The 52,122-nt window shown below is 57.5% G+C and carries 50 protein-coding genes, 1 tRNA gene and 1 pseudogene; 23 read left to right on the top strand and 29 right to left on the bottom strand.

Going from position 1 to position 52,122, the window contains the following annotated elements; genetic code table 11:
* Together B347_RS0121570 and B347_RS0121565 are read right to left on the bottom strand one after the other, a co-directional pair.
* The coding region (locus B347_RS0121570) for a heavy metal sensor histidine kinase (RefSeq protein WP_019411776.1) at positions 1 to 1,304 on the bottom strand (1,304 nt) is incomplete at its 3' end.
* The gene (locus B347_RS0121565) at positions 1,297 to 1,971 is read right to left on the bottom strand and encodes a heavy metal response regulator transcription factor (protein ID WP_019411775.1); all 675 of its coding nucleotides are present in this window, start codon (positions 1,969 to 1,971) and stop codon (positions 1,297 to 1,299) included. The genes B347_RS0121565 and B347_RS0121570, both read right to left, overlap by 8 nt.
* A gap of 135 nt (positions 1,972 to 2,106) precedes the next feature.
* Here B347_RS0121565 and B347_RS0121560 point away from each other — a divergent pair, with 135 nt between their 5' ends.
* Both B347_RS0121560 and uraH read left to right on the top strand, forming a co-directional pair.
* The gene (locus B347_RS0121560; RefSeq protein ID WP_019411774.1) at positions 2,107 to 2,589 is read left to right on the top strand and encodes a GlcG/HbpS family heme-binding protein; all 483 of its coding nucleotides are present in this window, start codon (positions 2,107 to 2,109) and stop codon (positions 2,587 to 2,589) included.
* A 16-nt stretch (positions 2,590 to 2,605) separates the two neighbouring features.
* Entirely contained in the window at positions 2,606 to 3,016 is a 411-nt protein-coding gene (uraH, locus tag B347_RS0121555; protein ID WP_019411773.1) for a hydroxyisourate hydrolase, read from the top strand.
* A gap of 58 nt (positions 3,017 to 3,074) precedes the next feature.
* Here uraH and B347_RS0121550 read toward each other — a convergent pair whose 3' ends face one another.
* Genes B347_RS0121550 through B347_RS0121530 form a run of 5 tightly spaced genes read right to left on the bottom strand, consistent with a single transcriptional unit; the run spans position 3,075 to position 7,255 of the window.
* Positions 3,075 to 4,298, bottom strand: a complete 1,224-nt coding sequence (locus B347_RS0121550) for a methyltransferase (RefSeq protein ID WP_019411772.1) — start codon at positions 4,296 to 4,298, stop codon at positions 3,075 to 3,077.
* The gene (locus B347_RS0121545) at positions 4,279 to 4,968 is read right to left on the bottom strand and encodes an ABC transporter permease (protein WP_019411771.1); all 690 of its coding nucleotides are present in this window, start codon (positions 4,966 to 4,968) and stop codon (positions 4,279 to 4,281) included. The genes B347_RS0121550 and B347_RS0121545 overlap by 20 nt, the downstream gene beginning before the upstream one ends.
* Positions 4,968 to 5,660, bottom strand: a complete 693-nt coding sequence (locus B347_RS0121540; RefSeq protein ID WP_019411770.1) for an ABC transporter permease — start codon at positions 5,658 to 5,660, stop codon at positions 4,968 to 4,970. The genes B347_RS0121545 and B347_RS0121540 overlap by 1 nt, the downstream gene beginning before the upstream one ends.
* Before the next feature lie 58 nt (positions 5,661 to 5,718).
* The gene (locus B347_RS0121535; protein ID WP_019411769.1) at positions 5,719 to 6,468 is read right to left on the bottom strand and encodes a transporter substrate-binding domain-containing protein; all 750 of its coding nucleotides are present in this window, start codon (positions 6,466 to 6,468) and stop codon (positions 5,719 to 5,721) included.
* A 13-nt stretch (positions 6,469 to 6,481) separates the two neighbouring features.
* Positions 6,482 to 7,255: an ABC transporter ATP-binding protein gene (locus B347_RS0121530; RefSeq protein ID WP_019411768.1), complete on the bottom strand. Its 774-nt coding sequence runs from the start codon at positions 7,253 to 7,255 to the stop codon at positions 6,482 to 6,484.
* A 550-nt stretch (positions 7,256 to 7,805) separates the two neighbouring features.
* Between B347_RS0121530 and gabP the strand changes: the two genes are divergently transcribed.
* Entirely contained in the window at positions 7,806 to 9,197 is a 1,392-nt protein-coding gene (gene gabP, locus B347_RS0121525; RefSeq protein WP_019411767.1) for a GABA permease, read from the top strand.
* Between the two features lie 92 nt (positions 9,198 to 9,289).
* Here the strand turns inward: gabP and B347_RS0121520 are convergent, their stop codons facing one another.
* Together B347_RS0121520 and B347_RS0121515 are read right to left on the bottom strand one after the other, a co-directional pair.
* Positions 9,290 to 11,527 carry an ATP-binding protein gene (locus B347_RS0121520; RefSeq protein ID WP_019411766.1) on the bottom strand — a complete coding sequence of 746 codons (2,238 nt, stop codon included), beginning with the start codon at positions 11,525 to 11,527 and terminating at the stop codon, positions 9,290 to 9,292.
* A complete protein-coding gene (locus tag B347_RS0121515; RefSeq protein WP_019411765.1) occupies positions 11,524 to 12,129 on the bottom strand; it encodes a biliverdin-producing heme oxygenase in 606 nt (201 codons plus the stop codon). Before B347_RS0121515 ends, B347_RS0121520 begins: the two co-directional genes overlap by 4 nt.
* Before the next feature lie 171 nt (positions 12,130 to 12,300).
* On the opposite strand from B347_RS0121515, the gene B347_RS26175 reads away from it, so the two are divergent.
* On the top strand, positions 12,301 to 12,546 hold the full coding sequence (locus tag B347_RS26175; RefSeq protein WP_081498333.1) for a DUF1272 domain-containing protein: 246 nt from the start codon (positions 12,301 to 12,303) through the stop codon (positions 12,544 to 12,546).
* Positions 12,547 to 12,587: 41 nt separating this feature from the next.
* Here the strand turns inward: B347_RS26175 and B347_RS0121510 are convergent, their stop codons facing one another.
* The 7 genes and pseudogenes from B347_RS0121510 to B347_RS0121480 all read right to left on the bottom strand — a co-directional run bounded on the left by B347_RS0121510 (position 12,588) and on the right by B347_RS0121480 (position 17,943).
* Complete coding sequence (locus B347_RS0121510) at positions 12,588 to 12,839, bottom strand: DUF3077 domain-containing protein (protein ID WP_019411764.1); 252 nt, start codon at positions 12,837 to 12,839, stop codon at positions 12,588 to 12,590.
* Positions 12,840 to 13,058: 219 nt separating this feature from the next.
* Positions 13,059 to 13,541, bottom strand: a pseudogene (locus B347_RS25275) (hypothetical protein); the annotation flags it as partial.
* Positions 13,542 to 13,580: 39 nt separating this feature from the next.
* Positions 13,581 to 14,051: a hypothetical protein gene (locus tag B347_RS0121500; protein ID WP_019411762.1), complete on the bottom strand. Its 471-nt coding sequence runs from the start codon at positions 14,049 to 14,051 to the stop codon at positions 13,581 to 13,583.
* A gap of 165 nt (positions 14,052 to 14,216) precedes the next feature.
* A tRNA-Phe gene (locus B347_RS0121495) sits at positions 14,217 to 14,292 on the bottom strand.
* A gap of 104 nt (positions 14,293 to 14,396) precedes the next feature.
* Positions 14,397 to 14,669 (bottom strand): oxidative damage protection protein, encoded by a 273-nt coding sequence (locus tag B347_RS0121490; RefSeq protein WP_019411761.1) that lies wholly within the window; start codon positions 14,667 to 14,669, stop codon positions 14,397 to 14,399.
* Positions 14,666 to 15,733, bottom strand: a complete 1,068-nt coding sequence (gene mutY, locus B347_RS0121485; RefSeq protein ID WP_019411760.1) for an A/G-specific adenine glycosylase — start codon at positions 15,731 to 15,733, stop codon at positions 14,666 to 14,668. The genes B347_RS0121490 and mutY overlap by 4 nt, the downstream gene beginning before the upstream one ends.
* Complete coding sequence (locus B347_RS0121480) at positions 15,730 to 17,943, bottom strand: AsmA family protein (RefSeq protein ID WP_019411759.1); 2,214 nt, start codon at positions 17,941 to 17,943, stop codon at positions 15,730 to 15,732. The genes mutY and B347_RS0121480 overlap by 4 nt, the downstream gene beginning before the upstream one ends.
* A gap of 294 nt (positions 17,944 to 18,237) precedes the next feature.
* Between B347_RS0121480 and B347_RS0121475 the strand changes: the two genes are divergently transcribed.
* The 7 genes from B347_RS0121475 (at position 18,238) to B347_RS0121440 (ending at position 24,278) form a co-directional block, all read left to right on the top strand.
* Positions 18,238 to 19,899: an OFA family MFS transporter gene (locus B347_RS0121475; protein WP_019411758.1), complete on the top strand. Its 1,662-nt coding sequence runs from the start codon at positions 18,238 to 18,240 to the stop codon at positions 19,897 to 19,899.
* 278 nt (positions 19,900 to 20,177) lie between these two features.
* Positions 20,178 to 20,771 carry an imidazoleglycerol-phosphate dehydratase HisB gene (gene hisB / locus B347_RS0121470; RefSeq protein ID WP_019411757.1) on the top strand — a complete coding sequence of 198 codons (594 nt, stop codon included), beginning with the start codon at positions 20,178 to 20,180 and terminating at the stop codon, positions 20,769 to 20,771.
* On the top strand, positions 20,771 to 21,409 hold the full coding sequence (hisH, locus tag B347_RS0121465) for an imidazole glycerol phosphate synthase subunit HisH (protein WP_019411756.1): 639 nt from the start codon (positions 20,771 to 20,773) through the stop codon (positions 21,407 to 21,409). The genes hisB and hisH overlap by 1 nt, the downstream gene beginning before the upstream one ends.
* Positions 21,409 to 21,666 carry a DUF2164 domain-containing protein gene (locus B347_RS0121460; RefSeq protein WP_019411755.1) on the top strand — a complete coding sequence of 86 codons (258 nt, stop codon included), beginning with the start codon at positions 21,409 to 21,411 and terminating at the stop codon, positions 21,664 to 21,666. The genes hisH and B347_RS0121460 overlap by 1 nt, the downstream gene beginning before the upstream one ends.
* A 111-nt stretch (positions 21,667 to 21,777) precedes the next feature.
* Entirely contained in the window at positions 21,778 to 22,527 is a 750-nt protein-coding gene (gene hisA, locus B347_RS0121450; RefSeq protein WP_019411753.1) for a 1-(5-phosphoribosyl)-5-[(5-phosphoribosylamino)methylideneamino]imidazole-4-carboxamide isomerase, read from the top strand.
* Between the two features lie 86 nt (positions 22,528 to 22,613).
* Positions 22,614 to 23,384 carry an imidazole glycerol phosphate synthase subunit HisF gene (gene hisF / locus B347_RS0121445; protein WP_003438568.1) on the top strand — a complete coding sequence of 257 codons (771 nt, stop codon included), beginning with the start codon at positions 22,614 to 22,616 and terminating at the stop codon, positions 23,382 to 23,384.
* Positions 23,385 to 23,522: 138 nt separating this feature from the next.
* Positions 23,523 to 24,278 (top strand): substrate-binding periplasmic protein, encoded by a 756-nt coding sequence (locus tag B347_RS0121440; RefSeq protein WP_019411752.1) that lies wholly within the window; start codon positions 23,523 to 23,525, stop codon positions 24,276 to 24,278.
* 24 nt (positions 24,279 to 24,302) lie between these two features.
* Here B347_RS0121440 and B347_RS0121435 read toward each other — a convergent pair whose 3' ends face one another.
* From B347_RS0121435 to gpmI, 4 genes are all read right to left on the bottom strand, one after another.
* Positions 24,303 to 25,085, bottom strand: coding sequence for a divergent polysaccharide deacetylase family protein (locus B347_RS0121435; protein ID WP_019411751.1), 783 nt, complete (start codon positions 25,083 to 25,085; stop codon positions 24,303 to 24,305).
* A 2-nt stretch (positions 25,086 to 25,087) separates the two neighbouring features.
* A complete protein-coding gene (locus tag B347_RS0121430) occupies positions 25,088 to 26,401 on the bottom strand; it encodes a S41 family peptidase (protein WP_019411750.1) in 1,314 nt (437 codons plus the stop codon).
* Positions 26,402 to 26,436: 35 nt separating this feature from the next.
* On the bottom strand, positions 26,437 to 27,723 hold the full coding sequence (locus tag B347_RS0121425; RefSeq protein ID WP_019411749.1) for a murein hydrolase activator EnvC family protein: 1,287 nt from the start codon (positions 27,721 to 27,723) through the stop codon (positions 26,437 to 26,439).
* Positions 27,724 to 27,967: 244 nt separating this feature from the next.
* The gene (gene gpmI, locus B347_RS0121420; RefSeq protein WP_019411748.1) at positions 27,968 to 29,503 is read right to left on the bottom strand and encodes a 2,3-bisphosphoglycerate-independent phosphoglycerate mutase; all 1,536 of its coding nucleotides are present in this window, start codon (positions 29,501 to 29,503) and stop codon (positions 27,968 to 27,970) included.
* 148 nt (positions 29,504 to 29,651) lie between these two features.
* Between gpmI and B347_RS0121415 the strand changes: the two genes are divergently transcribed.
* The 3 genes from B347_RS0121415 to secB are packed head-to-tail and all read left to right on the top strand — an operon-like array spanning position 29,652 to position 30,849.
* Positions 29,652 to 30,065 (top strand): rhodanese-like domain-containing protein, encoded by a 414-nt coding sequence (locus tag B347_RS0121415; RefSeq protein ID WP_019411747.1) that lies wholly within the window; start codon positions 29,652 to 29,654, stop codon positions 30,063 to 30,065.
* A gap of 2 nt (positions 30,066 to 30,067) precedes the next feature.
* Positions 30,068 to 30,322 (top strand): glutaredoxin 3, encoded by a 255-nt coding sequence (gene grxC / locus B347_RS0121410; RefSeq protein ID WP_019411746.1) that lies wholly within the window; start codon positions 30,068 to 30,070, stop codon positions 30,320 to 30,322.
* 41 nt (positions 30,323 to 30,363) lie between these two features.
* Entirely contained in the window at positions 30,364 to 30,849 is a 486-nt protein-coding gene (secB, locus tag B347_RS0121405; protein WP_019411745.1) for a protein-export chaperone SecB, read from the top strand.
* A gap of 172 nt (positions 30,850 to 31,021) precedes the next feature.
* Here the strand turns inward: secB and B347_RS0121400 are convergent, their stop codons facing one another.
* The gene (locus B347_RS0121400; RefSeq protein WP_019411744.1) at positions 31,022 to 31,477 is read right to left on the bottom strand and encodes a tRNA (cytidine(34)-2'-O)-methyltransferase; all 456 of its coding nucleotides are present in this window, start codon (positions 31,475 to 31,477) and stop codon (positions 31,022 to 31,024) included.
* Here B347_RS0121400 and B347_RS0121395 point away from each other — a divergent pair.
* Positions 31,476 to 31,913 carry a hypothetical protein gene (locus B347_RS0121395; RefSeq protein ID WP_019411743.1) on the top strand — a complete coding sequence of 146 codons (438 nt, stop codon included), beginning with the start codon at positions 31,476 to 31,478 and terminating at the stop codon, positions 31,911 to 31,913. The genes B347_RS0121400 and B347_RS0121395 overlap by 2 nt on opposite strands.
* 375 nt (positions 31,914 to 32,288) lie before the next feature.
* Here B347_RS0121395 and ntrC read toward each other — a convergent pair whose 3' ends face one another.
* The 5 genes from ntrC to glnA all read right to left on the bottom strand — a co-directional run bounded on the left by ntrC (position 32,289) and on the right by glnA (position 37,591).
* Positions 32,289 to 33,722, bottom strand: a complete 1,434-nt coding sequence (gene ntrC, locus B347_RS0121390; RefSeq protein ID WP_019411742.1) for a nitrogen regulation protein NR(I) — start codon at positions 33,720 to 33,722, stop codon at positions 32,289 to 32,291.
* Entirely contained in the window at positions 33,719 to 34,804 is a 1,086-nt protein-coding gene (glnL, locus tag B347_RS0121385) for a nitrogen regulation protein NR(II) (protein WP_019411741.1), read from the bottom strand. The genes ntrC and glnL overlap by 4 nt, the downstream gene beginning before the upstream one ends.
* 263 nt (positions 34,805 to 35,067) lie before the next feature.
* Positions 35,068 to 35,625 carry a DUF4124 domain-containing protein gene (locus tag B347_RS0121380; RefSeq protein ID WP_019411740.1) on the bottom strand — a complete coding sequence of 186 codons (558 nt, stop codon included), beginning with the start codon at positions 35,623 to 35,625 and terminating at the stop codon, positions 35,068 to 35,070.
* Positions 35,591 to 36,010, bottom strand: coding sequence for a cupin domain-containing protein (locus B347_RS0121375; protein WP_019411739.1), 420 nt, complete (start codon positions 36,008 to 36,010; stop codon positions 35,591 to 35,593). Before B347_RS0121375 ends, B347_RS0121380 begins: the two co-directional genes overlap by 35 nt.
* 174 nt (positions 36,011 to 36,184) lie before the next feature.
* The gene (glnA, locus tag B347_RS0121370) at positions 36,185 to 37,591 is read right to left on the bottom strand and encodes a type I glutamate--ammonia ligase (protein WP_019411738.1); all 1,407 of its coding nucleotides are present in this window, start codon (positions 37,589 to 37,591) and stop codon (positions 36,185 to 36,187) included.
* Positions 37,592 to 37,924: 333 nt separating this feature from the next.
* Here glnA and thiI point away from each other — a divergent pair, with 333 nt between their 5' ends.
* Together thiI and typA are read left to right on the top strand one after the other, a co-directional pair.
* Positions 37,925 to 39,379, top strand: coding sequence for a tRNA uracil 4-sulfurtransferase ThiI (gene thiI / locus B347_RS0121365; protein WP_026014337.1), 1,455 nt, complete (start codon positions 37,925 to 37,927; stop codon positions 39,377 to 39,379).
* Positions 39,380 to 39,518: 139 nt separating this feature from the next.
* Positions 39,519 to 41,339 carry a translational GTPase TypA gene (gene typA / locus B347_RS0121360; RefSeq protein WP_019411736.1) on the top strand — a complete coding sequence of 607 codons (1,821 nt, stop codon included), beginning with the start codon at positions 39,519 to 39,521 and terminating at the stop codon, positions 41,337 to 41,339.
* A gap of 105 nt (positions 41,340 to 41,444) precedes the next feature.
* Here the strand turns inward: typA and B347_RS0121355 are convergent, their stop codons facing one another.
* Positions 41,445 to 41,882, bottom strand: coding sequence for a YkgJ family cysteine cluster protein (locus B347_RS0121355; protein WP_026014336.1), 438 nt, complete (start codon positions 41,880 to 41,882; stop codon positions 41,445 to 41,447).
* A 255-nt stretch (positions 41,883 to 42,137) separates the two neighbouring features.
* On the opposite strand from B347_RS0121355, the gene B347_RS0121350 reads away from it, so the two are divergent.
* The 4 genes from B347_RS0121350 (at position 42,138) to B347_RS0121335 (ending at position 46,995) form a co-directional block, all read left to right on the top strand.
* A complete protein-coding gene (locus B347_RS0121350) occupies positions 42,138 to 44,585 on the top strand; it encodes a glycogen/starch/alpha-glucan phosphorylase (RefSeq protein ID WP_019411734.1) in 2,448 nt (815 codons plus the stop codon).
* 356 nt (positions 44,586 to 44,941) lie between these two features.
* On the top strand, positions 44,942 to 45,952 hold the full coding sequence (locus B347_RS0121345; protein WP_019411733.1) for a class 1 fructose-bisphosphatase: 1,011 nt from the start codon (positions 44,942 to 44,944) through the stop codon (positions 45,950 to 45,952).
* A 203-nt stretch (positions 45,953 to 46,155) separates the two neighbouring features.
* The gene (bamE, locus tag B347_RS0121340) at positions 46,156 to 46,410 is read left to right on the top strand and encodes an outer membrane protein assembly factor BamE domain-containing protein (protein ID WP_019411732.1); all 255 of its coding nucleotides are present in this window, start codon (positions 46,156 to 46,158) and stop codon (positions 46,408 to 46,410) included.
* Between the two features lie 21 nt (positions 46,411 to 46,431).
* Positions 46,432 to 46,995 carry a lipocalin family protein gene (locus tag B347_RS0121335; RefSeq protein WP_019411731.1) on the top strand — a complete coding sequence of 188 codons (564 nt, stop codon included), beginning with the start codon at positions 46,432 to 46,434 and terminating at the stop codon, positions 46,993 to 46,995.
* A gap of 72 nt (positions 46,996 to 47,067) precedes the next feature.
* Here the strand turns inward: B347_RS0121335 and B347_RS0121330 are convergent, their stop codons facing one another.
* Positions 47,068 to 48,456: an inorganic triphosphatase gene (locus B347_RS0121330; protein WP_019411730.1), complete on the bottom strand. Its 1,389-nt coding sequence runs from the start codon at positions 48,454 to 48,456 to the stop codon at positions 47,068 to 47,070.
* A gap of 156 nt (positions 48,457 to 48,612) precedes the next feature.
* Here B347_RS0121330 and argE point away from each other — a divergent pair, with 156 nt between their 5' ends.
* Both argE and argA read left to right on the top strand, forming a co-directional pair.
* Positions 48,613 to 49,764 (top strand): acetylornithine deacetylase, encoded by a 1,152-nt coding sequence (gene argE, locus B347_RS0121325; RefSeq protein ID WP_019411729.1) that lies wholly within the window; start codon positions 48,613 to 48,615, stop codon positions 49,762 to 49,764.
* 135 nt (positions 49,765 to 49,899) lie between these two features.
* On the top strand, positions 49,900 to 51,198 hold the full coding sequence (gene argA / locus B347_RS0121320) for an amino-acid N-acetyltransferase (protein WP_019411728.1): 1,299 nt from the start codon (positions 49,900 to 49,902) through the stop codon (positions 51,196 to 51,198).
* A gap of 138 nt (positions 51,199 to 51,336) precedes the next feature.
* On the opposite strand, the gene B347_RS0121315 is transcribed toward argA, so the two are convergent.
* A complete protein-coding gene (locus B347_RS0121315; protein ID WP_019411727.1) occupies positions 51,337 to 51,600 on the bottom strand; it encodes a DUF3077 domain-containing protein in 264 nt (87 codons plus the stop codon).
* Between the last annotated feature and the right edge of the window lie 522 nt (positions 51,601 to 52,122).

Genomic DNA, 52,122 nt, shown 5'->3' with positions numbered 1-52,122 from the left:
CCGCCGTGCAGGTGCATGATCGATTTCACTATTGCTAATCCCAACCCACCCGAATCGCCCGGTTGCGCGCGCGACGGGTCGACCCGGTAAAACCGGTCAAATAACTTATGCACATGCTGCGCCTCTATCGGCGAGCCCATGTTGTGTACGCCAACCCAGCAATAGTCGGTGTCATCGCGACGCCGCAGGCTCAAGCGGCTGCCCGGATCGGCATGCCGCACGGCATTGGCCAGCAGGTTACCCAGCGCCCGTTGCAGCAAATGTTGATCGACGTTTAACGTGCCGTTGAGCTGGTTGTCGAGCCGCAGCTCACGGTCATCCGCCAGGGCTTCGAAGTAATCGCAGAGTTCATCGCCCACACGCTGTAAATCCAGTGTTTGCAGTTGCAAGGGCCGTTGGCCATGTTCGGCCCGCGCCAGAAACATCAGGCTTTCAGCCATACGATTGAGTCGCTCGTATTCTTCAATGTTGGACGCCAGCACTTCTTGGTATTCAACCGTGCTGCGCGGTTGGTTGAGCGCCAAGCTGTTGCTGCCCAGTAAGTTATGCAGTGGCGTGCGGATTTCATGGGCCAGGTCGGCCGAGAACTGTGACAGCCGCGCAAAGTTGTCTTCAAGGCGCGTCAGCATGGCATTTAGCGCTTGTACCGGCTCTTTCAATTCCGTGGGTATGTTGTCGACGGGCATGCGTTGATCAAGGCTGCGCGGGTTGATGCCGCGCATGGCCTGCGCCAGTTGACGCAGCGGTTTGAGGCCGCGCCGCAACAGCAACAGACCGAGGCCAAACGCGAGCACGGCACCAAACCCGACGGCCATGTACAAGCGCAGACGGTAACTGGCGAGCATTTGCTCGCGCTCTTCAAGCCATTTGCCCACCGTCACGCTCAGGGGTTCGCCCGCAGGCCCTTGTGCGGTGCCGGTGAGCAGGGCGACGTTGTTCACCGTCTGAACATCGGCACGCTTGGGTAATCGTTCTTGAGCCAGAGGCTCCAGGGTGGGCAAGGCGAGCTGGCGCGGGTTGATCGTGATGACCGCGCTGCCATCGCCGCGCTTCACTAGCAGCACGCTGTCGAGATTGCCCAGCATGTTTTGATACAGCCGCGGGCGTTCTTGCAAGGCTTCGAGGCTGTCGCTGTCGTGCAGCAGGGCGCGCACGTGTTCAAGGCGCCCGAGCAGCGCCATGTCGTCGCGAAAGGTCAACTCCGAGGCCAGCGAGCGGTACAGAAAAACGCCGACAGCGCTTAGCACCAGCGCGCAGGTTAAGGCAATTGCCAGGGCCAGTCGCCAGGCGATGGAGTTAGTCATCGGGCGCGTCCAACTGATAGCCGACGCCGCGCACGGTGTGGATAAGTTTGGGCATGTACGGGTCGTCAACCTTGGCGCGCAGGCGGCGCACAGCAACTTCGACCATGTTGGTATCGCTGTCGAAATTCAGGTTCCAGACCTGGGAGGCGATCAAGGTGCGCGATAACACTTCGCCCTGGCGGCTGGCCAGCAAGTGCAGCAGCGCGAACTCCTTGTTGGTCAGGCTAATGCGCTGACCACCCCGGCTGACGCGTCGGCGCAGTACGTCGATTTCCAGGTCGGCAATGCTGTAGGACTCGGCCTCGCGCATCGGGCCACGGCGCAGCAAGGTGCGTACGCGGGCCAGCAGTTCGGCAAACGCGAAGGGCTTGAGCAGGTAATCGTCAGCGCCCAGCTCAAGGCCGCGCACGCGGTCTTCGATAGCGTCTTTGGCGGTCAAAAAAAGCACCGGCGTGGCTGAGCGCTGGCGAATCAGTTGCAATAGCTGCCAGCCATTGAGCCCCGGGAGCATCACATCCAGGATGATCAGGTCGTATTCCTGCTGCTCAATGAAATAACGCCCGTCCAGCCCGTTCAGCGCCACATCCACCGCAAAGCCTGACTCTCTAAGGCCCTTGGCCAGGAAGTCAGCCGTCTTGGCTTCATCTTCAACCACTAACAAACGCATCGCACACCTCGATCAATCGTGGTCACAGGCTAGGCGCCTTCTGTGACGTTGCCTATTACAAACTTGTAATTCAACTGACGGGGTTCTGACGGGGGGGACTGGTTAAGGTGGCGTCCTTAGAACAGGAGCTTGCCCATGATGCTGAAAACCTTGCTGTTGTGGACTGCGGTTGGCGTTGCTGGCGCCGCTCAGGCAGCGCCCAATTTACCGCGCCATGCCGATCTGGACTTGGCCACAGCCCGCCAATTGGCCGACGCCACGCTCAAGCACTGCACTGGCGCGCTGAGCGTGCTGGATCGCGGGGGCAACGTCTTGGTTGCAATGCGCCCGGAGGGTGTTGGGCCGCATAACCTGCTGGCCAGCCAGCGCAAGGCCTACACCGCACTCTCGACCAAAACCCCGACCCGGCAGTTTGCCGAGCGCGCCCGCAACAACCCCGAAGCCGCCAACCTCAGTTCCATCGCAGAACTGTTGCTGCTGGGCGGCGGCGTGCCGTTGTTTGCTGACAGTGAATTGGTGGGCTCTCTCGGCGTGGCTGGAGCGGGCGGCGCCGAGCAAGACGAAGGCTGCGCCATGAGCGCGGCTCAACAAATTGGCTTGGCCACACAGCGTAATTAACCCCGGAGGATGAATCATGAATAGATTACGAACCACCTTGGCAGCCCTGAGCCTGAGTGCTATTTCGAGTGTCGCACTGGCCGCGGGTAACCCGTTGAGCGTGCACGTGCTGAACTTGGAAAACGGCTTGCCGTCACCGGGCGTCAACGTGACCCTGGAAAAACACGTCGGCCAGAACTGGCAGCCGCTGGCGCTGGGCGTCACTAACGAGCAAGGCCGCATTGGCGAATTGTTCCCGGCTAAGCAAGCGTTTGAAGCCGGTGAGTATCGGGTCGTGTTTAAAACGGGCGAGTACTTCAAGAAAACCGGTCATGAGACATTCTTCCCTGAAATCCCGGTGATATTTGAAGTGAAGAATGCCGACCAGCACTATCACATCCCGTTGTTGCTCAGCCCTTATGGGTTCTCGACGTACCGGGGGTCTTAGCAGCCCCTCACCCTAGCCACTCCGGAGGGAGAGGGTTGGGGTGAGGGCTGTTTTCAAGTTACCCACAGCGCTGCGCAATCACCATCAGATTGCGTGGCGTGAGGTGGCTGTCGCAAAACTCGCCCACCTGCACGTCGTAGCCTTGCTCGCGCAGGTACAACGCCCGATCCAGCACCAGCCACAGTTCTAGCGGGCGACGAAACAGCCCGCGTACTAGCTCCAGATTGCGTACCTGCGTCAGCCGCGCCCAGCCCGCTGCTTCAAGGGCTGCCCAATCCTCGTGGCCGGTTGTGGATAAGTTTTTCAGCGCAGCCAAGTCCTCGCAATACTGCGCAAACGGCTTGCTCAACCACGTACTGGGCAACGAGGGTGTGGATAAGTAGTCGTCGCACTGGCGCAACTGCCGTTGCAGCGCATCAAACCCCAAGCGCCGTGCCATCGACTCATCGCGCTGGCGCCGTACGCGGCTGCCTGCAGTCACGGTTTCGCTCATCGGTAGGCTTAGGTCTAGCGGCGATAACTGCAACGTTGAGGCGTTGGCTGCTGTGGATAACGGCTGATACTGCGCGGCACTGATGCGGTTGTAGCAGCACGGCGAGATTGCCAGTTGTGCACAGCCTGCTGCGCTGGCCAGTTGCAGCAAGCGCACGTGCAAATCACCACACGCATGCAACGCTACCGGGGTCATGCCGGGTTGCAGTTGCAGCGAGGCGTTAGCAGCGAGCACGTCTTGCTGCACATGCCGGGCGTTTAACTGATGACGCTGACTCAGCGCCTGGCCAGCGTCGATCAGCGCCGGGTCGTATTCGAGACAGGTCAGTTGCTGCTCGGCGTTTAATAACCGACGCCCCAAATGCCCTTTGCCCGCACACCAGTCCAGCCAGTGAGTGGGCGCCTGTTTAAAGCTCAGGCTCTGGGCGAAGGCTTCAATTTGCTGCCATTTGCGACCGGGCACGTCCACCTGCAAGCGCGGGGCGGCTGGCGATAAGGCGTGTATGGGCAAACGGTCTATGGCGCAGAGGGCAAAGGCGGTGGCCGCCAGCTCAGGAAACGGCGCAGGTGCGTCTAAAGCGTGCGGCTGGTTGTGGCTGTCTTCAGCGTCTTGCAACGAACGCTGGCGCAACCACTCGGAGAGTTCTGGGTGTTGGGCTTCCCACGGCATCTTCAGTTGGGTGAAGGGCCGTGGGCGCCACAGGTGCTGGTGTTCACGTAAGAACGTGTCCAGCGCCTCAAAGTGGGCGAGCAGTGGCTCGCCCTGAGGATCAGCGACCTTGGCAGGCATCGACGCGCAACCAGCGCTCCAGCAGCTTGAAACCCTGAATCAGTACAAACGACATGACCAGGTAGATCACCCCGGCGATCAGGAACATATCTACCGTCTGGTAGTTACGGGCAATGATGGTGCGGGTCATGCCGGTCAGTTCCAGCAAGGTCACGGTACTCGCCAGCGAGCTGGCCTTGAGCATCAGGATTACTTCGTTGCTGTACGCCGGCAGGCCGATGCGCGCAGCACGCGGCAGCATGATGTGTACCAGGGTTTTGAAGCGAGACATGCCCAAGGCGCGTGCGGCTTCGATTTCACCCGGCGGAATGGCCTGAATAGCGCCGCGCAAAATTTCTGCGATATAAGCGGCTGTGTGCAGGGTCATGGTCAGCACTGCACACCAGAACGGGCTGCGCAGGTAGGGCCACAAGACACTCTCGCGTACGACTTCAAATTGCCCTAGGCCGTAATAGACCAAAAAGAGCTGAATCAGCAGCGGGGTGCCGCGAAAGAAAAAGATGTACCCGTAAGGCAGCGAGCGCACGTACCACAGCTTGGATGAGCGGGCGATGCCCAGCGGAATCGCCAGAATCAAACCGGCGATGACTGAAAGGGCGGTCAGCTCCAGCGTCAGGGTTGCACCCTGGATCAGCTTGGGCAGCCACTTGAGTAAAAGCTCCCACACCATTACGTTCTCCTCGCGAAGCCGCGCGCTGCGCGTCTTTCAAGCACGTACAGAGTGCCCATGGCCAAAATGGTCAGGCCCAAGTACATCACGGCAGCCACCATATAGAAGGTGAAGGGTTGTTTGGTGAAGGTCACCGCGTTTTGCGCTTGGCGCATGATTTCTTCCAGACCGATCACGGAGACCAGCGCGGTGTCTTTCATCAAAATCATGAACAAGTTGCCCAGGCCGGGCAGGGCGATACGCCACATTTGTGGCAGCACCAACTTGGTGAAAATCCGCGGCTTGGACAGACCCAATGCCATGCCCGCTTCGCGGTGGCCTTTAGGAATGGCCAGAATGGCGCCACGAAACACTTCGGTCGCATACGCGCCAAAACACAGGCCCAATGCGAGAACCCCGGCCGCGAAGGCGCTGAGGGTAAGGTCGGGCATGCCGATCAGTTCGCCGAGGGCACGCACTGCGTTCACGCTGCCGAAATAAATCAGCAACACCCACAGCAGTTCCGGCACACCGCGAACCAACGTTGAATAAGTGCCGCCGAGCCATCTGAATGGCTTGTAAGGCGACGTTTTAGCCAGTGCACCGAGCAACCCGAGCACCAGGCCCAAGCACAGCGCACTGAGTGCCAGTTTGACGGTCATCAGCGCGCCAGCAGCCAGCAGCGGGCCGAATCCGTATAAGTCGATAGTCATGGGTTAGGCAGGCTTTGCTAGGGACCGGCGCTGCGCAAGGCAGCACCGGTCAGGCAGGTCAGTAGATGCTGAACGGGAAATACTTGTCGTTGATCTTCTTGTACGTGCCGTCCTCAATGATTTCCTTGAGGGCGAGGTTCAGCTTCGCGCGAAGAGGGTCGCCTTTGCGTACAGCGATGGCGACTTCATCTTTTTGAACAGGCTCACCTTTGAACTCGTAATCTGTGCCGTCTTTGCTTTTCAGCCATTCATAGTTGGCGTACTTGTCGGCCAGAATTGCGTCGAGCCGACCCGAAGTCAGGTCAAGGTAAGCGTTTTCTTGGGTGTCATACAATTTGATGGAGATGTCATCGCCATAGGTATCTTCCAGCCATGTGGCGGCTTGGGTTGCACGTTGGGTACCGATGGTTTTGCCTTTCAACGACGCTTTGTCATATTTGAAGTCGACGTTTTTCGGGGCAATGAACTGCTGCATGTTCGAGTAATAACGATCGGTGAAGTCGACCGCTTGCTTGCGCTCATCGGTAACCGACAGCGAAGAAATCAGGAAGTCGAATTTCTTGGCGTTCAGCGCCGGGATGATGCCGTCCCAATCGGAGGTGACCACTTCGCATTCAACTTTCATCTTGGCGCACAGCGCCTCGCCGATGTCTTTGTCGAAGCCTACAACGGTACCGCTGGCGTCTTTGTTGTTAAACGGCGGGTAGGCCGCTTCGATACCCATTTTCAGTTTTTCAACAGCCAAGGCATTAGCACTGAACACCAAGGTGGCGGCAGCAGCCAGGAGAAGTTTTTTATAGTTCTGCATGCGTATTGCTCCGTTAGCGATTGCTGGACATGAATTGTTTGCAGCGCGCTGAAACCGGGTTATCAAAAACCTGTTCAGGCGACCCTTGCTCTTCGATCAAGCCTTGGTGCAAAAACACGACTTCAGTGGACACCTGACGGGCAAAACCCATTTCGTGGGTGACCAGTAGCATAGTGCGACCTTCTTCGGCGAGCGCGCGGATCACACTAAGTACTTCCTGGACCATTTCTGGGTCAAGTGCTGATGTGGGCTCATCAAACAGAATGACTTTAGGTTGCATGGCCAAGGTGCGAGCGATGGCGGCGCGTTGCTGCTGGCCGCCAGACAATTCAGACGGGTAGGCATGACGCTTTTCAGCGATACCCACCTTGGCCAGCAACGCTTCGGCCACTTCGATGGCCTCGGCCTTGCTCTGACCCAGCACGCGACGCGGTGCCTCGATCACGTTGTCGAGGATGGTCATGTGCGGCCACAGATTAAAGTTTTGAAACACAAAACCCAGTTCGCTGCGCATGCGGTTGATCTGTTTGCCATCAGCGGCAACCAGTTCGCCATTTTTGGCTTTCTTGAGCTTGAGTTCTTCTCCGGCGACCAAAATTTGGCCGTCGTGCGGATTTTCCAACAGGTTGATACAACGCAGCAGAGTGGACTTGCCGGAACCGGAAGAGCCCAGGATCGAGATCACGTCGCCGTCGCGTGCGGTCAGCGAGATACCTTTGAGTACCTCAAGCTCTCCGTAGCGTTTATGCAAGTTGCGGATTTCAAGCGCGGGCGTGGCCAAAGCCATGTGCGGTCCTCATTGTGTTCGGGTGCGATCCTGCTATTGGGGGGCCTTCCTGGCGATGGCCAAGCTAGCATAGGGTCGCCAAGGCAACCAGCCGCCCCCCAGGCGCATAAGGCAGAAGAGTGGTCGTGTGTCGCATCGCTACAGCTGACTGTCGCGCCGACAACAACCGACCCCGTGTTTTGCCGTTTGACCAGACAGGTGTCGCGTAAAAAAGGTCGCGATGGTGCCAGTTTTAGCCCTGTGTTGGAAGCACGAACCTACTAAAGGTCAAACATGTGCACCGGTTTTGGGCCATATGGGAATTTTTGGGTATTTTTGGTGCGCGAGACGTCGTGTTACTGAGTGTTACGGTAACAAATTGGCGAAAAGCCATTACTCTCAATAGGTTGCAATAAGAGCACAGATTCGTCGTAGCCCGCGTAAACCGTGCATGTGTCACATTTTGGCTCATTTATTGCGTAAATAATTATAAACGCCCCGTTGGTTACTTTTTACGAGAAGGTAATCAAGCGCGGCGCTCGGAATGGCTTTCACTGCAAAGGTAGTCCCAATGAGCAATACGCAATCCTCTAACGGTCTTGAGCAAGGGCTCAAGCCGCGGCATGTGACGATGCTGTCAATCGCTGGAGTTATCGGCGCCGGCTTGTTTGTCGGCTCAGGACACGCGATTGCCCAAGCGGGCCCTGCTGTGCTGCTGGCCTATGCCGCAGCCGGCACGTTAGTGGTGCTGGTGATGCGCATGCTGGCCGAAATGGCCGTTGCCTCGCCGGACACCGGTTCGTTCTCCACGTACGCCGACCGTGCCATCGGGCATTGGGCCGGTTTTACCATTGGCTGGCTTTACTGGTGGTTCTGGGTGCTGGTTATCCCGCTGGAAGCCGTTGCCGCCGGTACCATCCTGCATGCGTGGTTCCCGGGCACAGCGATTTGGGTGTTTACCCTGGTTATCACAATGTTACTGACGGTGACTAACCTGTTCAGCGTCAAGAACTACGGCGAGTTTGAGTTCTGGTTTGCGCTGATCAAAGTGCTGGCGATTGTGGGCTTCATTGTTCTGGGTGCGCTGGCCATTTTCGGCGTGCTACCGACCAGTCAAGTCAGTGGCGTTTCGCACCTAGTCGACACCATCGGCTTTATGCCCAATGGCATGGGCGCTGTACTGGCCGCCATGCTGACCACCATGTTCTCGTTTATGGGCACTGAAATCGTCACCATCGCGGCGGCGGAATCTAAAGAACCTAGCAAGCAAATCACCAAGGCCACCAATTCGGTGATCTGGCGTATTGGCTTGTTCTACCTGGTGTCGATCTTCATCGTTGTGTCCTTGGTGCCTTGGAACGACCCAAGCCTGCCTAGCCTCGGCTCTTATCAGACCGCACTCGTCAGCATGGGCATCCCGAATGCCAAACTGATCGTCGACATTGTGGTGTTGATCGCTGTAACCAGTTGCCTGAACTCGGCGCTCTACACGGCCTCGCGGATGCTCTTCTCCCTGAGCAAGCGCGGTGACGCACCGGCAGTTGCCAAGCGCACCAACGGCAGCGGCACGCCTTACTGGGCAGTGATGATGTCTACAGGCGCAGCTTTTGTGGCGGTGTTTGCTAACTACGTGGCACCCGCTGCTGTGTTTGAATTCTTGCTCGCCAGCTCCGGCGCCATCGCACTGTTGGTGTACTTGGTGATCGCTATTTCGCAACTGCGTATGCGCAAAAAACGCGTTGCAAACGGCGAGAAAATTGATTTCAAGATGTGGTTGTTCCCGGGTCTGACCTGGGCGGTAATCGTGTTCATCGTGGCCATTCTGACCCTCATGCTGTTCCAGCCAGAGCATCAGGCTGAAATCATGGCCACCGGTTTGTTGAGCATTCTGGTCGTGCTGGCGGGCCTATTGGTTGCACGTCGGCGCCGCATCGAGAAAGCGGGGGCAACGGTACTGAACTGAGGCCAGGACGGCCCTCAAGGTTGAGTACAAAATAAAGGTCGCCCTCTTTCGAGAGGGCGGCCTTTTTTGTCGGCATGAATTACGGTCAGCGGTTACTCGATTCTGGGCACCGTAAAGCGGAACTCACTGCCTTTGCCCGGCGTACTCTCGGCCAGCAACTGGCCGCCATGCGCCTTGATGATGCCTTGCGAGATATACAGCCCAAGGCCCGTGCCAGAGGCGTTGCCTTCTTTTGCAGTCCAGTAGCGATCAAAGATGTGAGGCAGTTGCTCAGCGCAAATCCCTTTTCCTGAGTCGCGTACGCTAAACACAATGTCATCACCATTGGACATGGCCGCCACCACAATTTTGCCGTCCGCGGGGGTGAACTTGATCGCATTACTGATCAGGTTGGACAGCACCTGAAAGAGTCGCTCAGGGTCGGCGTTGATCCGCAGGTTGGGTTCGGTGCTGAAGGTCAGCTCAACCGACTTTTCCGTCGCCAGAGGCATCAGTAACGACAGCGCCTCTTCAAAAATCTGCGTCACGTCCAGCGATTGTGCAGAGATCGTGTAGCGGCCAGCTTCGATCTTGGAGGTGTCCAGCAGGTCTTCCAGCAGAATATTCATGCGGCTGCTGGCCTGTTGCATGGTGTCAATGGCCGTGGTGATGCGCCTTGAGGCATGCGAGCCGTCACTGCTGAAGGTTTTTTGCATCATCCCGCAGAGCATCGAGATGATCGTCATAGGGTTGCGCAGGTCGTGGGATACCACCGCCACCAGTTCGTCCCGAGCGCGCACGGCTTGCTGTTCGCGATGAACCTGACGCGCCAGGTCATTTTCCAGCGCCGAGCGGCGCAGATCGTTGGCCGCGAACAGGTCGCCATGGCTCCATTTACTAGAGATGCCGTCCATTTCGACCTTCCATAACTCGAACGACGTGCGGGGGCTCAAGCGCAAGCCTTTAGCGCTCGTCTCCAGATTAAGCGGCTTTTGCGGGTCGCCGCTCCAAGGGATGCTTTCTTTGACCTCGGTCCTAAACCACAGCACCGCGTTATCCACAGGTTTGGGCAGGCTCATGGCCAGCAGGCCGCTGGCAATGTCTTTGTACACAGCCGCTGGCGCATACAAGGTCGACAGGCTGTGGGTGGAAAACACCGCAGCGTCGTCGTGCTTGAGCCATTGGTACAGATCGCGGATTTGATCGGGTTGCGGGCATTGGCCATACCGGTGCAACACGTTGCCTTCGAGAATGGCCACGCCACTCGCCTGGGTCAGTTCCATCAACACCTTGTGTTCTTGTGCCAGGCCGTCAAACACGTTTTCCGGGCCTTGTACCATGGCGCTGTTCAGGCGTACCAATGCGTCCACTTTAGCGTCGCGCTGGCGATTGATTTCTAGGGTTTGCAAGGCGCTGATCTGTAGCGACAGCACTTGGCCGATGGTTTGGCAGGCCATGCGCAACTCGTGCGAGACGTGCAGCGGCGTGCGATGACCGCAACTGATCAGGCCCCACAACCGCTCGCCATCCATCAACGAAATACTCATGGACGACAGCACGCCCATGTTTTTCATGTACTGACAGTGAATCGGCGACACGCTGCGTAACGTCGCACCGCTGAGGTCCAGCGGTTGTTGAGTGTCGGGACGCAGCGTTGGCACCAGCTCAACCGGCTTGTAGTCAGCGTTGGGGATGATGCGCAGCCAATGCGTGCGATACAGCTCGCGTGCCTGTTCCGGGATGTCAGAGGCCGGGAAAAACATCCCATTGAACAGCTCCATCGACGGGGCCGATGCCTCTGCGATGACTTGGCCGTGGCCCTCTTCCTGAAAACGATAGATCAAGACGCGGTCGTATCCGGTCAGCGACTGAATCTCGGTGACACAAATCTCGTACAGCGCGGGCAGTGTTTTGGCGGCTTGCAAGCGCTGCAACACGCGACTCAAGTTACGCACCTTGGCCATCGTGCCTATCAGCTCGACGTCATCGGGCTTTAACTCAAGCTCCAGAATCAAAATGCCTTTGTCTCTGTGCAACAGTCCTTCGTAGTCGATGCCTTGCAGGGTCAGTTCCAGCGGCGGCGCATCGACTTGCTCGGCAAAATGTGCCGCCTGCTGCACGGCGGCCGCGGCCTGCTGGCCGGTGAGCGTCGACAGCGGCTGATTCAGTAACGCGGCGGGTGACAGACCGAACAATGTCTCAACGTTGGCGCTGATTTGCTGAATGCGCAGGTCGGGTTCAGACAAGGTCATCAACAGGCCGTGGGGCTGAATGGCGCCCGGAAAGCGAATCGGCTCGTCGGCACAATTGGTCAGCAAGGTTTCGAAGGCTTGCGTATCGAGTGGGTTCATAACAGCACCTCCTGACGTTCGAGCCACTGCTCGAAACAGCTAAAAGTGGAACAGGCCGCTTCAACGGCTGCATTGCGTGCCTGGGCGTCCAGCGGCACGGCGCTTAGAAAATCCATAAAAGACTTCCAGTTGCGGCCAGTGGCTTCGCCATAAATGTAAAGAAAGGCGCAGCCGTTGTGGGCCTCCAGCGCCAAGTGCTCAGCCACGTGTTTACGCAAGACATTGCCACCCAAGGTGGCGCCTTCCAGTACATACAAAACCCCTAGCACGCGGGCTTGGCTGTTCAATGCCGGAAGCATCGGGCACAGCGCCAGCGCCTTAGGATTGATGCCCAGAGCCTGCAGGTCTTGCTCCAGTGCGGGGGCCTTGAGCCGAGCGTGAAGATCAAAGCCAGGCGGGATCGATGCACTGCGTTGCAGTTCGTGCTCTATTGCCTGATAGAACCCGAAATAAGCTGCCAACAGACGCCTGTAGAACGGCAGATCAAGGCTGTCTGAGAAAAATGGCAGGCGTTGCTCAAGCGCAACATGCAGGGTGTGAGTGCCAGCGCGCAGCTCGGCAAGGACCGAGGGGGCGGGCGGGGTATTCAGTTCGTGTGGCATGCAGGGTGACATGGCTCTCTGTGTGCGCCTTTGAGACAGCGCTCATAAGTATCTGAATTCACCAGATCGAAAAAGTGCAATTAATTTGCCATGAGCAATTAGCGGTTGGCTTTTTGCGGGAAGCGGCTTAAATGCAAAGAAGAAAGTTTTTTTGATGACGATGAGGTCCACATGCTCGAATTACGCCCCAATTGCGAATGCTGTGATTGCGACCTGCCGCCAGAGTCCGCTCAAGCGCGGATTTGCTCATTTGAGTGCACCTTTTGCGCGACCTGCGTGGAGCAGAAATTAGGCGGGCTGTGCCCTAACTGCGGGGGTGAATTACTGGCCCGCCCGCGTCGACCGGCGAGCAAGCTGGCAAAGAACCCGCCGTCGACTGCGCGGGTGTACAAGCCCGAAGGGTGTGCTAACCAGTGAGGTTTAACTCGCCGCGCAGGCCCTTCTATTAGGCGTGTGGTTTAGGCGGCCGAAATCAGTGAGTCGACCGTCGCTTTGGTCGCGCGCAGGGCGTGGCACAGCAGGAAGGCTTGATGCGCGTCGATTAGGGCGGTGCCGGTGGTTGCGGCGTCTAGTGAGTGGACGGCGGCAGGCAGAAGCTCAGAGGCGCTGTGCAAGGCGTCAATGGCAGGAATGTTAGGCGTGACACTGAACAATAAGTGATCGCGCCCGCTTTCGTGGAACGAGAGGGCGGTGGTGGTGAATTGAGTCATGTTGTTCTCCAACTTTTTTAGTAAGAGCTGACACGGTCCTTCCTACGGGATTGGGTGGCAGCCATGTACGGGGTAGGAATACCGGGAAAGTTGGCACCCGGCCAGACCGAAGTCTGCCCGCACACAGCTGCCATAGAGCGTTATCTCAGGCATAAAAAAACGCCGGAGAGACAGTCTTGGGCGCTACGCGCCAACTTTTTATCAGGTTCCTACACCCGGTCACGGGATTGACCGCGACGCAGCGGACTCTAGCGCTGACGCAATCGCTTGGCAATCGCTAATCCCTGTAGGAGCGAGCTGCCCCGGCATTCCCTCTGCCAATTCCCCGTGTCGCAACCATTGCAAGGCAATCGGCCACAAGGTGCTCTGAAAACGGCTATGGAAAAACGCGAGATGACCGATGGCTTTTGCGCCGATTTCTTGCGGGGCTATACGCAAATGCGTACGAGGGCTGGCGCTGACGTAACCGAGCAAGCGCTGGATGGCCGCCACGGTGCCGAAAGGATCGTCGCTAAGGCTGATAGCGAGGGTTTTAGCTGTGACGGATGAAAAGGGCAGGGTGGTAAGCGTGCGTGCGCTAGGGAGGCGTTCAAAGCGCGTGCTCAGGCCGCACCAGTCTTTGACCACGCCAGCCGGGGTGTCTTCGAGCCAGCCTAGGCGTTTGCCTGGAAAGTAACCGCACACGCGTGTCAGCAGCGGGCTCAGTAAACGCCCGGCTGACAGGTTGGGCCAGTGCTGCGGTCAGTGCGCGCTCCGGGTGTTGCGCTCTTGCAGCACGCGGGAGGCTTCGACGTAGGCTTTCTGGAAGGCCGGGGTTTCTATCCAAGCCACAGCGCTGTCTTCGTCGTCGCCGTGGATGGCAATGCGGTATTCGATCAACAGGCCCATCAAAAAGTCAGTGGCGGGCTCTTCTTCCTCTTCCGAGATCACCAACTCCAGCACCGGGTATTGCAGGAACACGGTGCACATCGTTTGCAGGTTGATGGCTTCGGCGGCTTTCATGACCTGGAACAAATCGTCGTAATCGGTCGGGTCAAAGCCGTTGTCGAGGATGTCCTGAAAGTTAAACGTGCTGAGATCGATTTTGACGTCATCGAATGGGTTGTCGATCAAGGTCGCGGCCGATGCCTTGGCCGGTTTGCCAACACGATTCTGCTTGGCTTTGGATTTGGCCCGCTGCGCATTCTTTTGCTGTTTTTTGGGCGATGACATGAACGTGTGTCCTTTGCAGGCTGAAGAGAGGATTGAACCCCATCTCTTTGCAATCGCCAAGAGAGGTGGCGCCACCGGGTATAAATCGCGCCCAACAAAAAACCCGCACTAGGCGGGTTTTTTGTGTGCTTTGAGGTGGTGTGAACACCACATCAAAACTGAATGTGGTGCCCAGAGACGGAATCGAACCGCCGACACGGGGATTTTCAATCCCCTGCTCTACCGACTGAGCTATCTGGGCAACGGGGCGCATTAGAAGCCTTTTTCGATTACCCGTCAAACACTTTTTTCAAAAATATTTAATTATTACCGTCGCTTACGGGCCAAACCCTTTAAAACCGGGGTTTATTCGGTCGGCGGAACGTAGCCTTCTGCTTGGGCGTATTCTTCGCCGCTGAAGAACTTATCCATCTCACCCTGCAAATATTTTCGATCTTCGGCATTCATCATGTTCAAACGCTTTTCGTTGATCAGCAATGTTTGGTGTTTTTGCCAGTCAGCCCACGCTTTGGCCGAGACGTGGTCAAAAATGTCCTGACCTTTGGTGCCCGGGAATGGGGCGCGCTCAAGGGCGGGCAGTTCTTCTTTGTATTTGCGGCACATAACGGTGCGGGTCATGAGGTCTCTCCTGCGTGTAATAGGTCGGCGGCTCGTTTGAGCAGCTTCTTGACCGGGGCAGCAAGGCCCAGGCGCGGCGGGGTGGCGAGGTTATACCAGAGCCAATCGGCCTCGGCCACGTGATGGCCCGACTCCTTGACGTGGATCAGCCAAGGTTCGATGGCCAGTTGAAAATGGCTAAAGGTGTGGGTCAGGCCGGGCAGTTCATGTTGCGCACCCACGGCCAGCGAGTGTTGCTGCGCCAAGTGTTCGATGTCATTGAGGTCATCCAGCTCTGGCAGGCTCCACAAGCCTCCCCACAAACCGGTCGAGGGGCGCCGGTACAGCAGAATTGCGCCCTCGGCATTGGCCAGCATCGGCATCAGCGTGCGCTTTTGCGGGACGGTCTTGCGCGGCTTGGGGATCGGGTAGCGCGTTTCCAGGCCGAGCATGTGCGCTTCGCAGTGGATTTGGACTGGGCATAGCAGGCAACTGGGTTTGCTGCGGGTGCAGAGCGTAGCGCCCATGTCCATCATTGCCTGGGTGTAGGCGTTGACCCGGTCATGGGGCGTGAAGCGTTCGGCGGTGGCCCACAGTTGTTTGGCGACCTTGGGCTCGCCGGGGTAGCCCTCTTGCGCGGTAAAACGTGCAAGCACGCGTTTGACGTTGCCGTCGAGGATCGGCGCACGCAGGCCCATGCTCAGGCTGGCGATGGCTCCGGCGGTGGACAAGCCAATGCCGGGCAGCTCGACCAGTTTTTCGACGTCCCGGGGGAATTCGCCGGCGTATTGCTCAACGACGATTTTCGCGGTCTTTTGCAAATTGCGGGCGCGGGTGTAGTAACCGAGCCCTGTCCACAGGTGCAGCACTTCGTCTTCGGGGGCGTTCGCCAGCGCTTCGACAGTGGGCAGAGACGCCATGAATCGGTCGAAATAACTGAGCACGGTGCTGACTTGTGTCTGTTGCAACATGATTTCCGAGACCCACACCCGGTAGGGGGTGATGCCCTGTTGCCAAGGCAAATCATGGCGGCCGTGTTGGTCATACCAGTCCAGCACGGCGCTTGCGAATTGCTCATCTCTCATCGGTTGAACAGCCCTTTGAGCGCGTTTTTGAGTTCTGGACTGACTTTGTCGCCGAGTTTCTCTTCCAGTTTCTCGCTCAGTTTGTTGCCCGCTGCTTTGGCGGCAACTTTGCCCAGGCCGTCCTTGTCCAGACGGCACGCCTTGGCGCCCAGTTCCAGCGGGCCACGGCACAGCAGTGGGAGTTCAATGCCGACAAAGTTTTTGCCAATCTGGCAAGCCGGGTCCGGGATCGGGTTGGTGTCGCCTTCCAGGGTGATGCCGATGCGGTAATCCATGCCCAATACGCGCAGGTCGATGTCGCCATCGCCTTTTACGCTCAGGCCGGGAATACGCACGATCAGGTCTGGGTTACTGGCCACGCCATTACGGAACACCAGGCTGCCCTTCAGCTCCTTGAACGGCGTGTCTTTGGCCAGCGGGGCGCCGCTCAGGGTTTTGCGGTTGAGGATGGAGATGCCTTTGCACAGTTGTTGTTCAATGTTGGCATTGAGCAACACGCCGTTGTTGAGCGCAAAACTGGCGTTGCCATTAAGGCTTTGAATCAAGGCGCTCTGGCTGTTGCCGCTGGCGGTGACGTTGCTGTTGAGGGTCAGTAAGCCGGTCACGGGTGGTTTTTGGCCCTGGCTCTGCAGGATCTTCTCGACCGGTACATGGGTGATGCGGGTTTGCAGTTTGACCAGCGGCTGGATGGGTTGCACGTCTAGGCTGCCGTTGGCTGCGAAAGTGCCTTTGTAGAGACCGCCGCTCAGGTTTTCGAGGGTCAGCACGCCGTCTTTGCTGTTGGCTTTGAGCACCGCATTCTGGATCGGCAACTTGCTGAGGGTCAGTTGGCCAAAGCTGATGTCAGCATTCAGGTCCAGGGTTTTGAGGTGGGCCACGGGGATGATTTTGGCCGTGCTCCAGCCGCTTTTGGTCGGGGCTTCTGGCAGCGGGCTGTCGCCTGATGCGGTCAACGCGCTGGCCTCGCTGCCCTGTACTTCAGCCTGGCGAGCAGCGGCGGCGCCATTGGCTTGCGCCGACTTGGGCGGCAGGTAGCGATCAGCGTCGAACGTGTCGCCTTTGAGCTGAATACGCAGGGCTTGTTTGGCGAAGTCTTCGACGGCGATGCGGCCGGTGAAGGTGCTGTCATCGACATTCAGTTTGAGATCGTCAAAGGTCACGCTGGTTGGCGTACCCGATAGGCGGGTCACTAATTCGAATTTGCTCAGGCTGCCCGGCGCCATGGCAGGCAAGGGCTGACCGACGCTGTCGAGGAACTTGGCCAGATCAAGCTGGGCAATCGACAGACCGCCGCTGACCTGTGGGGTCGTGTCTAGGCTGTTAGCCTTGAGTTCACCAATGGCGCGCAGTTGGTTGGCGGAAATCTTCAAGCTGCTCCACTCGGCGACGTTCGCAGCCAGATCGACCAAAAGTTGGCCGGAAGCTGAGAAGTTCACGGTTTTGCCTTGCAGCGGCTCGCCAGCGGCTTCGCCCACCAGCTTCATGTCTTCGAACTGATAGCGCTTAAGCACGCGGTCAAAGCGCAGCTTGCCATCGAGTTCAGTTTTGACTCGCATCACAGGCTTATTGGTGCCCAGGAAGGCCGTCAATTTGACCGGGGTGCTGGTGGCCTCATGAATCGGGCCGGTGCTCATCTGTATGCTCTCGGCGCTGAGCTGTTGGCCGCTTTGCTCGTCATTGTATTCAACGCGGGCATTGTTCACGGTCAAGCTGTCGATATCGAGTTTCAGCGGCTGGCTGGCGGCTTCGGGGGTGGCAGGCGCGGGCTTGGTGTTGTCCGCTGTTTCGGTACCGGCTGCGGCTGGCGCTGGTTTACCGATGTCTTCCCAATTGCCGCGCCCGTCTTTATCGCGGGTCAGGCGCAGGTTCAGGCCTTCGACTCGCACGTCGCTCATTTGTATTTCTTTGCGCAGCAGTGGCAGCACGCGCACTGACAGACCCAGCATTTGCAGGTCGGCAAAAGGTTGGGTCGGGGCGGCAAGGGTCGCCACACTGGCGTCGTGCAACTCCAGGCCTAGCCACGGGAAGAGGCTCCAGCCGATGTCGCCATTGAGAGTCAGCTCAATATGAGCTTTGTCACGGGCTATCTGGCGGATCTCGTCTTTGTAATCGTTGGGGTCGAACAGATGGCTCAGGGCAAAGCCCAGCGCCACGATGATCAGCAACAATCCGAGAAGCACCAGACCCAGGATTTTGCCGAACGCTTTCATGGGCGAGTCCTTGTAAGTCTGTGTGAAGGGGAGTTTTAAATTTAGCCGCAGAGTATAGCCCCAGGCGCCAACCGACTGGGCGGTGGATCGCGACTGATCAGTTTGGTTATTTAACACCGCATCAGTTGGGGCGTTGGCCTACGCTCAGATGGTAATCTTCGTCTGTTTTCCAGACCTTCGGCCGCGCATTGCCGCGCCATGAACTGAACCCAACAAAATGACTCTCGCTGCAACGCGTCAAAGTCGGGGGTTTAGCGCGTCTGGAAAATCACTTCATCCATGGGGGAGACAAACATGACAAACAGCACCGCTGCGGGCAGCCTTGCCTCACAGCCTGCGTTCTTGTCAAAAGAGCGCATCATCGCTAAATCCGGCTTCAACCGCTGGCTGGTTCCGCCCGCTGCGTTGGCCATTCACTTATGTATCGGCATGGCCTACGGTTTTTCTGTGTTCTGGCTGCCGCTGTCCAAGGCGGTGGGTGTGACTGCACCTGTTGCCTGCGCACCGGACATGAGTTTTATCGCGCAAGTGTTCTCGTCGCAATGCGACTGGCCGATTTCGATGCTCGGCTGGATCTACACCCTGTTCTTCATTTTCTTGGGTTGCTCGGCAGCCGTGTGGGGCGGCTGGCTTGAACATGCGGGGCCACGCAAGGCCGGTGTGGTGTCGGCGCTGTGCTGGTGCGGCGGTTTGCTGATTTCGGCACTGGGCATTTATACCCACCAAATCTGGCTGATGTGGCTGGGTTCGGGGGTGATTGGCGGTATCGGCCTGGGCTTGGGTTACATCTCGCCGGTGTCGACGCTGATCAAATGGTTCCCGGACAAACGCGGCATGGCCACGGGCATGGCGATCATGGGCTTCGGTGGCGGGGCCATGGTTGGCGCGCCGTTGGCAGCGGCACTGATGAACCATTTTGCCGGGCCGGATGGCGTGGGCGTGTGGCAGAGTTTTGTGGCCATGGCGGCGATCTACTTCGTGTTCATGATCGGCGGTGCTTTGTCGTACCGCGTGCCGCCGACCGGCTGGAAGCCTGAAGGCTGGACTGCCCCGGCCAACAAAGCCGCTAATGCGATGATCACCAAGCGCCATGTGCACGTGAGTGTGGCCTGGAAAACGCCGCAGTTTGCGCTGGTGTGGCTAGTGCTCTGCCTGAACGTATCAGCCGGTATCGGCATTTTGGGCATGGCTTCGCCGTTGTTGCAGGAAGTGTTCGCGGGCAAGTTGCTGGGTAACGGCCTGACGTTTAGTCAGCTGGATGCCGCGCAACTGGCGCAAATTGCCGCGATTGCCGCCGGTTTCACCGGTTTGTTGAGCCTGTTCAACATTGGTGGTCGGTTCTTCTGGGCGTCGTTCTCCGACTATCTGGGGCGTAAAAACACCTACTTTGTGTTCTTCGCGCTGGGTTTTGCGCTGTACGCGATGATTCCCAACTTGGGTCATTTGGGCAACGTGTCACTGTTTGTGGCGGCGTTCTGCATCATCTTGTCGATGTACGGCGGCGGTTTCGCCACGGTACCGGCGTATCTGGCGGACTTGTTCGGCACGCAAATGGTTGGCGCGATTCATGGTCGCCTGTTGACCGCGTGGGCGGCGGCGGGCGTGTTGGGCCCGGTGCTGGTCAACTATCTGCGTGAATATCAGTTGAGCATCGGCGTTCCACGGGCAGCGGCGTACGACATCACGTTGTACATCCTGGCGGGCTTGCTGGTGCTGGGTTTCCTCTGCAACTTGCTGGTGCGTCCGGTGGCCGACAAGTACTTCATGACCGATGCGCAGCTCGCGGCCGAGCAGGCGCTGGGGCATGACAAAGGCGCCGATGCCACCACTTCGCTGGAGTGGAGTGCGGCACCGGGCAGCATGCCGATGGTCATTGCCGCTTGGCTGGCCGTGGGCATTCCCCTGTTGTGGGGCGTGTGGGTCACGGTGCAGAAAACGGCGGTGTTGTTTCATTAAGTCGTAAAGCAATTGCGTAGCAGCTGCCGAGCTCCGCGAGGCTGCGTCCGGCGGCAGGGCCGTCGTAAAACCAGATAGTGCGGTGTTTCATATTGACCGTGATCTCAGGTTTTACGATCGCTTCGCAATCGGACGCAGCCTCGCGGAGCTCGGCAGTTGCTACGCCGTTCGGTGCCTTGGACGCATTACGTCAGTCTTATCCCCTTCAATGTTTCTGTTTGCCTGACCCGTGCCTATAATGGCCACCTTTTTCGCCCAATGATTTTGCGGAGCTGGTGATGGCCGAACGTAAGGCGTCAGTCGAGCGCGATACTCTGGAAACCCAGATCAAAGCCTCGATCAACTTGGATGGTACCGGTAAGGCCCGATTTGATATCGGTGTGCCTTTTCTTGAGCACATGCTCGACCAGATCGCCCGACATGGGCTGATTGACCTGGACATCGAGTGCAAAGGCGACCTGCATATCGACGATCACCATACCGTCGAGGACGTCGGCATTACCCTCGGTAAAGCCTTCAACCAAGCGGTCGGCGATAAAAAAGGCATGACTCGCTACGGGCACGCTTATGTCCCGCTGGATGAAGCGCTGTCGCGCGTAGTGATCGATTTCTCTGGCCGTCCAGGCCTGCAAATGCATATTCCGTATACCCGCGCTACCGTCGGCGGTTTCGACGTTGACCTGTTTCAGGAGTTCTTTCAGGGCTTCGTGAACCACGCCAACGTGACGCTGCACATCGACAACCTACGTGGCACCAACACCCACCACCAGATCGAAACCGTGTTCAAGGCCTTCGGCCGCGCGCTGCGCATGGCGATCACGCTCGATGAGCGCATGGCAGGGCAAATGCCATCGACCAAGGGCGTGCTCTGATGCAGACAGTGGCGGTTATCGACTACGGCATGGGTAACTTGCACTCGGTGGCCAAGGCGCTGGAACACGTTGGCGCTGGTCGGGTGCTGATTACCAGTGACGCCAATGTGATTCGCGAAGCTGACCGCGTGGTGTTCCCGGGTGTTGGCGCGATTCGCGATTGCATGGCTGAGATTCGTCGTTTGGGTTTCGATTCGCTGGTGCGTGAGGTCAGCCAAGACCGCCCGTTTCTAGGAATCTGCGTCGGCATGCAAGCCTTGCTCGACAGCAGCGAAGAGAACGGCGGCGTTGACTGCATCGGCCTGTTCCCAGGCCAGGTGAAGTTCTTCGGCAAAGATCTGCACGAAGACGGCGAGCACCTCAAGGTGCCGCACATGGGCTGGAATCAAGTGCAACAGAAGGTTGATCACCCGCTGTGGCACAGCATCCCAGACCTGGCACGTTTCTACTTTGTGCACAGCTACTACATTGCGGCGGGCAACCCCCGCCAAGTGGTGGGTGGTGGGCATTACGGCGTCGACTTCGCGGCCGCGCTGGCTGAAGGGTCGCGTTTCGCGGTGCAGTTCCACCCCGAGAAGAGCCACACCCATGGCTTGCAGTTGCTGGAAAATTTCGTGGCTTGGGATGGGCGCTGGTAATGGCTCCCCGTAAAAAGCCGCCGATTCTCACGCTCACTCCCGAGCAAGAGAGCGAAGCCAACAGCAAGATCAAGCGCTTTATGCAAGACCGCTTCGAACTGGACGTGGGTTCGTTTGAGGCGGCTGAAATCCTTGAGCTGTTCACTCGCGAAATCGCGCCGCATTACTACAATCGTGCGATTTTCGATGTGCAGACGCACCTCAAAGAGAGGTTCGAGAGCATCGAAAGCGACCTGTGGGCACTTGAAAAGAACTAAGTCAGCGGCAAGCCTCAAGCACCAAGCCGCAAGTTAAAAGCGTGGCTGCACTGCGCTTTTTCTTGCCGCTTGAAGCCCACAACTTGCAGCTCTTTTGACGAAGGAAAAAGCATGCTAATTATCCCCGCTATCGATCTTAAAGACGGTGCCTGTGTACGTCTGCGCCAGGGCCGCATGGAAGATTCCACTGTGTTCTCCGATGACCCGGTGAGCATGGCTGCTAAATGGGTAGAGGGCGGTTGCCGTCGTCTGCACTTGGTGGACCTGAACGGCGCCTTTGAAGGTCAGCCGGTCAACGGTGACGTGGTCACGGCCATTGCCAAGCGTTACCCGCCCCTGCCGATTCAGATTGGCGGTGGCATTCGCTCACTGGAAACCATCGAGCACTACGTCAAGGCGGGCGTGAGCTACGTGATTCTGGGCACCAAAGCGGTCAAGAACCCGGAGTTCGTGGCTGAAGCGTGCCGTGCCTTCCCCGGCAAAATCATTGTCGGCATGGATGCGCAAGATGGCTTCGTGGCCACTGACGGCTGGGCTGAAGTCAGCAACGTGCAGGTCATCGACCTGGCTAAGCGCTTTGAAGCCGACGGCGTATCGGCCATCGTTTATACCGATATCGCTAAAGACGGCATGATGCAGGGCTGTAACGTAGAGTTCACCGCAGCTTTGGCCGCGGCCACCAGCATCCCGGTGATCGCGTCGGGCGGCATTCACAACCTGGGCGATATCAAAGCCCTGCTGGACGCCAAGGCGCCGGGCATTGTGGGCGCTATTACTGGCCGCGCAATTTATGAGGGCACGCTGGATGTTGCAGAGGCTCAGTCACTGTGTGATGGCTACGCGGCCAGCTTCAAGTCATAAGCCTCAAGCCGCAAGTTAAAGCGCGACCGAGTTTTGCCTTTACTTGCAGCTTGAAGCTTGCAGCTTCTTAATCGGAGATTAAGCTTTTGGCGTTAGCTAAGCGCATCATCCCTTGCCTGGACGTGGATAACGGCCGGGTCGTGAAGGGCGTCAAGTTCGAGAACATCCGCGACGCGGGCGACCCGGTAGAAATCGCCCGTCGTTATGACGAGCAAGGTGCTGACGAGATTACCTTTCTCGACATTACCGCCAGCGTCGATGGCCGCGACACTACGTTGCATACCGTTGAGCGCATGGCCAGCCAGGTGTTCATCCCGCTGACCGTGGGCGGTGGCGTGCGCTGCATTCAAGACATCCGCAACCTGCTCAATGCGGGCGCCGACAAGGTGTCGATCAACACTGCGGCGGTGTTTAACCCGGAGTTTGTCGGTGAGGCGGCGCAGCATTTTGGCTCGCAGTGCATCGTGGTTGCGATTGACGCCAAAAAGGTCTCGCTGCCTGGCGAAACCCCGCGCTGGGAAATCTTCACCCACGGCGGGCGCAAGCCAACCGGGCTCGATGCCGTCGAGTGGGCGATGAAGATGGAGGGCTTGGGTGCTGGTGAGATCTTGCTGACCAGCATGGATCAGGACGGCATGAAAAGCGGCTTCGATTTAGGCGTGACCCGTGCGATCAGCGATGCGCTTGGCATCCCGGTGATCGCTTCGGGGGGTGTTGGCAACTTGCAGCACTTGGCTGACGGTATTCTTGAAGGCCATGCCAGTGCGGTACTGGCCGCGAGTATTTTCCACTTTGGCGAATACACCGTGCCAGAAGCCAAGGCCTACATGGCTGAGCGCGGGATTGTGGTGCGCTAACAGCCCCCGTTCCATCGGCGCCCGCAATGGGCGCTGATGCTTCATCGCTTTACCCGCTCCTGCCATAAGTCCGAAGGCTACTGGACAGCATGGCAAGCCCACGGCACTCTTTGCTCACCATGGATTTGGGTAAACGTTATGTTTAAGCGTCTTTGTCTCTTGCTTGCCAGTTGCACGATGTTGCTGGTGAGCAGCGTGTTTGCAGCCCAAGCTGAGCGTCCATCACTGGTGCTGCTGACAGAAAATTTCCCGCCCTACAACATGGCCAAAAACGGCAAGAACTTTGCGCAGAACCAGAATCTTGAAGGCATTGCCGTCGATATTCTGCGTGAAACGTTCAAACGGGCCGATATCGGCTACAGCATGACGTTGCGCTTTCCTTGGGAGCGTATCTATAACTTGGCCCTCGACAACCCTGGCTACGGCGTCTTTGTCACGGCACGTGTGCCCGAGCGCGAAAAGCTGTTCAAGTGGGTGGGTCCGATTGGCCCGGATGACTGGGTGTTGCTGGCAAGGGCCAACAGTCCTATTGATTTGAACTCGCTTGAGCAGGCGCGCCAATACCGGATCGGTGCTTATAAAGGCGATGTGATTGCCTTGTTTCTAGAGAAGCAGGGTTTGACGCCCGTGATTGTATTGCGCGACCAAGACAACGCCAGAAAGCTGCTGTCCGGGCAAATAGACCTCTGGGCAACGGGCGATCCGGCGGGCCAGTTTCTGGCGCGTCAGGTAGGTATTTCAGGCTTTAAAACGGTACTGCGCTTTAACCGGGCCGAGCTTTATCTGGCGTTGAATAAAGAGGTGCCTGACGAAGTGGTGGTTAAGTTGCAGACGGCGCTGGATCAGCTCAAGGCTGAGGGTGTGGTGGATAAGATCCGGGCCCGCTACCTCTAACCCAGATGCTTCAACAGAGGCCTTTCAGCGATAAATTCCGTCATTGCCGTGGCCTTCCATCGCCTGGTTACTGCGCACGCCGATCATCTGTTTGATATCAATCCACTCGATGCCTTGCGCCTTCAGCTTGGGCAGTTCGCGCTCCAGTACCGCGAGGGTTTGCGGGTAGGGGTGGCCGATCATGACCACCGAACCATGGGTTCGGGCGTGTTTGATGGCCGTGTTGAGCTGTTCGGTAATCGCTTGCTCGGTGCGCACGTTGTCGAGAAACACATCCCGCGAAACGCTGGCCAACCCAATTTTTTGCGCTTGGGCCGCCGCGACCGTGCTGGCGCTGGTTCGGCTGTCGACAAAAAACTTGTGGCGTTGTTGCAACTCGCCCATCAACCAGGCCATTGCTTGCGGCTGAGCAGTCATGCGGCTGCCTTCATGATTGTTGATGCCGCTGGTGTAGGGCACCGCCTTGAAGGCTGCGTCGAGGCGTTTGGCCAACTCATCGAGGGGCAGGTCAGGGTGCCAGGCAAATGGCCCCGTCGCCGGGTCCATCGGCATGTGCAGAATGACGATCTTGCCAGCCTTGTGCGCCTCTCGGGCAAATTCTGCGGCGTGCGGGGTGTCTGGCATTACCGCTGTGGTGACGGGGCCGGGGAAGGCGAGCACGCGCCGATCACGCGACAGGTTTTGCCCCAGATCGTCGATGATCAGGCTCAGATAAGCCTTGTGCGGCGCCTGGGTGTTGCTTGCCGGTGCCGCATGAGCGACACCGGAAAGGCAGCAAAGCAGGGCGAAGACAGACCCGAAACGCACGTTTAATTGCCGCGAGTGATGCTCAGACCTTTAAGCAGGCTCAGGGCCTGGCTCAACTGGTAGTCATCGTCTTGTGGCATTGCTTTGGCTTTGGGGCCGGAGCCGGTAGGTTTGTCTGCACCACCGTTGCCGTTGCCGAGGTGCCCTTGTAGGTCGGCCTCTTTGTAGTACTCGGTGTCTTGTTCGCGGGTGATCTTGGCGCGGCTGACTTCGATGTCTGGCACGATGCCCTGGGCTTGAATCGAGCGCCCGTTGGGGGTGAAGTACAGCGCGGTGGTGATTTTCAATGCCCGATCATTGTTCAGCGGCAACACGGTTTGCACCGAGCCTTTGCCGAAGCTGGTGGTGCCCATCACCACGCCACGCTTTTGATCTTGCAAGGCACCGGCGACGATCTCCGACGCCGACGCGCTGCCGCCGTTGATCAACACCACCAAAGGCACGCCTTCGCTGAGGTCTTTGCCGGTGGCCGAGAAACGCAGTTCGGAATTGGCGATGCGGCCTTTGGTGTAGACAATCAGGCCTTTGGTGATGAAATGGTCAACCACTTCAACTGCCGATTGCAGCACGCCGCCAGGGTTGTTACGCAGGTCAAGGATGATGCCTTTGAGTTTTTTGTTGCCGTTTTCCTTACGCAGTTTGGCCAGCGCAGCGGCGACTTCTTCGCCGGTCTTGACCTGGAACTGGGTAATGCGGATGTAGCCGTAGCCGTCTTCAAGCAGCTGGGCCTTGACGCTTTTAACCTGAATGTTGGCGCGGGTTAGGGTCACGTCGAACGGTGTGCCGCCATTGCGCACCAGAGTCAGGGTGATCTTTTGCCCGATCTTGCCGCGCATTTTGTCGACCGCTTCGGTCATGCTCAGGCCACGCGTGGGCTGACCATTGATCTTGACGATGAAATCGCCCGCCTGAACCCCGGCCTTGCTGGCTGGGGTGTCGTCGATGGGCGAGACAATTTTGATATTGCCATCTTCAGAGCCGACTTCTATGCCCAGCCCGCCGAATTCACCGCTGGTGCTTTCTTGCAGTTCTGCGAAGTCTTCTGGCCCCAGATACGCTGAGTGCGGGTCAAGGTTGCTGAGCATGCCTTTGATGGCGTTCTCCAGCAGGGTCTTGTCGTCCACAGGTTCAACATACGCAGCCTTGATGCGGTCCATGACCTCGGCAAATGTACGCAGCTCTTCCAGCGGCAGCGGAGCCTTGGCGCTCGCGGCGGCCGCAGGCTGAGCGACTGGCTGGGCAGCCAGCGCCAGAGGCGAGCCAATCACCAGAGCGATCATCAGGGCCAGCGAGTTGAGGCGGGACAAGTGCGGCATGTTGAACGAACTCCTACGTATTAAAGGTGATGGACTCATCCTTGAGTGCGACACCATTGTGCAGGGTCGCTGGGGCGGCCCTGCTGACGAATAGCAAAATACAGCGCTGGTGTTGCTTGCCCGCCGCTGTTGCCCACGGTGGAAATCACATCGCCAGCTTTAACAACGTCTCCGGCGGCCTTAAGCAATGTCTGATTGTGGCCATACAAGCTTAAGTAACCATTACCGTGGTCCAGAATGACCAGTTGGCCTGCGCCGCGCAGCCAGTCGGCAAACACCACGCGACCCCCGTGCACCGCGTGCACCTGGGTGCCCGCAGTGGCGCTGATCATTACGCCGTCCCACTTGGTACGGGCGTCATCGCCACGGCTTTCACCGAAGCGCGCAAGCAATCGACCATCAACAGGCCAAGGAAGTTTGCCCCTCGCCTGAGAAAAAGGTCCGCCATAAGAGACGCCCGCACTTGAAACCAAGGCACCGGGTGTTGATTGAACCGGTTTGCGCGGGGCATCGGTGACAACCGACTCAGCCTCACGCTGGCGCTTCTTCTCGGCTTCTTGCTGGGCGATCAGCGCTTTTTGCCGCGCCTCTTCTGCTTCGCGGGCCTGACGGGCGAGGGTTTCTTCAATGGTCTTGAGGACTTTAGCCAGATCTGCCTGATCTTGCTCGCGCGCTTGGAGTTTCTGATCGCGGTCTTTGACGTCGTTGTTGAGTTTGGCCAGTACTTGCTGGCGTTGGGCGCGTACTTTGTCGAGTTCGGCGCGCTGGGTGTCCAGGCTGCTTTTTTGTGTCAGCAGTTGCGCTTGTTGCAGATTGATATCAGCTTCGACGTTGGCCAGTTGGCGCAGGGTTTCGTTAAACCCCTTGAGCTGGGCCAGGCGGGCTTGGCTGAGGTAATCGTAATAGGTGAGGGTTCGGGCGAACTTCTCGGGGTTTTGCTGATTGAGTAACAGCTTGAGGTATTCCTGACGGCCGCCCTGATACGCGGCACGGGCTTGAATGGCGATGAGACGTTGCTGTTCAATTTTTGCGCTGTGGAGTTTTTTCTTCTCGCTATCTAGGCGCAGCAGCTCGCCTTCACTCTTTTTTAGTTCTTTTTGCAGGTCCTCCACCTGTTTTTCCAGCTTGCCGATTTCAGTTTCGGTGCTGCGCAGGTCTTTTTGTGCTCCGGTTTTTTCTTCTTGGAGCTTACCGAGAAGCTTTTTCAGCTCACCGATGTCCTGACGCGTGGCGTCCAACTGTTGTTGAGTTTGTGCGCGCTCGTCGGCAAACGCCGGTTGCAGCAGGCACGTGAGGGCTAGGGCTATAAGGGCGCGGAGCATGGGGCGGGCGACACCTGGGGGAACGAGACGGCCTAGTATGCCCGCCAACGTTGCCTATAAGAAATGGAAGAAAGTGAAATAGTCATAGACCACTCCCGTAGCAGTTGCCGAAGGCTACGTCCGGTCGCGCAGCGATCGTAAATGCTGTGTACGCGGTCCACGTGAGTGGTCGCGGAAGCTGAATTTACGACGACTTCGTCGCCGGACGCCGCCTGCGGCAGCTGCTACGGGCGTTACACCAGTTTTACGCGTCGACCAGAATGGTCTTGCCGGTCATCTCTTCAGGCTGTGGCAGCCCCAGCAGCTTGAGCATCGTCGGAGCGACGTCGGCTAATACACCGCCTTCGCGGACCTTGAGCGGGCGCTTGCCAACATAGATGAACGGCACAGGCTCGCAGGTGTGGGCGGTGTGCGCCTGGCCTGTGGACTCGTCTTCCATCTGCTCAACGTTACCGTGGTCAGCGGTGATCAGGGCTTCGCCGCCGACCTTTTCCAAGGCTTCAACAATGCGGCCTACGCACAGGTCCAGACACTCCACTGCTTTGACCGCTGCGTCGAACACGCCGCTGTGGCCGACCATGTCGCCGTTGGCGTAGTTGACCACGATCACGTCGTAACGCTGATGTTCGATGGCATCGACGATTTTGTCGGTGACTTCGGGGGCGCTCATTTCCGGTTGCAGGTCGTAGGTGGCGACCTTCGGTGACGGCACCAAAATGCGCTCCTCACCTGGGAACGGCTCTTCGCGGCCGCCCGAGAAGAAGAACGTCACGTGGGCGTATTTTTCGGTTTCGGCAATGCGCAGCTGGGTTTTGCCGTTTTTAGCCAGGTAATCGCCGAGCACGTTTTCTAGGCTACCCGGCGCGAATGCACTTGGGGCCGGGATGCTGGCGGCGTATTGGGTCAACATCACGAAACCAGCCAATTTTGGCTGGCGAGCGCGCTCGAATGCGTTGAAGTCATCTTCAACAAACACGCGGGTCAGTTCGCGGGCACGGTCGGCGCGGAAGTTCATGAAGACCACGGCGTCGCCGTCTTCAACCTTTACCGGCTCGCCAATGGTGGTGGCCTTGACGAATTCGTCGCTTTCGCCACGGGCGTAAGCGGCTTCAAGGCCTTGCTGAGCGGTGGCGGCGTTGAACTCGCCTTTGCCATCGACGATCAGGTTGTAGGCTTGGGCTACACGGTCCCAGCGGTTGTCGCGGTCCATGGCGAAATAACGGCCGATCAGGCTGGCGATGCGGCCTTTGCCAAGCTCTTTAAAGGCTTCATCCAGCAATTCAATCGACGAGGCGGCGCTTTTTGGCGGTGTGTCGCGACCATCAAGGAAGGCGTGCAGGTAGATTTTTTCTGCGCCGCGTTTAAACGCCAGCTCAGCCATGGCGATCAAGTGGTCCTGGTGGCTGTGAACGCCGCCATCAGACAGCAGGCCCATGATGTGCACGGCCTTGCCAGCGCCAACGGCTTTGTCGACAGCGGCGCAAATGGTCGGGTTCTCGAAGAACTCGCCATCACGGATCGACTTGGTGACGCGGGTGAAATCTTGATACACCACGCGGCCGGCGCCGAGGTTCATGTGGCCGACCTCGGAATTGCCCATTTGGCCGTCCGGCAGCCCAACATCCATGCCCGAACCTGAGATCAGGCCGTTTGGCATGCTCGCGGTGAGACGATCGAGCACCGGTTTCTTGGCCGAATAAACGGCGTTGTATTCGTGGCTTTCACTGTGACCGAAGCCATCCAGGATGATCAGGACCAAAGGTTTAGGCGTGGTAGTCATAGATCCCACTCGTGGCTGGTTTAATAGGAGGTATTAAGAAGACGCGCAGTTTAAAGCGAACTTCATGTGACGTCACCGCCGGGCGGGGTTTGGCCGACCAAGGTGGCTGTGTATACTGGCCCACATTTTACCGCCCTGGAACCTTCTGATGGTTGATCACCTGATTGCATTTGCCACTTCTCACTATCTGCTTGTTGGCGCGTTTGTCATCTTGTTGGCGTTGTTGATCGCCCATGAGATGAGCCGAGGCGGCCGTAGCATCAGCACCGGCGAACTGACCGGCCTGGTCAATCGCGATGAAGGTGTGGTGATTGATATTCGCCCAGCCAAAGACTTTGCTGCTGGTCACATCGTGGGTGCCTTGAACATCCCGCAAGACAAACTGATGGCGCGCATTGCCGAACTGGAGAAGCACAAGGCCAAGACCATTATTCTGGTCGATGCTGCTGGCCAGCACTCCGGTACTCACGCGCGTGAGCTGCTGAAAGCCGGTTTCAACGCGGCCAAGTTGTCCGGTGGTATCTCCACCTGGCGCGCAGATAATCTGCCAGTGGTGAAGTAAGTATGTCCAAGGTCATCGTTTATTCCAGCGACTATTGCCCTTACTGCATGCGAGCCAAGGCTCTGCTTGAGAAGAAGAATGTTGCCTTTGAAGAAATCAAAGTCGACGGCAAACCTCAAGTGCGTTCCGACATGGCCCATAAAGCTGGGCGGACTTCGGTTCCGCAGATATGGATCGGCGACAAACATATCGGTGGATGCGATGACCTGTTTGCTCTGGAGCGCGCAGGTAAATTGGATGCGCTTCTGAACGTCTGACTCTCATTCTCTAAAAGCCCCCTGATTAACAAGGATCTGTGATGACTGACCAACAGAACACCGCTGCTGTTAGCGATGATGACACTGCTCCACAATTCTCCCTGCAACGTATCTACGTACGTGACCTGTCGTTTGAAGCGCCGAAAAGCCCGGTCATCTTCCGTCAGCAGTGGGAACCGAGTGTTGCTCTGGACCTGAACACCCGTCAAAAGCCACTGGAAGGCGACTTCCACGAAGTGGTTCTGACCTTGTCTGTGACTGTAAAAAACGCTGAAGAAGTGGCGTTTATTGCTGAAGTGCAACAGGCTGGCATCTTCCTGATCAAAAACCTTGATCAAGGTTCGATGAGCCACACCCTGGGTGCTTTCTGCCCGAACATCCTGTTCCCGTATGCCCGTGAAACCCTAGACAGTCTGGTCACTCGTGGCTCGTTCCCAGCGTTGATGCTGGCTCCGGTGAACTTCGATGCTCTGTACGCGCAAGAACTGCAACGCATGCAAGAAGAAGGCACGCCGACTGTTCAGTGAACAGCGGCACGCCCATAAAAAAAGCGCCTGAAGGCGCTTTTTTTATGGGCGTGCCGCCCGTAGTCGCTGCCGCAGGCTGCGAAGGGTTGCGTAGCAACCCGTTTTCTTAGAAGCCCCTGCGATCCCTCTCGCAGCCTTCGGCAGCGACTACGAAGTGTGGAGTGTTGTGTGGTTACTTGAACCCCAACTGGCGCCAGGCCTCGTAAACCGCCACGGCCACGGTGTTGGACAGATTAAGGCTGCGGCAGCCTTCGCGCATTGGCAGACGCAGGCGGTGATCGCCATCCAACGCATCCAGCACTTCGGGTGGCAGGCCCCGGCTTTCAGGGCCGAAGATAAAGGCATCGCCCTCGGCAAACTGGGCATCGTGGAACGGCCGCGAGCCTTTTGTGGTAAACGCGAACAGGCGCGGGTGGCCCAGGCTTTCAAGGCAACTGGCTAGATCTGGATGGCGTTTGAGCGGCGCGTACTCGTGGTAATCGAGACCGGCACGGCGCAAGCGCTTGTCGTCCAACTCAAAACCGATAGGCTCGATCAAATGCAGGTGGCAGCCGCTATTGGCGCACAGCCTGATAATGTTGCCGGTATTCGGCGGAATTTCTGGTTGAAAAAGGATGACGTGAAACATGCACGGCTCCGAACTTAAAGATGGGCAGCATTCTACGCCTGAAGAGGATCCGCGGCCGAAGTTATGGCCACGGGTTTTAGCTTCTTTGGCGATAGTCGGCATGATGGTCGGCATGATGATCGGGCGTTTAACGACGCCCGATCCGATTGAACTGCAAACAATAGAGGTACAAGCGGACGGTTTGGTGGTGTGGTTCAGCGATGAGCCCAAGCTGCACGGGGAATGGGTTGATGGCACCTTAGGGCTCTTATTTGCGGCCAAGGGCATGCCGCAAAGCGGTCAGCTTAAACTCAACGGTAAAGATGTGAACTGGCGGGTCAGTCGTACGGACGGGGGCTTGATGCTGACGTTGGTGGCGGCCCGGGCCTTAAGGGGCGATTGGACCGGTGCACCGCAGGATGGGCGCTGGCGCTTGCAGGTGAACCTGCAAGAGTAATAAAAGAGGGAATTCCAGCCTGCCTGTACCGGGTTCCCCAAAAGCGTTGTGCGCGTTGATGCAAAGGGCATCAAGGCTGCGGTGTAAAAGTGGGGAGTCCTGGCCTGCCTGTACCAAGGTCCCCTAAATCGGTGTTGCTTAGGTAATAGGGACTTTGCAGGGCGCGTGCCAGCTTTGTTTTTTTGCCTTTATTTTTTCCATATAAACGCGAAAGCCCCGGAAATCCGGGGCTCTCGTTTATTCGGGCGTTTAGTGTCAGAAGGCTGGCCAGCCCCTTTAGGTCGCGTGATGCACAGAATTAGGGCGGCTTGCTTGAGGGTGGTGCGTAGTCAGGTCAGCCCTCTCCCGAGGAGGAGGTTTTTTTGATCGTCAGGTTTAAGCGTCGTCCCCATCATCTTCGTCGCCGTCTATTTTCATGCCCAGCTCTTTGATTTTGCGGGTCAACGTGTTGCGGCCCCAGCCCAGTAGTACGGCAGCGTCGCGACGGCGGCCTGCGGTGTGTTTGAGGGCGGTCTCGATCATGATCCGCTCAAAGGTCGGCACAGCGCTGTCGAGTAGATTCGACTGGCCACGGCTAAGCGCCTGATCGGCCCATTGACGCAAGGCTTGCTCCCAGTTGGTGACCGGGGACGCGTCGTGTTGCAGGTTTAGCAGCTCAGGTGGCAAGTCGCTGATGTGCACTTCGCGGCCCGAGGCCATCACCGTGATCCAGCGGCAGGTGTTTTCAAGCTGGCGAACGTTGCCGGGCCACGGCAGGTTTCTCAGGTATTGCTCGGTCTCGGTTTTCAGCAGTTTGGGTTCGACCGACAGCTCTTGTGCGGCGCTGCTGAGGAAGTGCCGAGCGAGTGTTGGGATGTCTTCACGACGATCTGACAAGCGTGGAATATGAATGCGGATGACGTTCAGGCGGTGGAACAAATCTTCGCGAAACTTGCCAGCCTGCACCAGGGTTTCGAGGTTCTGGTGGGTCGCGGCAATGATTCGCACATCGACCTTGACCGGAATATGCCCGCCCACACGGTAGAACTCGCCATCGGCTAACACCCTCAGCAGTCGCGTTTGAGTGTCGGCGGGCATGTCGCCGATTTCGTCCAGAAACAACGTCCCGCCGTCGGCTTGTTCAAAACGCCCGCGGCGCAGGTTAGCTGCGCCGGTGAAGGCGCCTTTTTCATGGCCGAAGAGTTCGGACTCCATCAGGTCTTTGGGGATCGCCGCCATGTTCAAGGCAATAAATGGCGAGGCGGCTCGCGGGCTATGGCGATGCAGCGCGTGTGCGACCAACTCTTTACCCGTCCCGGATTCACCGTTGATCAACACGGTGATGTTGGAGTGGCTAAGACGGCCTATGGCGCGAAACACCTCTTGCATCGCTGGCGCTTCGCCAATGATTTCCGGGGTGGGTGCCGCAGCCGGGGCAACGGCCAAGCCTTGTTGTTCCTGGGCGTGCTGGTTGGCACGCTTGACCAGCGACACAGCCTCGTCGACGTCAAACGGCTTGGGCAAGTATTCGAACGCGCCACCCTGATAGGACGCGACCGCGCTGTCCAGGTCTGAATGAGCGGTCATGATGATCACCGGCAGACGCGGGTGTTGCTCGCGGATTTTGGCTAGCAAATCCAGGCCGCTGGCACCGGGCATGCGAATGTCAGAGATGATCACATCAGGCTGCTGACGAGCTAAGCGGCTCATCACGCCATCGGCGCTGTCGAAGCTCTGTGTGGTCATGCCTTCTTGTTGCAAGGCTTTTTCCAGGACCCAGCGGATTGAACGGTCGTCGTCGACGATCCAAACGGTTTCACTTCGGCTCATGTCGATGCGGCTCCTTGTTCCAGAGGCAGAAAGATCGAAAAGAGTGTGTGGCCAGGGTGGCTTTCACACTCGATCAACCCCTGGTGCTGGCTAATGATGTTCTGGGTGATGGAAAGGCCAAGCCCGGTGCCATCCGGGCGGCCACTGACCATCGGAAAGAATAGAGTGTCTTGCAACTCGGACGGGATGCCTGGCCCGTTGTCGATAATTTCGATTTTGGTGACCAGTCGATGGCGCACATGGCCAATCGTAAACTGGCGCATGGCGCGGGTTCGCAGGGTGATTCGGCCCAGGCGGAGTGCATTTTGATCGCCGATGGCTTGCATCGCGTTACGCACAATATTGAGTACGGCCTGGATCATTTGTTCGCGGTCGATCAGCAAATCCGGCAGGCTTGGGTCGTAGTCACGCACCAAGGTGATGTCGCCTTGGGTTTCGGCCTCTACCAGATTGCACACCCGCTCCAACACTTCGTGCACATTGGTCATGGCCAACGAGGGCAGTTTGTTGGAGCCCAGCATGCGGTCGACCAGGTTTCGCAGGCGATCGGCTTCTTCGATGATGACGTTGGTGTAGTCACGCAGACTTTCATCAGGCAATTGGCGCGCCAGTAATTGGGCTGCACCCCGAATGCCGCCCAGCGGGTTTTTAATTTCGTGGGCCATACCGCGGACCAGCATCTTGCTGGTTTCTTGTTTGGATAACTGCGCTTCTTCTTTGGTGATGCGCAGCAATCGGTCACGCGGGTGCACTTCAAGCAGCAGCATGGTGCCGCTTGTGCTCAAAATTGGCGTCACTGCGTAATCCACGGTCAAGGTTTGGCCAGTGGCGGAGGTCAGCATGGCCTCGCGCTTGGTAAAGGGGTGGGCTTGCTCAACGGCCAGACGCAACGATTGCAGGGCCTCGGTGGACTCAGTGAACAGCTCGCTGATGAATTGCCCATGACTGCGTTGGCCGCTTATAGCCAGCAGCATTTCCGCCGCCGGGTTCATGTACTCAAGGCGCAAGTCGGCATTGAGCAACAGTGTGGCGGTGGTCAGGTTGTCGAGTAATAGTCGGTGCAGGGCATCACTGATGGTCATGGGCCGGTCCCGGATTGCGTGCGCGGGTAAGCGCTGGTGCAAGGAAAATGCAAAAAACAAACCAAGGCTCCGAAAAGAAGCGCGAATCGCCTGAAATAGGGAATTTGGGCTCGTTTAGGTGGCGCACTGGCTCTGCCGGGGAATCGTTTTGAACCAAAGTGGGCTGGCAAGTGAGTATTCGAGCAGTACATGCACCAATATAGTGCAACTTGGTTAAATAGATTCAGTTTCTGGTGAATGCGGGGATATACAGTTCTTGCGGATCATCTTTGACGAGCGCGTTGCAGGTAAAAAACAACCGTCTGGCTTTGCTGTACGGCCTTGTCGCCTTCCATGACCTTCACGGATAGGCGGTGCTTGCCGCGATCTATGTTGTTCATTTGGATGGCTGTATGGGTGCGGGGCTGACCATAAGGCTGGTCATCAAGCAGCCATTGCAGACGATGCTGACTGCTCAAGGGCGGGTCAATCGTGAGCTGTACGATGAAGGTTCCGTTGTTGGCGCGCAGGGCCTGTTCGACGGGCAGACCGGCGATGTGAAGTTCGGTGTAGGGCGAATGGGCGTTCTCTTGTTCGGGAAGCAATTGATGCGGGTCGTTTGGTGGCGCAATGCTCAGGGCTGGCTGTAGATTGAGTGGCTCAAGCGTTATGGGCGCGCTACTGGTTAGTTTGCGAGGCGTGCTGCTGTAGTGCGCTGTGCCATGAACATCGAGGTATTTGTACACCTGCGCGCTCGCAGGCAGGGCAACTAGCCAAAGGCTTATCAACAGGCAGCGCACAGTCTGTTTACTGCGACAGTGGCATGCCAACGCCGCCGGCATAGAACACGATCAGTTCAACGGGCTGGCTGCCGCTGGTTCCACGGTGTTCGGTTTGAACGACTTCGGGTAGGACCTCGCCAGCCCTCAATGTAATTTTGTGCTTACCGTCGCGGGTTTCAACGAACAGCTCGCCCGATAACACATAGGCCACATTAGGCATGGGGTGCGTGTGCCAATTGAGTGCAGTGTTGGCCGGGATGATGATTTTGAGAACTGTAATCTCGGGTTGGCCGGACGGGTATGGATCGTAAGGTGCACCATCCCATGACTGATTGGTCTTGAGCAGTTGCTCGACTTCGACGCGTGCTGGGTTGTTGGTGCAGCCGAACAGGATCAGGCAGGCCAGCGACAGCAGCAGGGCTTTGAGTGGGTTGGTAAGAGTCATGGCAGCATCCGTTTGATGAGTCGCCTCACGTTACAGATTGCGCTATGGGGTGGATGTCAGGCGCTGGTGAAGTTTCAATCGGGTGTTGCGCCGAGGAATGTAAGACGTTACGCATAAAAAAGGCCCCCCGAAGGAGGCCTTTCAAATCACGCCGCTTTCACGGGTGAAACTGGATTAGCAGCTGTAGTACAGCTCGTATTCCAGTGGGTGTACGAAGGTACGTACTTTGATTTCTTCTTCGCTTTTCAGGGCGATGTAAGCGTCGATGAAGTCGTCGCTGAAAACGCCGCCTTTGGTCAGGAACGCACGACCTTTGTCCAGCTCTTCCAGGGCTTCTTTCAGGCTGCCGCAAACTTGTGGGATCTCTTTCGCCTCTTCTGGCGGCAGGTCGTACAGGTTTTTGTCAGCGGCGTCGCCAGGGTGGATCTTGTTCTGGATACCGTCCAGGCCAGCCATCAGCAGTGCTGCGAAGCACAGGTACGGGTTAGCTGCTGGGTCCGGGAAGCGTGCTTCGATACGGCGAGCTTTAGGGCTGGACACGTAAGGAATGCGGATCGAAGCGGAGCGGTTGCGCGCCGAGTAAGCCAGCATTACCGGGGCTTCGAAGCCTGGAACCAGACGCTTGTAAGAGTTGGTTGCCGGGTTGGTGAAGCCGTTCAGGGCCTTGCCGTGTTTGATGATGCCGCCGATGAAGTACAGGGCAGTGTCGGACAGGCCGGCATAGCCTTCACCTGCGAAGGTGTTCTTGCCTTCTTTCCAGATCGACATGTGGACGTGCATGCCCGAGCCGTTATCACCATACAGCGGCTTAGGCATGAACGTGGCGGTGCGGCCGTAAGCATCGGCAACGTTGTGCACCACGTATTTCAGGGTTTGGGTTTCGTCGGCTTTCTTCACCAGGGTGTTGAACTTAACGCCGATTTCGTTCTGACCAGCAGTCGCCACTTCGTGGTGGTGAACTTCAACGGTCAGGCCCATTTCTTCCAGTGCATTACACATGGAGGTGCGGATTTCGTGGTCGTGGTCGAACGGTGGAACTGGGAAGTAGCCGCCTTTAACGCCAGGACGGTGACCTTTGTTGCCGCCTTCGATGTCTTGGTCAGACATCCACGAACCTTGCTCGGAGTAGATTTTGAACATCGAGCCAGAAATGTCCGACTTGAATTTTACCGAGTCAAAAATGAAGAACTCTGGCTCCGGGCCTGCGAATACGGTGTCGCCGATACCCGTGGCTTTCAGGTGCTCTTCAGCGCGCTTGGCGATTGCACGTGGGTCACGGTCGTAACCTTGCATGCTCGAAGGTTCGATGATGTCGCACACCAGGATCAGCGTAGGCTGCTCGGTGAACGGGTCCAGAACGGCAGTGCTGTCGTCTGGTAGCAGGATCATGTCGGACGCTTCGATGCCTTTCCAGCCAGCAATGGAGGAACCGTCGAACATTTTGCCGTCGGTGAAGAAGTCTTCTTCCAACGCATCACGGGCCGGCATGGTCACGTGGTGCTGAGTGCCTTTGGTGTCAGTGAAGCGCAGATCAATCCATTTGACGTCATGATCTTTGATGAGTTGAACCGACTTCGACATAGTGTCCTCCGGGGTGGCTTAGGGCTGGTAGTGGATTAGCCCTTAATAAGTGGTTGATGCCGGCGCGAATACTCTGCCAAGGCAACCTGCATCACAAGGGAGCAAATTGCATGCCAGTGCTCCGATTTGGGTTAAACGCCTCAATCTCAAGCAGGTTAGCGCCGAAGACCGTCGATTAACGGCGTTTATCGCACTCAAATGAAGCGATTTGAGTGTCTAGTGATCCATTTTGGTGCAGTGAAAACCGTTTGTACGATAACTGGTTAAACCTTGAGCAATTTCCGCTATAATCCGCGCCCCCCTTTTTTGGCAGGCTGCTTGCGCGCTGTTTTCATGAAACTAATCGTTAAAGTCTTCCCCGAGATCACTATCAAGAGCCGCCCGGTTCGGATGCGTTTCGTCCGTCAATTGGCTAAAAACATCCGTGCTGTGCTCCGCGATCTGGACCCGGCCGTGGTAGTGACCGGTGTGTGGGACAACATTGAGTTGCAAACGCGTGTAAGTGACCCCAAAGCCTTGAAGGAAATGACTGAGCGCCTGAGTTGCATGCCGGGCATCGCGCATTTCCTGCAAGTCGACGAGTACCCGTTGGGCGACTTCGACGACGTCGTTGAAAAGTGCAAACTGCACTTCGGCGATGCGTTGGCCGGTAAGATCTTTTCAGTGCGTTGCAAACGCGGTGGCAAGCACCCATTTACCTCGATGGAAATCGAGAAATACGTCGGCAGCAAGCTGCGTCGTGAGTGTGGGGCGGCCGGAATTGACCTTAAAAAGCCAGAAATTGAAGTCCGTTTCGAAATTCGCGACCAACGGTTGTTTGTGATTCACAGCCAGCACGACAGCATTGGCGGTTTCCCACTGGGCTCGCTTGAGCAGACCCTCGTGTTGATGTCCGGCGGTTTCGACTCGACAGTGGCGGCCTATCAGATCATGCGTCGCGGCCTGATGAGCCACTTTTGCTTCTTCAACCTCGGCGGGCGTGCCCATGAACTGGGCGTGATGGAAGTCGCGCACTATATATGGAAGAAGTACGGCAGCTCGCAGCGCGTGCTGTTTGTCAGCGTTCCGTTTGAAGAAGTGCTGGGTGAAATTCTCGGCAAAGTTGATAACAGTCATATGGGCGTCATTTTGAAGCGTATGATGTTGCGCGCGGCGTCCCGTATTGCAGATCGGCTCGAAATTGATGCGCTCGTCACCGGCGAGGCTATTTCTCAGGTTTCCAGCCAGACGCTGCCAAATCTTGCGGTTATCGACTGCGTGACAGACAAGCTGGTCTTGCGTCCGCTGATCGCCAGCCACAAGCAAGACATCATTGATCAGGCGGTTGAAATCGGCACAGCCGATTTTGCCAAGCACATGCCTGAATATTGCGGGGTGATTTCGGTCAACCCCAAGACCCACGCCAAGCGTCCGCGTGTGGAGTACGAAGAACAACAGTTTGATATGGCCGTGCTTGAGCGAGCGCTTGAGCGGGCCAAACTGGTGCCGATTGATCGGGTGATCGATGAGTTGGGCCAGGACTTGCAAGTCGAAGAAGTCAGCGAAGTGCTGGCGGGCCAGATTGTGATCGACATCCGTCACCCGGATGCTCAGGAAGATCAACCGCTAGAACTGGCTGGCATCGAAGTACAAGCGTTGCCGTTCTATGCATTGAACAGCCGCTTCAAGGAACTGGATGATACCCGTCAGTACCTGTTGTATTGCGACAAAGGCGTGATGAGTCGCCTGCATGCTCACCATTTGCTCAGTGAGGGACATGCCAATGTGCGCGTTTATCGACCGAGCTAAGAGCCCGGGGCTGTATGCCTGTGGCCTGCGTCACCGGCCCCCCGACGCCGCCGTCAAGCTGTAACGGCTTTGCCGGACTCTACTGTTAATCGCTGCCACGACCTGTCAGCACACCGAATCCTCTGATCGAGATACACAAGTGATCGAAAATCTACGTAACATCGCCATCATTGCTCACGTTGACCATGGTAAAACCACCCTGGTAGACAAACTCTTGCGTCAATCCGGCACTCTGGAGCGCAACGAGCTCAACGACGAGCGCGTGATGGACTCCAACGACCAGGAAAAAGAGCGCGGCATTACCATTCTTGCCAAGAACACCGCTATTAACTGGAACGGCTACCACATCAACATCGTGGACACCCCGGGCCACGCCGACTTCGGCGGCGAAGTAGAACGCGTAATGTCGATGGTTGACTCCGTTCTGCTGCTGGTTGACGCTCAAGACGGCCCTATGCCGCAAACCCGTTTCGTGACCAAGAAGGCGTTCGAAGCCGGCCTGCGTCCAATCGTGGTAATCAACAAGGTTGACCGTCCAGGCGCGCGTCCGGACTGGGTTCTGGACCAGATCTTCGACCTGTTCGACAACCTGGGTGCTACCGAAGAACAGCTGGACTTCAAAGTGGTTTACGCCTCTGCCCTGAACGGTATTGCGGGTCTTGACCACACCGAAATGGCTGAAGACATGACCCCGCTGTACCAGTCGATCGTCGACAACGTACCTGCGCCAGCTGTAGACCGTGACGGTCCGTTCCAGATGCAAATCTCGGCACTGGACTACAACAGCTTCCTGGGCATTATCGGTGTTGGCCGTATCGCTCGTGGTCGCGTTAAGCCGAACACACCAGTTGTGGCTATCGACGCTGACGGCAAGCGCCGCAACGGTCGTATCCTGAAGCTGATGGGTCACCACGGTCTGCACCGTGTAGACGTTGAAGAAGCTTCGGCAGGCGACATCGTTTGCATCAGCGGTATGGATTCGCTGTTCATCTCCGACACCCTGTGTGATCCGATGAACGTTGAAGCGATGAAGCCGTTGACCGTTGACGAGCCAACCGTTTCCATGACCTTCCAGGTAAACGACTCGCCATTCTGCGGTAAAGAAGGCAAGTTCGTGACGTCCCGTAACATCAAGGAACGTCTGGACAAAGAGCTGCTGTACAACGTTGCACTGCGCGTTGAAGAAGGCGACTCGGCTGACAAGTTCAAAGTATCTGGCCGCGGCGAGCTGCACTTGTCGGTACTGATCGAAACCATGCGTCGTGAAGGCTTCGAAATGGGCGTTGGTCGTCCAGAAGTGATCATCCGTCTGGTTGACGGCGTGAAGCACGAACCGTTCGAAAACGTCACCATCGACCTGCCAGAAGAATCTCAGGGCAAGGTGATGGAAGAGATGGGTCTGCGTAAAGGCGACCTGACCAACATGGTGCCGGATGGCAAAGGCCGTGTTCGTCTGGAATACAACATCCCTGCACGTGGTCTGATCGGTTTCCGTAACCAGTTCCTGACCCTGACCAACGGTGCTGGCATCCTGACCTCGATCTTCGACCGTTACGACGTGATGAAGTCGGGCCAAATGTCCGGCCGTCAGAACGGCGTACTGGTTTCGGTTGAAACTGGCAAGGCGCTGACTTACTCCCTGGAAACTCTGCAAGCACGCGGCAAGCTGTTTGTTGAGCACGGTCAAGAGATCTACAACGGTCAGATCGTTGGTCTGAACAGCCGTGACACCGACATGGGCGTTAACCCTACCAAGGGCAAGAAGCTCGACAACATGCGTGCTTCGGGTAAAGACGAAACCATCGCTCTGGTTCCGCCTGTTCGCTTCACGCTGGAACAAGCACTGGAATTCATCCAGGACGACGAGCTGTGCGAAGTGACTCCTAAGTCCATCCGTCTTCGTAAGAAGATCCTGGACGAAGGCGAGCGTACCCGCGCTGCTAAAAAAGCCAAAAACTAAGTCACTTAGTTAGCGGTTACAAAAACGCCCCCGGCCTTGCGGTCGGGGGCGTTTTTTTATGTGCGAGATTTGCGTTACAGCTGCCCCTCAGGGGGCTTTGCGCTTTTAAAAATTCATCAGCCTTTCGCTGCTGTTTTTGCGCTCAACGGCCTTCGGCACATAGGCGCAATACCCTGGGCGCGGGCCCACACGCGGGTGGTTGCGGCAGGTATCCGGGCGCTTTTCGTAGATGGTGCACATGCGCGACTTGCGATCCAAGTACAGGCAGTCGTTATTGCTCATGCGTTGCAGGGTGAAAATCCCCGACTTTTGGTTAAAACGCTCAACAATCCCATCTTTCTGCAGGCGCTTGGCGATGTTCTTCGGCGGGTCGCCGAGCTCGAACTCATCGACCAGGCCAATGCGGATCAAGTCTTTGATCTTGACCTCAACCGGCAAGGTGCAGCAGCTGGAAATGCAGGAGCCGCACATGGGCGCGGAGTATTTGGCCCAGGTATCGAGACGGTCGATTTCCGCGGCGGCGATCAGGTTGGACTTCATCAGGCTTGTATTCCAGCGTGCATCAGGGCGCGCGATCATACCGGGGTTGATGAATGAGTGAACAACCATTTGCCGGTTTTTTGTACAAAGCGACGCTTTAAAGCGTTTAGCTCAAGGTATGCATCGTTTTGGGGCGGTTTTCACTTCGTCCGTTTTTTTTAAAAAAAAGCACGAATCAACGCGCTTTCTTTCTGTCGAAGCGTCTAGGCTGAGTCCATTCGTTCTTCAAATCGCTCCATCTCGCTAGAGGTTGTATCGATGCCCCAGGAACCGCTTGTTCGTGACGCGCAGGTGGCGGATTTTCGTGCCGCCGTACTAGCCAAACTGACTTACGCGGTGGGTAAAGACCCGGATCACGCGTTTGACCATGACTGGTTTGAAGCCATTGCGCTGGCCGCCCGCGACCATATGGTCGAACACTGGATGGACCACACCCGGCAGATTTACCGCAAAGACCAGAAGCGGGTGTATTACCTGTCGCTGGAATTTTTGATCGGTCGTTTGCTGTACGACAGCCTGAGCAACCTCGGCTTGCTGGAGGTCGCGCGTGAAGCCTTAACCGAGCTTGGGGTCGATCTAGAACGCATCCGCCTGCTGGAGCCGGATGCGGCGCTGGGTAACGGCGGTTTGGGGCGACTGGCTGCTTGCTTTATGGAAAGCATGTCGACCTTGGGCATCGCTGCTCACGGCTATGGCATTCGCTACGAACACGGGCTGTTTCGCCAAAGCATCGTCGACGGCTGGCAACAGGAGCAAACCGAGAACTGGCTCGACTTCGGCAACCCCTGGGAGTTTGAGCGCGCCGAGGTGCTGTACTCGATTGGCTTTGGCGGCTCGGTTGAAACCAAGCAGGACGAGCAGGGCCAGTCACGACAAATCTGGTGGCCGAGCGAAACAGTACGTGCCATTGCCTATGACACGCCGGTCGTAGGCTGGCGCGGTGCCAGCGTCAATACCTTGCGCCTATGGCGGGCGAGGGCGCTGCATGACTTGAACCTGGGGCGTTTCAACGCCGGTGATCATTTGGGTGCTGTGGCCGAAGTCGTGCGCGCAGAGAGCATTTCTCGCGTGCTGTACCCGGCAGACAGTAACGAAGCCGGCCAAGAGCTGCGTTTGCGTCAGGAATTCTTTTTTGTCTCCGCCTCGTTGCAAGATTTGCTGCGTCGCCACTTGAACGTGCACGACACCCTGCTGAACTTGGCTGACCACGTATCTATCCAGCTTAACGATACTCACCCCTCGATTGCCGTTGCCGAGCTGATGCGCATCTTGGTCGATGAACACAGCATCGAGTGGCCCACCGCGTGGCAAGTCACCGTCGACACGCTGTCGTACACCAACCACACCTTGCTGCCTGAGGCGTTGGAAACCTGGCCGGTCGGTTTGATGGAGCGTTTGCTGCCGCGTCATATGCAGATCATCTATTTGATCAACGGCTTTCACATCGACTCACTGCGTGAAAAAGGCGTGCATGATTTTGATGTGCTGCGTGCCGTCTCGCTGATCGAAGAGGACAACGGCCGTCGCGTACGCATGGGTAACTTGGCGTTTCTGGGCTCCCATAGCGTGAACGGCGTTTCCGGTTTGCACACCCAACTGATGCGCAGCACGGTGTTTGCCGATCTGCACAAGCTGTATCCCGGCCGCATCAACAACAAAACCAACGGCGTAACCTTCCGCCGCTGGCTGTTCCAGGCCAACCCGCCATTGACCGCGATGCTGGTAAACGTGTTGGGCGAGGACGTGCTCGATGAAACAGAGCACAAACTGATCAAATTGGAGCCTTTTGCCGAGCGTGCGGACTTCCGCAAGCAATTTGCCGAGCAGCGCTTACAGAGCAAATGCACCTTAGCCGCGCTGATCTACGAGCGGCTGGGCATCGTGGTCAACCCTGAAGCGATGTTTGATGTGCAGATCAAACGCATCCACGAGTACAAGCGTCAGTTGCTCAACTTACTGCACACCGTCGCCTTGTATCAGGCCATTCGTGCTGAGCCGGGTAATAACTGGGTGCCAAGGGTCAAGATCTTTGCAGGCAAGGCGGCTGCCAGTTATACCCAAGCCAAGCTCATCATTAAGCTGGCTAACGACATTGCGCGCACCATCAATAACGACCCGACAGTGCGCGGCCTGCTCAAAGTGGTGTTTATCCCCAACTACAACGTCAGCTTGGCCGAGAACATCATCCCGGCGGCTGACTTGTCCGAACAAATATCCACCGCAGGCTACGAAGCATCGGGTACCAGCAACATGAAATTCGGCCTTAATGGCGCGCTGACCATAGGCACGATGGACGGTGCCAACGTCGAAATGTGCGAGCGGATCGGCGAGGAAAACATGTTTATTTTCGGCCTTACCTCCCAGCAGGTCGAAGCCCGAAAGCTCAATGGCGAGTTCCATGCGGCGGCGGATGTGGCTGCTTCGCACCGGCTAAATGATGTGTTGCAGGCTATTCGCGGCGGGGTGTTCTCCCACGACGACCCGGCGCGCTACACCGGTTTTGTCGACTCACTGATCGACTACGACCGCTTTTTGGTGTGTGCCGACTTTGATGCTTACTGGGATGCGCAGATGCGCGTTGAGCACCTGTGGCACGACAAAGATGAATGGTGGCGCAAAGCCGTATTAAACACGGCGCGCACGGGCTGGTTCTCATCGGACCGAACCATCCGCGAATATGCGACTGAAATCTGGAAAGCGTTGTAATCACAACGCCTTTTGTGTGGCCAGCCCTCGTAGCAGTTGTCGAGCTTGCGAGGCCACGTCCGATTGCGCAGCGATCGCAAAACCTGAGACCCCGATTCAGCTGAAGGATCGGAATAATCAGCTTTACGACGGCTGCACCGCCGAACGTAGCCTCGCAAGCTCGGCAACTGCTACGGTTTGCCAAGCTCGTTGAGTAAATAAGGTAGCAAGGCAGATGTTCCCACGGGCTTTACAGGTGATTTAAGGGTTCAGCACCACCCTCTCTGTCGGTTCTGAGTCTGATTAGAAGATTTGCACGGCAACACGCGTTAAACTGCGCGGGTTTTTCGCCCCCTCCCCATTGTTCGGAGCCTTACATGTCCCGCGTTACCCTGAGTCGCTATCTGATCGAGCAGACCCGCAGCAACAACACCCCTGCTGATTTGCGTTTCCTCATTGAAGTGGTGGCGCGTGCTTGCAAAGAGATCAGCCACGCCGTGTCCAAAGGCGCCCTAGGCGGTGTTTTGGGCAGCATGGGCACTGAAAACGTACAAGGTGAAGTGCAGAAGAAGCTCGACGTGATTTCCAATGAAATCCTGCTCGAAGCCAACGAATGGGGCGGTCACCTGGCCGGCATGGCGTCCGAAGAAATGGACAATGCCTACCAGATCCCGGGTAAATACCCGAAAGGCGCCTACCTGTTGGTATTCGACCCACTGGACGGCTCGTCGAACATCGACATCAACGCCCCGGTCGGCACGATCTTCTCGGTACTGCGTTGCCCTAACGAGTACCTGAGCCAGAACGAGCCGTTGAATGAAAACGCCTTCTTGCAGCCAGGCACTCAGCAAGTGGCTGCCGGTTATGCCATCTACGGCCCGCAGACCATGCTGGTGCTGACCCTTGGCGACGGCGTCAAAGGCTTCACCCTGGACCGTGAAATGGGCAGTTTTGTACTGACTCACGAAGACATCACCATTCCTGCAACCACTCAGGAATTCGCCATCAACATGTCTAACCAGCGCCACTGGGAAGCCCCGGTACAGCGCTACGTAGACGAGTTGCTGGCAGGCGAAGACGGCCCACTGAGCAAGAACTACAACATGCGTTGGGTGGCCGCGATGGTTGGCGACGTGCACCGTATTCTGACCCGTGGTGGCCTGTTCATGTACCCACGTGACAGCCGCGAGCCTTCCAAACCGGGCAAACTGCGCCTGATGTACGAAGCTAACCCGATGTCGTTCCTCGTGGAACAGGCGGGCGGCGCTTCGACTGACGGCCACCAGCGCATCCTCGACATCCAGCCAGAAGGCCTGCACCAGCGCGTAGCGGTGTTCCTGGGCTCGAAAGAAGAAGTGGCGCGTGTGACCGCGTACCACAAAGCGTAAAACCCTGGCTGCACCCGACAATCCCTGTGGGAGCGGGCTTGCTCGCGATGGCATCGACACGGTCTATTCGTTAGACCGAGTTGTATGCATCGCGAGCAAGCCCGCTCCCACAGTCGTTTTTACTCACGGGAACCACCCCGCGCTTTTCTCTTCTAAGCTTGCAGCAGGCAGCGATGCCGATTTTCTTATTCAGGAGTGATTCCATGAAGTTGCGTTCTTTGGCGTTGTTGTCGTTCTGTGTGTTGCTGGCGGCTTGCAGCAAGGTCAATCAAGAAAACTACTCCAAACTGACTGCGGGCATGTCCAAGGCCGAAGTCGAAAAATTACTGGGCAGCCCGACTGATTGTTCGGGCGCGCTGGGCATGTCGAGCTGCACCTGGGGCGATAAAAACAGCTTTATCAGCGTGCAGTACGCGGGCGATAAAGTGCTTATTTTCTCGGGTCAGGGCTTGAAGTAAAACGGCACAGGAGCGTTAACAATGAAACGTCTTTTAGCCTGTCTGGGAGCAGCGCTGGTGCTGGCGGGGTGTTCCACGTCGAATACCGATGCGCTGGCACCGAAAACGGTCGAAAGCGTCGACCTGAAACGCTATCAGGGCACGTGGTATGAGCAGGCGCGGTTGCCGATGTTCTTCCAACGCAACTGCGCGCAATCTGAGGCTCAGTACACGCTAAAGCCTGACGGCAACGTGGCCGTGTTGAACCGCTGCCAGACTGCACAGGGCAAGTGGGAAGAAGCCAAGGGTACGGCCAGCCCGCAAGTGCCGGGCAAAACCGACAAGTTGTGGGTCGAGTTCGATAACTGGGTATCGACGTTATTGCCGGGCGTGACCAAGGGTGATTATTGGGTGCTGTACCTGGGCGACGACTACAGTACCGCGCTGGTCGGTAACCCGGATCGACGCTACTTATGGTTGCTATCGCGCAAGCCGCAGATCGACCAGCAAACCCGCGACGAACTGGTCAGCAAGGCTCAACAACAGGGCTATGACACTACACGCTTGATTTGGCGAACGCCGGATGCAGACATGCCCAAAAATTAAGGGGTAAATCCCTTGCTCGCGATCTTTTGATTTTCAAAAAAAATCGCGAGCAAGCACAGCGACGATCCAAGCTTAAGCGCGCAACAGCGTCTTCCAAGCGCGATTCTGATACACGGCAATGGCTTGTTGCTTACGCGCATTAAGCAACAGGTCATTGCTTTCTGCGTCGTCAGTGATTGGCAAGTTGGCCAAGTCTTGCAACTTGTTCATCTCGCCGTACAAGCGGTCCACTTCCGGAATTTCCAACACGCCACGCGCCAGACGCAACCACGCCTGAATGCGCTCGATACGCGGCAGTTGCTCGGCTAAGTCTTCGGGTTGCTGCTGGTAGCGGTTCAGACGCAGCGCAATGGCCTCATCTGACAGCAGACGCGGCAACCAGCTCGCCAGTTGTGCAGCGCCCTGCCGATTGCCACGGGTGGTGCCACGATCAATGGTCCAGCTACGGGCCAGCAACCAACGCGAGGTGTTCAGCGAGAACTGGCCCCAACGCGGGTCTTCCAACTCTTCGAGGAACTGCTCAGGGGCGGCTTTACGCACGTCTTCATCGTCTTGACCGGCTTGCACCATCGGGCGCCAGTCTTCGAGCAAGGCGTCCAGTTGAGCGCGCAAGTCGTGGGTCGAAGGGCGAGGTGCGGCCTGACCGAGGCTACTGACCAGCGCACGCAGGTCGATCAACTGTTGAACCCAGTCTTGCAGCAAGCGCCAGTGGCCATTGAAACGGTATTGCTCGGCCAGGCGCTGGCTGCTGCCCAGCAGGTGCCAGGCCAGTGCGGCAAAGGCGTCGTCCAGCGGTGTTTCAGGGGTTAGTTCAGGCGCGGGCAGGCTGACGGCGTAGCTGTTGGCGTCAAACAGGCGATAACCGCGCTCAGCCTTGCTGATGTCGCATGGCATCAGGGCCAGTTTTTCTGCCAGCTCGGCGGCCAATTCCAGCAGCGCAGCGGGTTCACCTTCGCGCAATTCGAGTTCCAGCTCGCAAATTTCTTCTTTCTGCTTACCGGCAATCACGTGGCCCAGGTCCAGAGCGGCTTCGATCACCACTTTGGCTTTGCCGCGGCCCCACGAGATTTCAGCGCGCTCGCGCACAAAATCGGTGGTGAAGATTGGCTTCAGGGTTTTTTTGTCCAGCTCGGCCAACTCATCTGGCCAGCATTCGCCTTCGAGCTTTTTGATGTCGAGCTTGGCTTTTGGCAGGTGCCAGTCGTATTCGTTGCGCTCCGACAGCCCGGCAATGCTTTGGCCGCGGGTTTTAAGGGTTTGAATCACCTCTTCACCGTCGCGACGCAAGCGCAGGGCAACCTTGGCCTTGGCCAGGTCGCGCTCAGGCGTGTCGAAATACTGGTTTAACAACTCACGGCTTTCCCAGCCACTTTTGTTGCGCTTTTTCAGCAAAGGGTGCTCGCGCAAGGCGGCGAGGGTTTCGCGGCTGACGCGGAGTTTGATTTCGGTTTCTTTCTGCATGGCCGGAAAATCCAGGAACGGTGCGCAGCCGGGGAAAGTGTGGCTGCCAAGGCCGTGCAGTGTACAGGACTCGCCGCTTCGGCGCGCCGCACGGGTTTATTCTAAGGCGCAGATAGCTCTATGATGGGCCTCGCCCAGCCAACAGGAAGTCAGCGCATGCCCTTACCTTCCCTCAAAGAGCAATTCGCTGCGTTGATCGGCACACCGTCGGTCAGTTGTACCCAGCCCCATTTGGATCAATCCAACCGTGCCGTGATCGACTTACTGGCCACGTGGCTCGGTGATCTGGGGTTTAACTGCGATATTCAGCAGGTCAGCCCTGGCAAGTTCAACTTGCTCGCCAGTTTCGGCAGCGGCCCCGGCGGGTTGGTGCTGGCAGGCCACAGTGACACGGTGCCTTACGATGAAGCGCTGTGGCAGACCGATCCGCTCAAACTCACAGAGGTGGACAACCGCTGGGTCGGCCTTGGCAGTTGCGACATGAAAGGCTTTTTCGCGTTGATCATCGAAGCGGTGCGTCCGTTGCTCGATCAGCCGTTCAAACAGCCTCTGCTGATTCTGGCCACTTGCGATGAAGAGACCTCCATGGCTGGCGCCCGAGCACTGGTTGAAGCCGGGCGGCCATTGGGCCGCGCTGCGGTGATTGGTGAGCCGACCGGGCTCAAGCCGATCCGCATGCACAAAGGCGTGATGATGGAGCGCATCGACATTCTGGGTCGCAGCGGCCACTCCTCTGACCCAAGCTTGGGCCACAGTGCGCTGGACGCCATGCACGACGCGATGACCGAGCTTAAAGGTCTGCGTCAGCAATGGCTGACCGAGTACCACAACCCGCAGTTCAGCGTGCCGCAACCGACCCTCAACTTTGGCTGCATCCATGGCGGCGACAACCCGAACCGGATCTGCGGCCAATGCTCGCTGGAATTCGACTTGCGACCATTGCCGGGCATGGACCCAAACGCTTTGCGTGCGATCATCCTCAGCAAGCTCAACCCCTTGGCTGAGCGGCATCAGGTCAAGATCGACTTCGCCCCGATAGCGGCCGGCGTGGCGCCCTTCGAACAGGCGGCTGACAGCGAATTGGTGCGAGTCGCTGAACGACTCACCGGCCATCGCGCGCAAGCAGTAGCGTTTGGCACCGAAGCGCCTTATCTTCAGCAGCTTGGCTGCGAGACCATCGTGCTGGGCCCTGGCGACATCAGCTGCGCGCATCAGCCAGGCGAACACCTCGAAATGTCACGTTTGCAGCCGACAGTGCGTCTATTAAGCCAACTGATCGAACACTATTGCCTGACCCCGGCCCAGTAACGTGCCGCAGGCTTAACCCATACACACAAGGAGAGCACGCGTGTTGCCACGTTTTTTTCGACGATAACTACCAGCCTGCTGTGCGTTTGCTGTTTTGCCCTTTTTTAGGCGGCTCATTTTTTACAGGCTTTGGTTATGCACGATTACGTTAACTGGCTGCGTCATGCTTCTCCTTACATCAATGCTCACCGCGACTGCACCTTCGTCGTCATGCTCCCTGGCGACGGCGTAGCGCACCCCAATTTTGGCAACATCGTCCACGACCTGGTGCTGTTGCACAGCCTGGGTGTACGCCTGGTGCTGGTTCACGGGTCACGCCCGCAAATCGAAAGTCGCCTCGAAGCCCGTGGCCTGTTGCCGCATTACCACAAAGGCATGCGTATCACCGACGCGCCGACGCTTGAGTGTGTGATCGACGCTGTGGGCCAATTGCGCATCGCGATTGAAGCGCGCTTGTCGATGGACATGGCCTCGTCGCCCATGCAGGGCTCGCGCCTGCGGGTGGCCAGCGGCAACCTGGTTACGGCGCGGCCGATTGGCGTGCTCGATGGCGTGGACTATCACCACACCGGCGAGGTGCGTCGGGTCGATCGCAAAGGTATCAATCGCCTGCTGGACGAGCGCTCCATCGTGCTGCTGTCACCTCTGGGCTACTCGCCGACCGGCGAGATTTTTAACTTGGCCTGTGAAGACGTCGCCACCCGTGCTGCCATCGATCTTGCAGCGGACAAACTGCTGTTGTTCGGCGCCGAGTCCGGTTTGCTCGATGAAAACGGGCGGTTGGTCCGTGAGTTGCGTCCACAACAAGTGCCCGCGCATATGAAACGTCTGGGCAGCGATTATCAAGCTGAACTGCTTGAAGCGGCGGCCGAGGCGTGCAGCGGCGGTGTGGCCCGCAGCCACATCGTCAGCTACGCCGAAGATGGCGCCCTACTGACCGAGTTGTTTACCCGTCACGGCGGCGGAACGCTGGTGGCCCAAGAGCAATTCGAAGTCACCCGCGAAGCCGCGATTGAAGACGTGGGTGGGTTACTAGAACTGATCAGCCCGCTCGAAGAGCAGGGCATTCTGGTGCGTCGCTCGCGTGAAGTGCTGGAACGCGAGATTGAGCAATTCAGCGTGGTCGAGCGCGAAGGCATGATCATCGCCTGCGCAGCGCTGTATCAAATTGCCGATTCGGACGCGGGTGAGCTGGCGTGTCTGGCCGTAAACCCGGAGTACCGCCATGGTCGCCGGGGCGATGAATTACTGGAGCGCATCGAAAACCGTGCGCGGGCACAAGGTCTCAAAACCTTATTCGTGCTGACGACCCGCACGGCGCATTGGTTCCGCGAGCGCGGTTTCGAGCCTAGCAGCGTGGAGCGTCTGCCGGCTGCGCGCGCGTCGCTGTACAACTTCCAGCGCAACTCCAAGATCTTTGAAAAGGCCCTGTAAAGCGCCTGCGGCACCCTCACCCTAGCCCTCTCCCGGAGGGAGAGGGGACTAAAGTCAAAAGCAGATTTGCGCAACACCTCATATCAGCCCCCTCTCCCTCTGGGAGAGGGTTGGGGTGAGGGTCTTCAGCGCCAGCCATCAAAACGCCCGCAAACACAAATCATCAATCACCGCCTTGCCCATGTCGCACAAGTAATGCGAGGCCCAGGCATGGCGTTCGCTGTCTTTATCCAGCGCGGCATCTAGGGCCAGCTTTTTGGCGCAATACAGCAGTGCCGAAACCTGCTCCAGCGCTTGGCGCAGAGGGACATCAGGGTTAACGCGAAAGAGTTCGTGGTTATCTGTGCCGCAAGGGCCGAAGGTGACGGCGCCGAGGGTTTTGATCGGAGATGGTGTGGTCATTAAGCGTGCTCCTATTGGGGTTAAGAGCTGCCACTTTTGGTTCTCAGGCCTATAGGTGGCAGCCGTACGCGGGCTGAGAATCGGGACAATAGGAACCCCGGCAGGCACGAAGGCCTCCCGCGCACAGCCGCCATAACAGGGGGAGCTGGCACATAAAAACGCCATCTATCGTGGGATGGGTGGCGTTCAGGTCGCTATTCTTTCTCGGATTCTCAAGCCCGGCCACTGTTTATTTCAGTGACGGTGCACAGTACGCCTGCGTTTAACCCCTTGAAGCCATCCATTGCCGCAGTTCGCGTAGGAGGCTGCGCTTTTGTGTGCGTGTATCTCAATTCGCGCCTTATAAAAATCACTCAACAAAAAATCCACAGCCCTACAGAAACTCCAGACGCGGCTTATTTCGGCACGTTTTTTATGCCGATAACGTGCGGCGCTCTCCCCTAGGAAAGCGTCACATGGCCAGTCAGAAAGGAGTCACTCAAACACGGCGGCATGTCGGTGGCGATGGCGGTCAAGGCGCGT

It is taken from the genome of Pseudomonas psychrophila HA-4, assembly GCF_000282975.1.
In the GTDB taxonomy this organism is placed as follows: Bacteria; Pseudomonadota; Gammaproteobacteria; order Pseudomonadales; family Pseudomonadaceae; genus Aquipseudomonas; species Aquipseudomonas psychrophila_A.
The sequence above is the reverse complement of the archived record's forward strand: the minus strand, read 5'-3'. Positions and strand labels throughout refer to the sequence as shown.

Coding starts and splice junctions, on each gene's coding strand:
- gabP (WP_019411767.1), top strand. CDS start 7,806: ATGAGCAATACGCAATCCTCTAACGGTCTTGAGCAAGGGCTCAAGCCG.
- uraH (WP_019411773.1), top strand. CDS start 2,606: ATGAATAGATTACGAACCACCTTGGCAGCCCTGAGCCTGAGTGCTATT.
- B347_RS0121315 (WP_019411727.1), bottom strand. CDS start 51,600: ATGACCACACCATCTCCGATCAAAACCCTCGGCGCCGTCACCTTCGGC.
- B347_RS0121490 (WP_019411761.1), bottom strand. CDS start 14,669: ATGACCCGCACCGTTATGTGCCGCAAATACAAAGAAGAACTGCCCGCC.
- B347_RS0121530 (WP_019411768.1), bottom strand. CDS start 7,255: ATGGCTTTGGCCACGCCCGCGCTTGAAATCCGCAACTTGCATAAACGC.
- B347_RS0121515 (WP_019411765.1), bottom strand. CDS start 12,129: ATGCCACACGAACTGAATACCCCGCCCGCCCCCTCGGTCCTTGCCGAG.
- B347_RS0121400 (WP_019411744.1), bottom strand. CDS start 31,477: ATGTTTCACGTCATCCTTTTTCAACCAGAAATTCCGCCGAATACCGGC.
- B347_RS0121565 (WP_019411775.1), bottom strand. CDS start 1,971: ATGCGTTTGTTAGTGGTTGAAGATGAAGCCAAGACGGCTGACTTCCTG.
- hisH (WP_019411756.1), top strand. CDS start 20,771: ATGCAGACAGTGGCGGTTATCGACTACGGCATGGGTAACTTGCACTCG.
- B347_RS0121545 (WP_019411771.1), bottom strand. CDS start 4,968: ATGGTGTGGGAGCTTTTACTCAAGTGGCTGCCCAAGCTGATCCAGGGT.
- B347_RS0121510 (WP_019411764.1), bottom strand. CDS start 12,839: ATGACTCAATTCACCACCACCGCCCTCTCGTTCCACGAAAGCGGGCGC.
- gpmI (WP_019411748.1), bottom strand. CDS start 29,503: ATGACTACCACGCCTAAACCTTTGGTCCTGATCATCCTGGATGGCTTC.
- glnA (WP_019411738.1), bottom strand. CDS start 37,591: ATGTCGAAGTCGGTTCAACTCATCAAAGATCATGACGTCAAATGGATT.
- B347_RS0121540 (WP_019411770.1), bottom strand. CDS start 5,660: ATGACTATCGACTTATACGGATTCGGCCCGCTGCTGGCTGCTGGCGCG.
- grxC (WP_019411746.1), top strand. CDS start 30,068: ATGTCCAAGGTCATCGTTTATTCCAGCGACTATTGCCCTTACTGCATG.
- B347_RS0121520 (WP_019411766.1), bottom strand. CDS start 11,527: ATGAACCCACTCGATACGCAAGCCTTCGAAACCTTGCTGACCAATTGT.
- B347_RS0121440 (WP_019411752.1), top strand. CDS start 23,523: ATGTTTAAGCGTCTTTGTCTCTTGCTTGCCAGTTGCACGATGTTGCTG.
- B347_RS0121560 (WP_019411774.1), top strand. CDS start 2,107: ATGATGCTGAAAACCTTGCTGTTGTGGACTGCGGTTGGCGTTGCTGGC.
- glnL (WP_019411741.1), bottom strand. CDS start 34,804: ATGACCATCAGTGATGCCCTGCACCGACTATTACTCGACAACCTGACC.
- B347_RS0121550 (WP_019411772.1), bottom strand. CDS start 4,298: ATGCCTGCCAAGGTCGCTGATCCTCAGGGCGAGCCACTGCTCGCCCAC.
- B347_RS0121330 (WP_019411730.1), bottom strand. CDS start 48,456: ATGCAGAAAGAAACCGAAATCAAACTCCGCGTCAGCCGCGAAACCCTC.
- ntrC (WP_019411742.1), bottom strand. CDS start 33,722: ATGAGCCGAAGTGAAACCGTTTGGATCGTCGACGACGACCGTTCAATC.
- thiI (WP_026014337.1), top strand. CDS start 37,925: ATGAAACTAATCGTTAAAGTCTTCCCCGAGATCACTATCAAGAGCCGC.
- B347_RS0121395 (WP_019411743.1), top strand. CDS start 31,476: ATGCACGGCTCCGAACTTAAAGATGGGCAGCATTCTACGCCTGAAGAG.
- hisB (WP_019411757.1), top strand. CDS start 20,178: ATGGCCGAACGTAAGGCGTCAGTCGAGCGCGATACTCTGGAAACCCAG.
- B347_RS0121415 (WP_019411747.1), top strand. CDS start 29,652: ATGGTTGATCACCTGATTGCATTTGCCACTTCTCACTATCTGCTTGTT.
- B347_RS0121425 (WP_019411749.1), bottom strand. CDS start 27,723: ATGCTCCGCGCCCTTATAGCCCTAGCCCTCACGTGCCTGCTGCAACCG.
- B347_RS0121500 (WP_019411762.1), bottom strand. CDS start 14,051: ATGTCATCGCCCAAAAAACAGCAAAAGAATGCGCAGCGGGCCAAATCC.
- B347_RS0121460 (WP_019411755.1), top strand. CDS start 21,409: ATGGCTCCCCGTAAAAAGCCGCCGATTCTCACGCTCACTCCCGAGCAA.
- hisA (WP_019411753.1), top strand. CDS start 21,778: ATGCTAATTATCCCCGCTATCGATCTTAAAGACGGTGCCTGTGTACGT.
- B347_RS0121345 (WP_019411733.1), top strand. CDS start 44,942: ATGTCCCGCGTTACCCTGAGTCGCTATCTGATCGAGCAGACCCGCAGC.
- B347_RS0121430 (WP_019411750.1), bottom strand. CDS start 26,401: ATGCCGCACTTGTCCCGCCTCAACTCGCTGGCCCTGATGATCGCTCTG.
- mutY (WP_019411760.1), bottom strand. CDS start 15,733: ATGAGAGATGAGCAATTCGCAAGCGCCGTGCTGGACTGGTATGACCAA.
- B347_RS0121380 (WP_019411740.1), bottom strand. CDS start 35,625: ATGCCGGCGGCGTTGGCATGCCACTGTCGCAGTAAACAGACTGTGCGC.
- B347_RS0121335 (WP_019411731.1), top strand. CDS start 46,432: ATGAAACGTCTTTTAGCCTGTCTGGGAGCAGCGCTGGTGCTGGCGGGG.
- B347_RS0121535 (WP_019411769.1), bottom strand. CDS start 6,468: ATGCAGAACTATAAAAAACTTCTCCTGGCTGCTGCCGCCACCTTGGTG.
- bamE (WP_019411732.1), top strand. CDS start 46,156: ATGAAGTTGCGTTCTTTGGCGTTGTTGTCGTTCTGTGTGTTGCTGGCG.
- argA (WP_019411728.1), top strand. CDS start 49,900: ATGCACGATTACGTTAACTGGCTGCGTCATGCTTCTCCTTACATCAAT.
- B347_RS0121350 (WP_019411734.1), top strand. CDS start 42,138: ATGCCCCAGGAACCGCTTGTTCGTGACGCGCAGGTGGCGGATTTTCGT.
- B347_RS0121375 (WP_019411739.1), bottom strand. CDS start 36,010: ATGACTCTTACCAACCCACTCAAAGCCCTGCTGCTGTCGCTGGCCTGC.
- B347_RS0121475 (WP_019411758.1), top strand. CDS start 18,238: ATGACAAACAGCACCGCTGCGGGCAGCCTTGCCTCACAGCCTGCGTTC.
- argE (WP_019411729.1), top strand. CDS start 48,613: ATGCCCTTACCTTCCCTCAAAGAGCAATTCGCTGCGTTGATCGGCACA.
- B347_RS26175 (WP_081498333.1), top strand. CDS start 12,301: ATGCTCGAATTACGCCCCAATTGCGAATGCTGTGATTGCGACCTGCCG.
- B347_RS0121480 (WP_019411759.1), bottom strand. CDS start 17,943: ATGAAAGCGTTCGGCAAAATCCTGGGTCTGGTGCTTCTCGGATTGTTG.
- secB (WP_019411745.1), top strand. CDS start 30,364: ATGACTGACCAACAGAACACCGCTGCTGTTAGCGATGATGACACTGCT.